Annotated in this window: 54 protein-coding genes and 1 tRNA gene; 33 read left to right on the top strand and 22 right to left on the bottom strand. The window is 69.8% G+C overall.

All coding sequences use genetic code 11. The features are described 5' to 3' along the window. The first annotated feature begins 105 nt into the window (after positions 1-105). From AB2U09_RS06585 to AB2U09_RS06575, 3 genes are all read left to right on the top strand, one after another. The gene (locus AB2U09_RS06585; RefSeq protein WP_459191906.1) at positions 106-882 is read left to right on the top strand and encodes a class I SAM-dependent methyltransferase; all 777 of its coding nucleotides are present in this window, start codon (positions 106-108) and stop codon (positions 880-882) included. A gap of 88 nt (positions 883-970) precedes the next feature. Next, positions 971-2011, top strand: coding sequence for a lysylphosphatidylglycerol synthase transmembrane domain-containing protein (locus AB2U09_RS06580; protein ID WP_459191905.1), 1041 nt, complete (start codon positions 971-973; stop codon positions 2009-2011). Positions 2012-2086: 75 nt separating this feature from the next. Next, the gene (locus AB2U09_RS06575) at positions 2087-3289 is read left to right on the top strand and encodes a pyridoxal phosphate-dependent aminotransferase (RefSeq protein ID WP_459191904.1); all 1203 of its coding nucleotides are present in this window, start codon (positions 2087-2089) and stop codon (positions 3287-3289) included. Between the two features lie 27 nt (positions 3290-3316). Here the strand turns inward: AB2U09_RS06575 and AB2U09_RS06570 are convergent, their stop codons facing one another. Then, complete coding sequence (locus AB2U09_RS06570; protein ID WP_459191903.1) at positions 3317-4324, bottom strand: SGNH/GDSL hydrolase family protein; 1008 nt, start codon at positions 4322-4324, stop codon at positions 3317-3319. 107 nt (positions 4325-4431) lie between these two features. Here AB2U09_RS06570 and AB2U09_RS06565 point away from each other — a divergent pair, with 107 nt between their 5' ends. Continuing rightward, positions 4432-4806 carry a DUF7993 family protein gene (locus tag AB2U09_RS06565; RefSeq protein ID WP_459191902.1) on the top strand — a complete coding sequence of 125 codons (375 nt, stop codon included), beginning with the start codon at positions 4432-4434 and terminating at the stop codon, positions 4804-4806. Positions 4807-4830: 24 nt separating this feature from the next. Here AB2U09_RS06565 and AB2U09_RS06560 read toward each other — a convergent pair whose 3' ends face one another. Continuing rightward, positions 4831-5091 (bottom strand): DUF8075 family protein, encoded by a 261-nt coding sequence (locus AB2U09_RS06560; protein WP_459191901.1) that lies wholly within the window; start codon positions 5089-5091, stop codon positions 4831-4833. 150 nt (positions 5092-5241) lie between these two features. On the opposite strand from AB2U09_RS06560, the gene AB2U09_RS06555 reads away from it, so the two are divergent. Next, a complete protein-coding gene (locus AB2U09_RS06555; RefSeq protein ID WP_459191900.1) occupies positions 5242-5844 on the top strand; it encodes a sulfite oxidase-like oxidoreductase in 603 nt (200 codons plus the stop codon). A 94-nt stretch (positions 5845-5938) separates the two neighbouring features. Here the strand turns inward: AB2U09_RS06555 and AB2U09_RS06550 are convergent, their stop codons facing one another. Next, positions 5939-6958, bottom strand: coding sequence for a DHH family phosphoesterase (locus tag AB2U09_RS06550; RefSeq protein ID WP_459191899.1), 1020 nt, complete (start codon positions 6956-6958; stop codon positions 5939-5941). A 200-nt stretch (positions 6959-7158) separates the two neighbouring features. Here AB2U09_RS06550 and AB2U09_RS06545 point away from each other — a divergent pair, with 200 nt between their 5' ends. Both AB2U09_RS06545 and nadE read left to right on the top strand, forming a co-directional pair. Then, entirely contained in the window at positions 7159-7434 is a 276-nt protein-coding gene (locus tag AB2U09_RS06545; protein WP_459191898.1) for a HalOD1 output domain-containing protein, read from the top strand. Positions 7435-7591: 157 nt separating this feature from the next. Beyond that, the gene (gene nadE / locus AB2U09_RS06540; protein ID WP_459191897.1) at positions 7592-8440 is read left to right on the top strand and encodes an NAD(+) synthase; all 849 of its coding nucleotides are present in this window, start codon (positions 7592-7594) and stop codon (positions 8438-8440) included. Positions 8441-8496: 56 nt separating this feature from the next. On the opposite strand, the gene AB2U09_RS06535 is transcribed toward nadE, so the two are convergent. From AB2U09_RS06535 to AB2U09_RS06525, 3 genes are read right to left on the bottom strand one after another with little or no spacing between them, the layout of a single operon-like run. Continuing rightward, a complete protein-coding gene (locus AB2U09_RS06535; RefSeq protein WP_459191896.1) occupies positions 8497-9138 on the bottom strand; it encodes a hypothetical protein in 642 nt (213 codons plus the stop codon). Continuing rightward, positions 9135-10403, bottom strand: a complete 1269-nt coding sequence (locus tag AB2U09_RS06530; protein WP_459191895.1) for a cell wall-binding repeat-containing protein — start codon at positions 10401-10403, stop codon at positions 9135-9137. Before AB2U09_RS06530 ends, AB2U09_RS06535 begins: the two co-directional genes overlap by 4 nt. Beyond that, positions 10400-12208, bottom strand: coding sequence for a DUF4396 domain-containing protein (locus AB2U09_RS06525; RefSeq protein ID WP_459191894.1), 1809 nt, complete (start codon positions 12206-12208; stop codon positions 10400-10402). The genes AB2U09_RS06530 and AB2U09_RS06525 overlap by 4 nt, the downstream gene beginning before the upstream one ends. A 348-nt stretch (positions 12209-12556) precedes the next feature. Between AB2U09_RS06525 and AB2U09_RS06520 the strand changes: the two genes are divergently transcribed. The 8 genes from AB2U09_RS06520 (at position 12557) to AB2U09_RS06485 (ending at position 21064) form a co-directional block, all read left to right on the top strand. Further along, positions 12557-13156, top strand: coding sequence for an AsnC family transcriptional regulator (locus AB2U09_RS06520; RefSeq protein ID WP_459191893.1), 600 nt, complete (start codon positions 12557-12559; stop codon positions 13154-13156). Further along, on the top strand, positions 13153-14184 hold the full coding sequence (locus AB2U09_RS06515) for an ion channel (protein WP_459191892.1): 1032 nt from the start codon (positions 13153-13155) through the stop codon (positions 14182-14184). The genes AB2U09_RS06520 and AB2U09_RS06515 overlap by 4 nt, the downstream gene beginning before the upstream one ends. 267 nt (positions 14185-14451) lie before the next feature. Continuing rightward, a complete protein-coding gene (locus AB2U09_RS06510; RefSeq protein ID WP_459191891.1) occupies positions 14452-16737 on the top strand; it encodes a copper-translocating P-type ATPase in 2286 nt (761 codons plus the stop codon). Positions 16738-16820: 83 nt separating this feature from the next. Further along, the gene (locus AB2U09_RS06505; RefSeq protein ID WP_459191890.1) at positions 16821-17840 is read left to right on the top strand and encodes a DUF4129 domain-containing protein; all 1020 of its coding nucleotides are present in this window, start codon (positions 16821-16823) and stop codon (positions 17838-17840) included. Next, a complete protein-coding gene (locus AB2U09_RS06500) occupies positions 17837-18397 on the top strand; it encodes a DUF7269 family protein (protein WP_459191889.1) in 561 nt (186 codons plus the stop codon). Before AB2U09_RS06505 ends, AB2U09_RS06500 begins: the two co-directional genes overlap by 4 nt. After that, positions 18390-19910, top strand: coding sequence for a DUF58 domain-containing protein (locus AB2U09_RS06495; protein ID WP_459191888.1), 1521 nt, complete (start codon positions 18390-18392; stop codon positions 19908-19910). Before AB2U09_RS06500 ends, AB2U09_RS06495 begins: the two co-directional genes overlap by 8 nt. 40 nt (positions 19911-19950) lie before the next feature. Continuing rightward, positions 19951-20454, top strand: coding sequence for a DUF7519 family protein (locus AB2U09_RS06490; protein WP_459191887.1), 504 nt, complete (start codon positions 19951-19953; stop codon positions 20452-20454). 109 nt (positions 20455-20563) lie between these two features. After that, positions 20564-21064: a cupin domain-containing protein gene (locus tag AB2U09_RS06485; protein ID WP_459191886.1), complete on the top strand. Its 501-nt coding sequence runs from the start codon at positions 20564-20566 to the stop codon at positions 21062-21064. Positions 21065-21156: 92 nt separating this feature from the next. On the opposite strand, the gene AB2U09_RS06480 is transcribed toward AB2U09_RS06485, so the two are convergent. The 7 genes from AB2U09_RS06480 to AB2U09_RS06450 form a co-directional block, all read right to left on the bottom strand. Beyond that, a complete protein-coding gene (locus AB2U09_RS06480) occupies positions 21157-22332 on the bottom strand; it encodes an inorganic phosphate transporter (RefSeq protein WP_459191885.1) in 1176 nt (391 codons plus the stop codon). Next, a complete protein-coding gene (locus tag AB2U09_RS06475) occupies positions 22332-23030 on the bottom strand; it encodes a hypothetical protein (RefSeq protein WP_459191884.1) in 699 nt (232 codons plus the stop codon). The genes AB2U09_RS06480 and AB2U09_RS06475 overlap by 1 nt, the downstream gene beginning before the upstream one ends. Before the next feature lie 231 nt (positions 23031-23261). Then, positions 23262-24284, bottom strand: a complete 1023-nt coding sequence (locus AB2U09_RS06470) for an AI-2E family transporter (protein WP_459191883.1) — start codon at positions 24282-24284, stop codon at positions 23262-23264. A 33-nt stretch (positions 24285-24317) separates the two neighbouring features. Continuing rightward, complete coding sequence (locus AB2U09_RS06465; RefSeq protein WP_459191882.1) at positions 24318-24623, bottom strand: hypothetical protein; 306 nt, start codon at positions 24621-24623, stop codon at positions 24318-24320. A gap of 24 nt (positions 24624-24647) precedes the next feature. Continuing rightward, positions 24648-26012, bottom strand: coding sequence for a TIGR00341 family protein (locus AB2U09_RS06460; RefSeq protein WP_459191881.1), 1365 nt, complete (start codon positions 26010-26012; stop codon positions 24648-24650). A gap of 133 nt (positions 26013-26145) precedes the next feature. Then, positions 26146-26643: a DUF1269 domain-containing protein gene (locus AB2U09_RS06455; protein ID WP_459191880.1), complete on the bottom strand. Its 498-nt coding sequence runs from the start codon at positions 26641-26643 to the stop codon at positions 26146-26148. Between the two features lie 227 nt (positions 26644-26870). Continuing rightward, positions 26871-27467 (bottom strand): HdeD family acid-resistance protein, encoded by a 597-nt coding sequence (locus tag AB2U09_RS06450; RefSeq protein ID WP_459191879.1) that lies wholly within the window; start codon positions 27465-27467, stop codon positions 26871-26873. A gap of 472 nt (positions 27468-27939) precedes the next feature. Between AB2U09_RS06450 and AB2U09_RS06445 the strand changes: the two genes are divergently transcribed. From AB2U09_RS06445 to AB2U09_RS06420, 6 genes are all read left to right on the top strand, one after another. After that, positions 27940-29268, top strand: a complete 1329-nt coding sequence (locus AB2U09_RS06445) for a metallophosphoesterase (RefSeq protein ID WP_459191878.1) — start codon at positions 27940-27942, stop codon at positions 29266-29268. 173 nt (positions 29269-29441) lie between these two features. After that, entirely contained in the window at positions 29442-31454 is a 2013-nt protein-coding gene (locus AB2U09_RS06440) for a hydantoinase/oxoprolinase family protein (protein ID WP_459191877.1), read from the top strand. A 409-nt stretch (positions 31455-31863) separates the two neighbouring features. Further along, positions 31864-33480 carry a hydantoinase B/oxoprolinase family protein gene (locus tag AB2U09_RS06435; RefSeq protein WP_459191876.1) on the top strand — a complete coding sequence of 539 codons (1617 nt, stop codon included), beginning with the start codon at positions 31864-31866 and terminating at the stop codon, positions 33478-33480. A 26-nt stretch (positions 33481-33506) separates the two neighbouring features. After that, positions 33507-34523 (top strand): DUF4129 domain-containing protein, encoded by a 1017-nt coding sequence (locus AB2U09_RS06430; RefSeq protein WP_459191875.1) that lies wholly within the window; start codon positions 33507-33509, stop codon positions 34521-34523. After that, positions 34520-36628: a DUF58 domain-containing protein gene (locus tag AB2U09_RS06425; protein WP_459191874.1), complete on the top strand. Its 2109-nt coding sequence runs from the start codon at positions 34520-34522 to the stop codon at positions 36626-36628. Before AB2U09_RS06430 ends, AB2U09_RS06425 begins: the two co-directional genes overlap by 4 nt. Beyond that, complete coding sequence (locus tag AB2U09_RS06420; protein WP_459191873.1) at positions 36625-37116, top strand: DUF7519 family protein; 492 nt, start codon at positions 36625-36627, stop codon at positions 37114-37116. Before AB2U09_RS06425 ends, AB2U09_RS06420 begins: the two co-directional genes overlap by 4 nt. Positions 37117-37156: 40 nt before the next feature. Here AB2U09_RS06420 and AB2U09_RS06415 read toward each other — a convergent pair whose 3' ends face one another. Next, entirely contained in the window at positions 37157-38473 is a 1317-nt protein-coding gene (locus AB2U09_RS06415; RefSeq protein ID WP_459191872.1) for a BNR-4 repeat-containing protein, read from the bottom strand. A 117-nt stretch (positions 38474-38590) separates the two neighbouring features. On the opposite strand from AB2U09_RS06415, the gene AB2U09_RS06410 reads away from it, so the two are divergent. Continuing rightward, entirely contained in the window at positions 38591-38890 is a 300-nt protein-coding gene (locus AB2U09_RS06410; RefSeq protein WP_459191871.1) for a hypothetical protein, read from the top strand. A gap of 161 nt (positions 38891-39051) precedes the next feature. Beyond that, entirely contained in the window at positions 39052-39378 is a 327-nt protein-coding gene (locus AB2U09_RS06405; RefSeq protein WP_459191870.1) for a DUF5789 family protein, read from the top strand. A gap of 7 nt (positions 39379-39385) precedes the next feature. On the opposite strand, the gene AB2U09_RS06400 is transcribed toward AB2U09_RS06405, so the two are convergent. Further along, positions 39386-40333 carry an AAA family ATPase gene (locus AB2U09_RS06400; RefSeq protein ID WP_459191869.1) on the bottom strand — a complete coding sequence of 316 codons (948 nt, stop codon included), beginning with the start codon at positions 40331-40333 and terminating at the stop codon, positions 39386-39388. A 206-nt stretch (positions 40334-40539) separates the two neighbouring features. On the opposite strand from AB2U09_RS06400, the gene AB2U09_RS06395 reads away from it, so the two are divergent. Together AB2U09_RS06395 and AB2U09_RS06390 are read left to right on the top strand one after the other, a co-directional pair. After that, positions 40540-40624 (top strand) — tRNA-Ser (locus AB2U09_RS06395). An 88-nt stretch (positions 40625-40712) separates the two neighbouring features. Then, positions 40713-42260, top strand: coding sequence for a M48 family metallopeptidase (locus AB2U09_RS06390; RefSeq protein ID WP_459191868.1), 1548 nt, complete (start codon positions 40713-40715; stop codon positions 42258-42260). Positions 42261-42821: 561 nt separating this feature from the next. On the opposite strand, the gene AB2U09_RS06385 is transcribed toward AB2U09_RS06390, so the two are convergent. From AB2U09_RS06385 to AB2U09_RS06375, 3 genes are all read right to left on the bottom strand, one after another. Continuing rightward, positions 42822-43343 (bottom strand): hypothetical protein, encoded by a 522-nt coding sequence (locus AB2U09_RS06385; protein ID WP_459191867.1) that lies wholly within the window; start codon positions 43341-43343, stop codon positions 42822-42824. Between the two features lie 84 nt (positions 43344-43427). Continuing rightward, positions 43428-45299: a DUF2070 family protein gene (locus tag AB2U09_RS06380; RefSeq protein WP_459191866.1), complete on the bottom strand. Its 1872-nt coding sequence runs from the start codon at positions 45297-45299 to the stop codon at positions 43428-43430. A gap of 135 nt (positions 45300-45434) precedes the next feature. Beyond that, complete coding sequence (locus AB2U09_RS06375) at positions 45435-45983, bottom strand: GMP synthase subunit A (RefSeq protein WP_459191865.1); 549 nt, start codon at positions 45981-45983, stop codon at positions 45435-45437. 124 nt (positions 45984-46107) lie between these two features. On the opposite strand from AB2U09_RS06375, the gene AB2U09_RS06370 reads away from it, so the two are divergent. Together AB2U09_RS06370 and AB2U09_RS06365 are read left to right on the top strand one after the other, a co-directional pair. Then, the gene (locus tag AB2U09_RS06370) at positions 46108-47178 is read left to right on the top strand and encodes a lysylphosphatidylglycerol synthase transmembrane domain-containing protein (protein ID WP_459191864.1); all 1071 of its coding nucleotides are present in this window, start codon (positions 46108-46110) and stop codon (positions 47176-47178) included. Positions 47179-47275: 97 nt separating this feature from the next. Continuing rightward, the gene (locus AB2U09_RS06365) at positions 47276-48337 is read left to right on the top strand and encodes a lysylphosphatidylglycerol synthase transmembrane domain-containing protein (protein ID WP_459191863.1); all 1062 of its coding nucleotides are present in this window, start codon (positions 47276-47278) and stop codon (positions 48335-48337) included. Positions 48338-48374: 37 nt separating this feature from the next. Here AB2U09_RS06365 and AB2U09_RS06360 read toward each other — a convergent pair whose 3' ends face one another. Together AB2U09_RS06360 and AB2U09_RS06355 are read right to left on the bottom strand one after the other, a co-directional pair. Then, positions 48375-48845, bottom strand: coding sequence for a VOC family protein (locus AB2U09_RS06360; protein ID WP_459191862.1), 471 nt, complete (start codon positions 48843-48845; stop codon positions 48375-48377). 32 nt (positions 48846-48877) lie between these two features. Beyond that, positions 48878-49516, bottom strand: coding sequence for a DUF7097 family protein (locus AB2U09_RS06355; protein ID WP_459191861.1), 639 nt, complete (start codon positions 49514-49516; stop codon positions 48878-48880). 80 nt (positions 49517-49596) lie between these two features. On the opposite strand from AB2U09_RS06355, the gene AB2U09_RS06350 reads away from it, so the two are divergent. The 4 genes from AB2U09_RS06350 (at position 49597) to AB2U09_RS06335 (ending at position 53896) form a co-directional block, all read left to right on the top strand. Next, positions 49597-49950 carry a DUF192 domain-containing protein gene (locus tag AB2U09_RS06350; RefSeq protein WP_459191860.1) on the top strand — a complete coding sequence of 118 codons (354 nt, stop codon included), beginning with the start codon at positions 49597-49599 and terminating at the stop codon, positions 49948-49950. A gap of 138 nt (positions 49951-50088) precedes the next feature. Next, positions 50089-51654 carry a (R)-citramalate synthase gene (locus tag AB2U09_RS06345; protein WP_459191859.1) on the top strand — a complete coding sequence of 522 codons (1566 nt, stop codon included), beginning with the start codon at positions 50089-50091 and terminating at the stop codon, positions 51652-51654. Between the two features lie 75 nt (positions 51655-51729). Then, positions 51730-52368 (top strand): DUF7979 domain-containing protein, encoded by a 639-nt coding sequence (locus AB2U09_RS06340; protein ID WP_459191858.1) that lies wholly within the window; start codon positions 51730-51732, stop codon positions 52366-52368. Positions 52369-52534: 166 nt separating this feature from the next. Next, positions 52535-53896: a glycosyltransferase family 2 protein gene (locus AB2U09_RS06335; protein ID WP_459191857.1), complete on the top strand. Its 1362-nt coding sequence runs from the start codon at positions 52535-52537 to the stop codon at positions 53894-53896. Between the two features lie 24 nt (positions 53897-53920). On the opposite strand, the gene AB2U09_RS06330 is transcribed toward AB2U09_RS06335, so the two are convergent. Both AB2U09_RS06330 and AB2U09_RS06325 read right to left on the bottom strand, forming a co-directional pair. Next, positions 53921-54469, bottom strand: a complete 549-nt coding sequence (locus AB2U09_RS06330) for a bifunctional nuclease family protein (RefSeq protein ID WP_459191856.1) — start codon at positions 54467-54469, stop codon at positions 53921-53923. A 203-nt stretch (positions 54470-54672) separates the two neighbouring features. After that, positions 54673-55335 carry a hypothetical protein gene (locus tag AB2U09_RS06325; RefSeq protein ID WP_459191855.1) on the bottom strand — a complete coding sequence of 221 codons (663 nt, stop codon included), beginning with the start codon at positions 55333-55335 and terminating at the stop codon, positions 54673-54675. Positions 55336-55409: 74 nt separating this feature from the next. Between AB2U09_RS06325 and AB2U09_RS06320 the strand changes: the two genes are divergently transcribed. Both AB2U09_RS06320 and AB2U09_RS06315 read left to right on the top strand, forming a co-directional pair. Next, on the top strand, positions 55410-55820 hold the full coding sequence (locus AB2U09_RS06320; protein WP_459191854.1) for a hypothetical protein: 411 nt from the start codon (positions 55410-55412) through the stop codon (positions 55818-55820). 257 nt (positions 55821-56077) lie between these two features. Continuing rightward, positions 56078-56515, top strand: coding sequence for a hypothetical protein (locus tag AB2U09_RS06315; protein ID WP_459191853.1), 438 nt, complete (start codon positions 56078-56080; stop codon positions 56513-56515). The last annotated feature ends 106 nt before the right edge of the window (positions 56516-56621 follow it).

The following is a 56621-nucleotide window of genomic DNA, read 5'->3' as shown; positions in this document are numbered from 1 at the left end:
AGCGGGGAGATGCGACCGCGAGCGACCGGTCACGACGGGGCAACGGACGGACGACCGACTGCGGCCGGCCGACCGTTTTTCCGGTCGGCACTCCACTGTCGTGACATGGGGGGCAGTAACCTGTTTCACCGCTCGTTACGGCGGAGTGGCGCGCTCGAGTTGATCCACGCAGGCATCGACCGCTTCAACGAGGCCGTCGGGTCGGAGCGCTACGAGCCCCCGACGGACCTGCCGGAGTTCCGGGACGTCCAGCGGCGCGCACGCCGCTACACCGACACCAGCGACCACCTCGAACGGCTGTTCGTCGAGGCGCTGCAGGCCGACCCGGAGACCGTCGTCGAACTCGGCGTCAGAGGGGGCGAGTCGACGTTCGTCTTCGAGCGGGTGGCCCGCCTGACCGACGCCGATCTCGTCAGCGTCGACGTCGATCCGACGACCTACGACGGCGACTACGACGGCTGGCAGTTCGTCCAGTCCGACGACGTGGAGTTCGCGGAGCGGTTCGAGGAGTGGGCCGCCGACCACGGCGTCGGCCCGGCGATCGACGTGCTGTTCATCGACACGAGCCACCGATACGAACACACCGTCGCCGAGATCGACGCCTGGTTCCCGCACCTCGCCGACGACGCCGTCGTCCTCTTCCACGACACGAACATGCAGCGGGTCTACCGCCGGGAGGACGGGACCGTCGGCCTCTCGCGGCGCGCCGACCGCGGGGTCATCCAGGCGCTCGAGGCGCACTTCTCCTGCGCGTTCGACGAGACGGAGCCGTTCGTCACTATCAGGGACGGGTTCGTCCTCGAACAGCGCCCGTTCTGCAGCGGCCTCGCCGTCCTCCGGAAGCTCCCGGTCGACACCGACGGGATCCGCTCCGAACCGTGAGACGCACGCCGACTCGCACCGTTGCGGACTGTCCGCTTGACGCCGAGATCGGTAGGAGGACCCACACGCCGACCGACGGGAGGCGCGCGTGAGCGGTGGAGACCTGCGGGCACGGGCGGTTCGCCTGCTCCAATACCTCGTCGGTGCCCTCGCGCTCGTCTGGGTCGTCCGGCAGGTCGAGTGGGACCGGGCGTTGTCGCTGCTCGCGGACGTCTCCGCGGGGACGGCGGCGGCGCTGGTGGCCGTGAGCGCCGTCGGCCTCGCCGGGTCGCTGTACATGTGGCACGTCCTGCTCGACAGCGCCTGGCCGACGCGCTTTCGGGACGCGAGCCAGACCGGCCTCGTGGTGCTGTTCGTCAACCAGCTGCTCCCCTCGCGGCTGTCCGGTCGGGCCGTCGCGCCCCTCGTCGCCCACGACCGCACCGGGATACCCTATTCGGACGCCATCGCGGTTTCGGGCGTCCACACCGGCGTCTACGCGCTCCTCTACGGCGTCACCGCGCTCGTCGGCGTCGGGATCAGCGTGGGTCGGCTCCCGTCGGGACTCCTCGTCGTGCTCCTGCTGTCGACGGGGCTATACCTCGCCGCCGGGACCGTCGTGCTGCTCGCCGGCGCGCACATGCGGGTCGTCAACCGCGTGGTCGGCGCGATCGAAGCCGTCGCCCGTCGGATCCCGATAATCGGCAATCGGTTGGGTGCGCTGACGGGGAAGATCCCCGAGTTCACCGACGCGTCGACGGCCGCGTTCCGGCGGCTGCTCACCGACCCGGCGGCGATCGGGCAGTACGTCGCGGGGTACGCGCTGACGGTGCTCGTCGTCCCGGGGCTGCGCGTGTGGCTGCTGTTCGAGAGCCTCGGCGTCGGGTTCGAGCCGCTGGTCGCGCTGCCGCTGTACCTCGTCGCGGCCTACAGCGTGACGCTGCTGCCGCTGACGCCGGGGAGCGTGGGCGTCTCCGAGGCGAGCGCGACTGCCGTGTTCGTGGCGCTCGGGGTGCCCGCCGCGGCGGTCGTCCCGGTCGTGTTCGTCGACCGCCTGCTCGGGTCGTACCTCCCGGCGCTGGCCGGCTGGTACCCCTCGCTGCGGATCGACTTCGCGGATCTGGCCGCCGACGCCCCGACCGGCGACTGAGATTCGACGGAATTACCGCGTACCGTGACTACCCCATCCAAACGTTCTTGGCGCTCAACGCGGTCGGTACGACCGATGACCGAGCCGTCCGACTCCGCGGTGAGTCGCGTCACGGAACGGGTCCGGGCCATCGAGCCGCAGGGGATCCGAGAGATGTTCGAACTCGCCGCCGAGCGCGGCGGCGACCTCGTCCACCTCGAGTTCGGCGAACCGGACTTCGACACGCCCGACCACGTCGTCGCGGCCGCCCACGAGGCCGCGACCGGCGGCAAGACGAACTACACCTCCAACGCCGGCATCGTCGAACTCCGGGAAGCGGTCGCCGAGTTCCTCGCCCGCGACGGCGGCCCGGCGCCGGACCCCGCTTCCGAGGTAGCGATCACGACCGGAGGCGTCGAGGCGCTCCACCTCGCCATCCACACCGTCGCCGACCCCGGCGACGAGGTCGTCGTTCCCACGCCCGCGTGGCCGAACCCCATCTCGCAGGCGAAACTGGCCGACGCCGTCCCGGTGGAGGTGGCGATGCCCGCCGAGGAGGGGTTCGCGCCCGACGCCGACCGGATCGTCGACGCCATCGGGCCGGACACCGCGGCGGTCCTGCTGACCTCGCCGTCGAACCCGACGGGACGCGTATTTTCGACCGAGGCGGTCGAGCGGGTCGTCGCGGCCGCGGCCGACCACGGGGCGTACGTGCTCGCCGACGAGGTGTACCGGGAGCTGACCTACGGCGAACGACCGCCGCGGACCGCCGCGGTAGCCGACCGACTCGGCCGCGAGGAGTGGGTCCTCTCGGTCGGGTCGGTGTCGAAAGCCTACGCGATGACGGGCTGGCGCGTCGGCTGGCTCGCCGGACCCGAAGATGTCGTCTCGCAGGTGGTGAAGATACGCGAGAGCACGACCTCGTGCGTGAACACGCCGGCCCAGTACGCGGCGATCGCGGCGCTGACCGGCCCGCAGGAACCCGTCGCCGAAATGAAGGCGGCCTTCCGCGAGCGCCGTGACTACGTGATCGACCGGATAGATTCCATCCCGCAGGTCTCGGTCGCGCGTCCGGAAGGCGCGTTCTACGCGTTCGTCGACGTGAGCGCCCTGCCCGGCTCCAGCGAGGCGGTCGCGAAGCGCCTGCTCGCCGACCACGGCGTGGTGACCGCGCCGGGCTCGGCGTTCGGCGCGGGCGGCGAGGGCCACCTCCGCCTGAGCTTCGCCAACGGGCTGGACCGCCTCGAAGTCGGCCTCGATCGTCTCGAAGCGATGGTCGAAGCCGACGTGGACGGATAGGATTCGCCGACTGCTTCTCGCCGCCGCTTACAGCTCGCCGAGTCGGTCCGCGAGCCGATGGGCGATCTCGGTCATGCCGTGGTCCATCGGGTGGAGGAGATCCGTCGAGAGCCCGCCGGGGTCCTGCAGCAGGTCGGGGCCCTCGATCAGGTGGAGGTTGTCGCGGTCGGCGGCGGCGACGGCGTCGCGCAGTTCCTCGCGGTACCCGCGCGGCGTCGCGGGCCACTCCTCGCCGTCCGTAACTTCGGGACAGAGCTCGGCGAACAGCGGGAACAGCGTCACCGCGGCGACCGGCTTGTCGGGGTGGGCGCCCGCGACGGTGTCGACGAGGTAGCGGACGCGGTCGCCGAACTCGTCGGCGTCGAAGCCGGCGGCGATCATGTTGACCGAGACGGAGAGCACCGCGCGGTCCCAGTCGTCGCGGCCCGCGACGTAGTCCGCGAGGGCGTTCTCGCAGAACGCCGACCCGCCGGAGCCGAGGTTCAGGTGGTCGTCGCCGAGCAGCCGCGCGGTCTGGTGGCCGTAGCTCATCGGGTAGCGGCTCGCGAAGGCGCCCTGCGTGATCGACGTGCCGTAGGTGAGTAGCGTCTCGTCGGGGCGTTCGGCAGACTCCGGCGGGCGGACGTCGCCGGACACGTCGTGGAGGACGACGGGGTTGCCGAAGAGGACGAGGCGGCCGACCGTCGGGTCGAAGTACTGATCGTCGAGGCGGTCGCGATCGACCTCCGCGACCCGCTCGGGGAGCGACAGTTCGATCGTCGTCGGTTCCGCGTCGAGGGTGACGTGCTCGCCGGGCTGGTGCTGGAACGGCCCCCAGAACGGCGTCGCCTCGCAGGACCCCTCGGGGCAGGACAGCGTCAGTTCGACGGACTCGCCGACAAACCGGATCTCGACGCCGTCGGGCCGCTGGTACTCTTCCTGCGAGCGGTCGTTGAACGCCTCCGTGATCTCGGGCGGGAGCCGCTCAAGGCGGACCCCGTCGTCGGCGGCGACTGGCTCGGCGACGTTGTGCAGCGCGACGGTCTCACGTGACATACCACGGCCATCGGACACGACCGGTATAGGCGTGTCCCCGCGGCTGTGCGTCCTGACTGCCGCCGATGTCGGGTCCATTTTCCCGCTGCCGATCGGAGGGGCCAGTGATGGGAGATGACGCGATCGACGGGACGGCACTCGCCGATCGACTCGCGGCCGCGATCGAAGGCGACGAGGACGAGCGCGTCTCGCTCTCGGTCGTCGACAGGCGATCCGGGATCGAACCGACCGCGGACGGCGCCTTCGCGTACGCGATCGACTGCACCGGGGGCCAATTGGCTGAGGTGTTCGTCCATCCCGACCGAATTCACGTCGAGTTCACCAGTGGCGTGGAGCGCGCTGCCAACGGCGGGGAACGCGCTGGCCTGCGCGTCCGTCCGAAGGCCGTGCGGCCCCCGCGAACGCTCGTGTTCGTCGAGTCTCCCGGGGAGATCGAGGCGGCGCTGGACGTGCTCGACGCGGTCGCCGAGTCGGTGGAGTGAGCGGGGATCGAGACGGCCGCTCGCTCACTCGGTCTCGGCGGCCGCCTCCGTCCGTTCCTCGGCGTGGTCGAGACAGAGGATATCGCCGCTCTCAGTGTCGAAGGCGAAGGGATCGTCCGGCCGGATCTTCCGGCCGTCGACGCCGCACCCGTCGGCGTGCCGGAGGAAGTATCGGCCCTCCTTCCGGCCGGTCTCCAGACGGCCGGCCTGGACGGCGAACCGGACCAGCCCCTCGCCGATCTGGGTCCGCTCGGGGGAGTCGGCTTCGAGTCTGATGACCGGCATGGTGGCCTCTGTCGTCGGCTACTACCGCCGCGGGGAAAAATCGCCGGCCGGCCGACGCAGGCGGGTCGTCGGCGCGCTCCGGCGTCTACCTCCGTCCCCGGCGGCTCGCCCCATCCGTCCATTTAGGGCTGTCCCGCCCGAATGGCGGCCATGGGCGTTCGAGACGCGACCGACATCCACGAGGAGTTCGACGGCGAGCGGCTGCCGCCCGGCCAGCGGAAGACCGAGCGGTTCCCCGTCCTCTCGCTGAAGGACACGCCGGAGTTCGACCGCGAGGAGTGGGAGTTCACCGTCCACGGCGCGGTCGAGGATGAACTGCGCTTCTCGTGGGAGGAGTTCCAGGAGTTGCCGACCGAGACCCAGCGCCAGGACTTCCACTGCGTCACCGGGTGGAGCCGCTTCGACAACGAGTTCCGGGGGGTCACCTTCCCGGAACTCGCCGAGCGCGCTGGCGTCGAGGACGACGCCGTCCACGTCATGTTCGGTGCGATGGACGGGTACACGACCAACCTGCCGCTGGAGGAGTGCATGCGCCGGGAGGTGCTGTTCGTCCTCGACTTCGACGGCGACCCGCTGCCCTCGGACCACGGCGGGCCGCTCCGGGTCGTCACGCCCCACAAGTACGCCTACAAGGGTGCGAAGTGGGTCGACAGCGTCACCTTCCTCACCGAGCCCGAGCGGGGCTACTGGGAGAAGCGGGGGTACTCCAACACCGCGAATCCGTGGAACGAGGAGCGCTACACGACGCTGTGAGCGGCGGGGCCGAACTACTTTGCCGCGGGGGACGGTATCATCGGGCATGACCGACGACGGGCCGGACGACCAGCCGGCGACGAGCCGCCAGCGCTCATCCCGACGAATTGTCAGAGAGCCGGAGTTCGGTGACGAGACGGGCGGTGATGACCGCTTCGACGATGGCGAGTAGCTGGTCGTCGTCGGCCGTGGGGTCGGCGAAGATGCCAAGCGGGACCTCGCCGCCGGCCATATCGTGGTGGCCGCCGGCCGTCCCCACGTCGCCGAACGCGTCGTCGAGCGTGTCGCCGAGGTCGACGCGCGGGTCGACCGACCGGCCGCTGAGGTGGATCGCCCCGTCGACGATGCCGAAGACGATCGCCGTCTCGACCCCCTCCAGCGTCCGGAGGTAGTCGGCGGCCTGCGGGAGGGCGTCGCGCTCGGTCGTTCGGCCGACGTCGGAGATGAGCACCGCTCCGCGCGTCGTCCGGTTCTCGATCGCCGTGGCGATGGCGTCGAGCGTCGCGCCGGTCACCGACGGGGTCGCGAGCTGGCGGAGCAGGTCGCCGTCGGCGTGCTCGTGGAGGAACCCGGCGGCGTCGTACTCGGCGCGGGTCACGCCGCGGAGGAACTCCAGCGTCTCCCGGCGGATGGCGAACAGGAGCGCCGTCGCGAGCACGGCGTCGAGGTCCACGTCGAGGTCGCGGACGTACTCCGTGAGGATGGTGGCCGTCGCGCCGATGTCCTCCCGGTGGTCGACGAAGCCAGCGTCGATCGCCTCGGCCGGGTGATGATCGACGACGACGTCGACCGGCGTCCCCTCGGGGACGCGGTTGTTGCGGCCGGGGACGGAGTGGTCGACGAACGCGAGTAGCGCCCCCTCGGGCCGGTCGCGGGCCATCGCGGGATCGAACGCTTCGAGTTCGATGTCGAGGAGTGTGACGAACGCTCGGTTCTGCTGGTGAGAGATGTCGCCGCTGTAGAGGATGCGCTGCTCGTCGATGCCGGCGTCGGCGGCGATCTGCTCCAGCGCGAGCGCGCTCGCGAGGCAGTCCGGATCGGGGTTGTTGTGGCAGACGATGGATATCTCGTCGCCCTCGACGAGGAAATCGTGAAGCTGGCGGGCCTTGCTCATGGTCTTCCGGGCCGACTGTCGCCGGCCGCGGGGATCTGCGGACGAATAGCCGCGCTGGCGGCAAAACACTGTGGCCGGCACACTCAGCCGACGCGGCGACTGACGCGCCGACGGCTGGCCCGTTCGCGGGCGAGTCGGCCTTCACGTTCATGCACAACAGGGTTGCTGGGCGTGACCGAAGGGACGGTGGTGAAGACCGAATGGCCACGGACCCGGAGCGTCGGCGGTACTACCCCGAGGCGGAGAACGTCCCCCTCAGCGAGGCCGTCCGCGAGGCGATCGCGGCCCACGACGACGCCTCGCTGTCGACGGCAGACGTGCAACTGTACGACCACATCGACCCGGACGCGCTCGACGGGCTCTTCAAGACTGACTCCGACGTGGACGTGTCGGTCCAGATCCGCCTCGAGGACGTGACCGTCAGCGTCTGGAGCGACGGCGGCGTCGACATCCGCGTCACCGACAAGATCGAGTAGCTGCGTCCGCGATCGGGTGTCGCATATTAGGAGTATCAGGCCTGCCGAACTCCCCTAATAGGTATGTAGACAACCTCTTTCAGGGATCGGCGGCGCGGTACACGTGTGAACGCACGACGCAACGCGAACGACGCGGACCGACGGGGGGAGGTACCCCGTGAGTGACGCCGCCCGACACCCGCGGATACTCGACCTCCCGCGGGACGACCGCGGGCTCGCGACGACGCAGGTCGCGCTGCGGCGACTGGGGGAACTCCTCCCGGAGTTCCTCGTCGACCTCGTGACCGACGCCGACGCGGAGGGACTGGTGGTCCCGCTGGACGGCGGCGTCGACTCTGCGGCGGCGGCTGCGCTGGCCGTCGACGCGGTCGGTGAGGAGGACGTCGTCGGCCTGATCACGCCCGCGGGGCTGACCGACGAGGCGACGGCGAGCACTGCCGAGGCGGTCGCGGAGATGCTCGGGATCGACCACCGGCGGCTCCAGCTCCAGCCGGTGCTCGCGGCCTTTCAGGAGGTCGTCGGCGAGGCCGGCGGTCCCGCCGACGACCTCGTCGCGACGGACAACGCGGTCGAGCGCTTCCGGACGGCGACCGCCTACTACGTCGCCAACCGGCGGCACGCGCTCGTCGTCGGTCCGGTCAACCGGACCGACCGCTTGCTCGGCGAGGCGACGAAGTACGGCGAGACGGGCGTCGATTGCTTCCTGTTCGGGGACCTGTACCGGACGGAGGTCCGCGCGCTCGCCGAGGCGATGGACCTGCCGATCGAGATGCTCGATGGGGAACCGCGGAACGGAACGCACGACCCGACGCCCGCCGCACAGATCGACGTCGACGCCGAGACGGTCGACCGGGCGCTCAGGCTGTCGGTCGACGAGGGTCGGGGCGCGACGGCGGTCGCCGACCGGCTCGGGATCGACCGCTCGGTGGTCGTCCGGCTGGCCGACTGGTGCGCGGCGACTCGACACAAGCGCCACCAGCCGCCCAAGCCGTCGACGAACCACTGAGCCCGAGCGGCGGGCGGATCCGGCCGTCGCTCTGCCCGCGCCGCCGCCGGATCCTGTCACTCCGAGTTCGGTCGCCGCTCCGACTCGGGCGGGACCTCCGCGTTCGACGGGTCGTCGGCGTCGGGCTGGGCCTCGGGCTCCGTCGTCGGGTTCGAGTCCGCGCTCGCGACGGTTCCAGCGGACGGCCCCGACCGCCGATCTGGCGACATCGCCGGTAGCTGCTCCCGGTGGCGGTGCTCGTGGACGAGGACGGTCTGGTCGACGGTGGTCGCGCCGTGGCCGCGGAGCATCGTCGTCGTCTCGTCGACGCGGTGGTCGGGGACGGCGACGGCGACGCGGGGGCCGTGGGGCTCCGGAACGTCCCGGTAGGTGCCGGCGAGGCCGCCGACGAAGCCGCCGGTCGCGGCGCCGGCGCCGAAGCCGAACACCGCGAGCTCGAGCCGCCCGGCGGCCAGGAGAGGGCTCAGTCGCGGGATCCAGACCACGTCCATGGCCATCGCCAGCAGGAGCGCAGCCCCGAGGAGGCCGCCGACGAGACCGCCCCACGCGAGGCCGCGAGCTTCGGGTAGGCGCGCCGACGGGTCGAAGAAGGCGTCGTCTATCTCCGGGCGCCGCGGCTCGCGGTCCCGCTTCCGGAGCGACCGCTCGGCGTCACTCGCCGTCTCCTCGTCCTCGAAGCGTGCGACGACGCGTCTCACGAACCGTCACCTCCGCTCGCCGATCCGCCGCTCGACTCGCCGGGTCCGGGGTCCGTCTCTTCGAGGAGCCCGTGGATGTCGGCCTGCACGCCGCGGCCGACCGAGTCCTGCGGGCCGACGATCCAGGCGTGGTTGTACTTGCGGTCGTAGGGGGCGGCCTCGGTCGGCTGGAAGAACTTCGCGAGGTAGTTCTCGACGGGCGTCGGCACCTCCTCTGGTCGGACGGCGAGCATCGGGCCGTGCTTGCCGCGGTGGCTCTCGACGCTGGCCGGGAGGGCGGTCTGCCAGCGGTCGGGGTTGGCGACGATGACGTTGTGGCCGGGCTCGGCGAGCCCCCAGCCGACGTTGCGCGACCACTCGCCGAACCACCAGCCCTGGTTGCGGCCGATGTCCTTGAACCCCGCCCACGAGGCGCTGAGGCTGTAGGGGTCCGTCGCGTCGGGCACGCGCGTCACGTGGCCGAACTGTCCCAGGTCCCGTGCGACCGCGGGGCTGATCGCGTCCTCGTCGCCGAGCAGGTACATGTAAGCGTACTCGTAGCGGGCGTCGAGCTGCTCGGCCGTCGCCTCGGGGATCCCGTCCGAGTCGACCCAGAGGAAGCCGTCGCCCGCGTGGGCGTTCCACGACTGGACGGGGACGGCCCGCCGCGGGGCGTCGCGGCTGGCTATCAGCACCTCGTCCTCGTGGTTGCCGTGCATCGAACTGACGTACTGGTCGACGTTCGCGGCGACGCTGACGGGGTCCGAGCCGGGGATGCGCCGGACGGTCATCCCCATCGATTCGACCTCCTCGCGGACGCTCGCACCGACGTATCGCTCGCCGCCGATCAGGTACACCTGGACGTTGTCGTCCATGCCGACGCCCTCGGGGCGGGCGCGCTCGATCTCGTCGCGGGTGGCCCGTGGGAGTTCACCCGAGCGCGTGAGGAGGACGGCGCCGTCGATTGGATGGTGGATCATGCCGACGCCGGGGAGCGACGCTTCGATCACCTCGTCGTTGACGAGGATGAGCGCGCCGGGACGGGTGTGCTCGTTGATCGCCGTGTAGACGTTCTGGGCGAACGCGGCGGCCGTCTCGTAGATCGACTCGCCGGCGAGGCGGGTTGTCATCGTCGTCGCCGTCCACTCGTCGTAGTCGGCGGTCTCGGGGCCCGTCTGTTCGCTGCCGTCCTCCTGGGCGAGGGCGGCGCCGGCGCCGACGACGCCCGCGCCGACCGGGAGCGCGAGCGCGTCCCGGAGGAACGACCGGCGACTGCGGTCGGTCACAGCGCACCCCCCGGTTTGATGCGACGGCGGACGAGCAGTCCGTTCACCGGCCAGGCCACGAGGAAGCCGACCAGGACCGAGAACGCCATCACGCCGTACCAGAGGATGCTGTCGTCGCCGGGCATCATCGGCAGGTTCAGCATCATCAGCACGTACATCATCGTCATCATCCCGACGGAGACGCTGGTCATGCTAACGGCGACGGTCAGCAGGCCGTGTCTGGCCGCGTCCTGGCGACCCATCCCCATTGAGTCCTGAATCATGGGGACGTGGAACACTACCCAGGAGACGAGGAAGGCGACGACGTAGACGACGGCCATCGTCAGCACCATCGAACTCCCGAGCGCGAACAGCCGGCCCTCGAACACCGCGAGCGGCATCCCGAAGTAGGTGAGCACGAATGCCGTCGCGACCATCGTGGTCCCGGCGAAGCCGACGCCCATCGCGGTCGCAGTGGCCGCCCGGAGCCAGTAGGGCCTGACGACGCGGGGGCCGTTCTCGGTCTGTATCACCTCCCGGCCCCGGTAGGCGGACCAGTAGAGCGCGAGGCCGACGGGCCCGAGCACGAGCGTCAGCAGCGGCCACACCATCCGCGTCCAGCGGTTCGTCCGCGAGAGGCGCCGGCGCGCGTGAACGAAGACGAACGACGCTCCGAGCAGGCCGAACGCCGCCCACACCGCCGAGAGCGCGTCGAGCGGGCTCATCCCGGCGCCCTGCAGGCGGTAGGGAGTGATCTCGACGGCGTAGTCGCCGCGGGCCTGACTGACCCACGACACCTCCTCGAGCGGACCGGTGACGAAGAGGTGGTTGTACGGCCCCTCGGCGGGCGTGGAGAACCACGCCGCCTGGCTGCGCCAGAGGAAGTTCTCGGTCACCGCGGGGAGGCCGCCGTCCGCGTGCGTCAGCAACAGCGGCCCCGCCTTCCCCCACTGGAGGTTGCTCGTCGCGACCGCGTGACCCGGCCGCTCGGGGTTGACGAGCATCACGTTCGTGTAGCCGACCTTGTCGCGCTCGTCCATGCCCCAGCCGAACTCGCGGGACTCGTCGCGGAACTTCGCGACCTGCACGGCGTGGTCCTGGGGCGTCCGCCCGGCGACGCGGGTCCAGGACACGTCCAGATCGGCGAGCGCGTCGTCCGGGACCTGGCTCGGGGGCGCGAGCACGTAGGCGTGGGTGGCGTTCACATCGGCGATGGCCTCCCGCGTCGCGTCGGGGACGCCGCTCTCCGACGCGTAGAGCAGCGGGTCGCCGCTGTAGGCGCTCCAGGCGGCCGCGGGCGCGGCCCACGCGGGCGCCTCAGAGCTGACGATGACGACGTTGTCCGGACTCACGTCGTCGTCGCCGGACCCCCGGGTCGCGATCTCGGCGGCAGTCTCGGCGGCCGATCCGCCCGAGAAGGTTACCGTCTCGGCGGTTCCGTCGGCAGCGCCAGCCTCACCACCGCCGACGCTGCCGTTGGCGCCCGGCGGGGGAGCGTCGCCGGCGAGGACGACGGCGTCCGACGCGGCGCGCAGGCGCGCGGCGGCGAAGCCGGTCTGCCAGTCGCTCTCGGGGACGCGGACGACTACGTCGTAGGAGTGATTCGCTCCGGGGGGTCTAGCGGCCCGTGCGGTGTCCGCGCTCAACGCGGCCGAGTCGTTCGCGGGGAAGCGACTCACGTCCTTCGTCTGCATCGTCGCGTACTGTCCGTCGGGCGTCTGCCCGTAGTCGAACAGCGTGAGCGCGACGACGTACAGCGGCTGTGCGGCGATGAGTATCGCGACCAGTGCGGCGACGACGACGGCGAGCGATTTCCATGTGTCCATTGGTAGGGGTCGAAAGAACCGGTGTTCTGCGGTCGATCCGCCTCGTCGCTCGACGCCGAGGCGCCTCAGCCGCCCGGTGCCGCGCGTCGACCGGTCGCAGTGCGCCTCGCGTTCCACTCGGATTCGGCCCGTCTGTACTCGTCGTTCGGGGAATCGACCCGACCGGACGTCGCTGACAAGCCCATGCACGACTAGAGGAGTGGGAAATTTTTGTCCGTTTTCGCTATCGGACCGTGGCTGTCGGGCGCTCGCGTCTCGCCAGTCCACGGGGTCGCTTAAAAGGCGACTTTGGGACCCCTGCCTGTGCCGGTCGAAGATTCGAGGAGCTGAAAACGGTAGTAGAGGGCGATGGTCGAACTCGACGACACAGACGTCCGTATCCTGGGTCACCTCCTCGACGACGCGCGGCGCTCGTACACGGACATCGGCGAGGCGGTCGGACTCTCGGGGCCGACCGTCTCCAATCGCGTGAGTCGGCTCGAAGACCTCGGCGTCATCCGCGGGTTCACCGTCGACGTCGACCGCTCGATGCTCCGGACGGGCGACGAGGTACTCATCGAGATCGAGACCCGCCCCGGCGAGGCCGACGCCGTCGTCGACGCCCTCTCCGGCGTCGAGGCGGTCGAGTGTATCCTCCAGTCGTTCGAACCTCGCGTCACGGTCCACGCGTTCATGAACGACCGGGAACTCGAGCGGCTCTTCTCGGAGACGCTCGACGACGACCGCCTCGCCAGCTACGAGATCCGGAAGATCGCTCATTCGACGCACAACCCCCGGATCGACCAGGCCGACCTCGCGATCGAGTGCGTCCAGTGCGGGAAGTCGATCACGGGCGATGGGATCGCCGTGACGGTCGAAGAGCGCGAGTACTACCTCTGTTGTACGTCCTGCGAGTCGATGTTCAGGGAGGAGTACGAGTCGCTACGGACCGCGGCCGACGTGGAATGAACCTCGGGCCCCTCGTTCTCGGCGCGCTCGCGCTCGCCGTGGTCGTCGTCGACCTCCTGTGGACGACGCTGTGGGTGGAGGGCGGCGCCGGCCCGCTCACGACGCGATCGATGGGGTGGACGTGGCGCGCGCTCCGACGGGTCGCCAGCGGCCGCCCGCGGGCGCTCTCGCTGGCGGGCCCGCTGATTCTCGCCGGCAGTCTCACGCTGTGGATCGCGCTGCTCTGGGGCGGGTGGACGCTCCTCTTTGCCGGCGCCGAGGACGTCCTCGTCGACACCCGCGGCGCGGGCCCGATATCCTGGACCGAACGCTTCTACTTCGTCGGGTATTCGGTGTTCACGATGGGGAACGGCGATTTCACTCCGCGTGACGGCGTCCCGCAGATCGCGACGGCTCTCATGACCGCCAGTGGCATGCTGTTCGTCACGCTCAGCGTCACGTACGTCCTCTCCGTTCTCGGGGCAGTCACGCAGAAGCGGTCGTTCGCGAGCGGGGTGAGCGGGCTCGGCGAGCGGGGCAGCGCCGTCCTCCGGACGAGCTGGGACCGTGACGACGAGGAGTTCCTGGGGTTGGAGGTCCCCCTGGATACGCTCGCGACGCAGCTGAACACGCTCGCGTCTAACCACAAGGCGTATCCGATCCTCCACTACTTCTACGCAACCCAGCCCGGACAGGCGGCGACCAGGAGCGTCGTGATCCTCGACGAGACGCTCACTCTCCTCGGGCGGGGCGTTTCGCCCGCGGCCCGACCCGGTGGGATCTCCGTCACCGCCGCCCGATCGAGCGTCGAGGGCTATCTCGACACGGTCGGCGACGCGTTCGTCGATCCGGCGGACGACGTTCCGCCCCCGCCCGGCATCGAGTCGCTTCGCGAGGCCGGGATCCCGACCGTCTCCGACGAGACGTTCGCCCGCGAGCTATCGCGGTTCGACGACCGGCGGCGGACCCTGCTCGGCCTCGTCGAGTCCGACGCCCGGCAGTGGCCTGCGGACGACGCCGAGTCGACGTCTGCATCGACTCCTGAGTGACGACCTTTCGGTTCGATAGCAGTGGCGTCGAGTGGGATTCGCATCGAATCTCTCGGGCGCCGGTCGGGTTCGAATCTGAACGGGAAACGCAATCAATCTGGCGCGTGTATGTCACGGTAGCACGGTGAACAGCCCGACCCCGGGACCGATCGGAGTGAGGAGTGTACCGCCGTCGGACAATCGCGACGAGGTTGTGCGCGTCCGGTCCGCAGACTGGAGCGGCGAGCGCACGCCGGGAGGGACGGCCCTGCACACCTGACAGTAGCTATGGACGACCACGAGAGACCACAGCCGAACGGAGATTCGCCCGACGAACACGGCGAGTACGGCGACCGGGGAGGCGGCGGAAACAGCGGCGACGAGACTCCCATCGACCGGGAGGGCCGGCGCACCGAACAGTCGATGCTCGCGGACGAGGCCGACGCCGACGAGGCCGAAGCGGCCGTCCGCAACCAGTCTGAGCACGGCACGCATCACGGAGAGGGAGGACACGGCGGCCACGGCGCTCCCGGTGGCCACGGTGGCGACCACGGCGGGATGCACGCCGGCCACGAGACGATGTTCCGGCGGCGCTTTTTCGTCTCGACGCTGCTGTCGATCCCGGTGTTGCTGTACAGCGATGCGCTCCAGTCGTGGCTCGGGTTCCCGGCGCCGCCGTCGTTCCCCGGCAGCGAGTGGATCAACCCGGTCTTCGCGGTCGTGGTCTTCGCCTACGGGGGCCTCCCGTTCCTGCGGATGGCCGCGCCCGAGCTGCGCGAGCGGTCGCCGGGGATGATGACGCTCATCTCGATGGCCATCACGGTCGCGTTCGTCTACAGCGTCGCGGGCGTCGTCTTCCCGACGACCTCCGCCTTCTTCTGGGAACTCGTGACGCTGATCGACATCATGCTGCTTGGCCACTGGATCGAGATGCGGTCGGTCCGGCGCGCCTCCAGCGCGCTCGACGAACTGGCGAAGCTGATGCCCGACACGGCCGAGCGGATCACCGAGAGCGGCGAGACGGAGGAGGTGCCCGTCGACGACCTCTCGGAGGGCGACCTCGTGCTCGTTCGACCGGGCGCGAGCGTGCCCGCCGACGGCGTCGTCGCCGAGGGGGACTCCGACGTGAACGAGTCGATGATCACTGGCGAGTCGAAACCGGTCTCGAAGGAGCCCGGCGACGAGGTCATCGGCGGGACGGTCAACGGCGACGGGAGCCTGCGCGTCCGGATCGACGCGACTGGCGAGGAGACGACGCTGGCCGGGATCATGCGCCTCGTCGAGGAGGCCCAGTCGAGCCAGTCGCGGACGCAGGTGCTGGCCGATCGGGCGGCCGGCTGGCTGTTCTACGTCGCTCTCGGTGCTGCCCTCGTCACCGCGGTCGCGTGGACGGTCGCCACCTCGTTCGGCGCCGGGGTGATCGAACGGGTCGTCACCGTTCTCGTGATCGCCTGTCCGCACGCGCTCGGGCTGGCCATCCCGCTCGTCGTCGCGATCAACACGTCGCTGGCGGCGCGCAACGGAATGTTAGTTCGCGACCGCATCGCGATGGAGGACGCGCGGAACCTCGACGCGATCGTCTTCGACAAGACCGGGACGCTCACCGAAGGGGAACACGGCGTCGTCGGCGCGGCGACGGTCGACGGCGTCGGCGAGGACGAAGCGTTCGCCCTCGCCGCGGCGGTCGAGGGCGACTCCGAGCACATGATCGCTCGCGCCATCCGGGAGGCGGCCACCGAGCGCGGCGTCGAGGCACCGGATGCGACGAACTTCGAGGCGCTGAAAGGCCGCGGCGTCCGGGCGACGGTGAGCGGCGACGAGGTGTACGTCGGCGGCCCGAACCTGCTGGACCGACTCGACAGCGAGGTACCCGCACGGCTCTCGTCGTTCGCCGAGGAGGCCGGCGAGGACGCACAGACCGTCGTGTATCTGGTGCGCGAGGGCGACCTGATCGCCGCCTTCGCGATGGCGGACGTGATCCGCGAGGAGAGCTACCGGGTCGTCGACGCGCTCCACGAACGGGGCATCGAGGTGGCGATGCTGACGGGTGACTCCGCTGACGTCGCCGACGCCGTGGCCGCGGAACTGGGGATCGACACCGTCTTCGCCGAGGTGCTGCCCGAGGACAAGGACACGAAAGTGCAGGAACTCCAGGACCAGGGCAAGCTCGTGGCGATGGTCGGCGACGGCGTCAACGACGCGCCGGCGCTCGCCCGGGCGGACGTCGGCATCGCCATCGGGAGCGGCACGGACGTGGCCGTCCAGTCGGCGGACGTCATCCTCGTCCAGAACAATCCGATGGACGTGGTCAGACTCGTCGAGCTGAGCCGGGCGAGCTACCGGAAGATGCAGGAGAACATCGTCTGGGCGGCGGGGTACAACGTCTTCGCCATCCCGCTCGCGGCGGGCGTACTCGCCCCCGTCGGGATCCTCCTCTCGCCAGCGGTGGGCGCGCTTCTCATGTCGCTGAGCACCGTGATCGTCGCGATCAACGCACAGCTTCTGCGCCGGGTCGACCTCTCGATCCCCGCCCTCTCGGGGCCGTCGCCGGCGTCGCCGCGGACGGCGGACTGACGGGACACGGGCCGGAACGCCGATTCTACGGGCGGTACCCATAAGGCTCGCACTCCCGTACCACAGGTGTGGATTCGTCACGTGTGAGTCCGCGGACGGTCGCGCTCGCCCTCCTCTGCGTCGCGGTGATCGCCTTCGCGGCGGCGACGCTGGACTCGACGACGAACCCGAACCCGGAGGTCGGGATGGGGTACACCGGGGTGGACGAGGACCTGGGCGGCGAGCGGACGCCGACCGACGAGCCGTCCGGCGACAGCGAGGACGGACGGAACTCGCCGCTGGATCTCGACACCGACCCGGGGACGCCCTTCCAGCTCTGTCAGGCGTGGCTCCAGCAGCCGCTGGTCCAGCTGCTGCTCGTGCTCGGGCTCGTCGGCGTCTTCGCCGTCGGCCGCTGGCTCGACGACGCGGCGACGGGACTGGCCGCCGTGTTCGTCCTCGGCTATCCCGGTTTCTTTGTCTATCTGCTGTTCACCTCGTGTGGGGCCCAGAATCGCGGCTTCCTCGGGCTCTCCGATCAGGGGCGGCCGGCCTCGGAGGGCGGCGGGCTGATGGGCGGGGCGAGCACTGTCGCGCCGCCGAGCCTGTCGACGAAGCTCCTCTTTCTGCTGGTCGTCGGGACGCTCGTCGCCGTCGCGGCGCTCGTGCTGACCGGCAATCACGACCAGACCGAGCGTGAGACGGTCGAGGCGGACGAGGAGGACCCTGAACCCGAACCCGCGACGGACGTCGGCGCCATCGGCGCGGCGGCGGGCCGGGCGGCCGACCGGATCGAGGCGACCGACGAGTTCGAGAACGAGGTCTACCGGGCGTGGGCGGCGATGACCGACCACCTCGCGGTCGACCACCCCGAGTCGAGCACGCCGGCGGAGTTCGCGACCGCGGCGACGGTCGCGGGGATGGACCCCGACGACGTGGCGCGGCTGACGGAACTGTTCGAGGAGGTCCGCTACGGCGGCGAGGCGCCGACGGCCGAGCGCGAGGAGACCGCCGTCGAGACGCTCCGGCGGATCGAGGAGACGTATGCTGCCGAGAGTGCGGGCGCTGGCGGGGACGACGCCGACGAGCGAACCGACACCGATGCGGGTGGGATCGGATCGTGAGCGGACGTATCACCGCGGCGCTGGGCGCGCTCCTCGCTGTCGTCGGATTAGTGGCCATCGCCGTGCCGAGCGTCACGACGCCGCTGCCGGCCTCCGAGGGGATCGTCGTGGCGGTCGGCGCGGTGCTCGTGCTGGGCGCGCTCGGCCAGATCCAGCGGCGGCGGACCACCGAACCCGAGTACGCGGAGACGCCGGACGCGGAGCTCGCGGTCGACCTGCCCACGCCGGGCGACGGGCTCGACCGGCGGCTGGACCGGCTGGCGCTGACGCGGTTCAACGAGGGCCAGCGCCACCGGTTGCGCGAGGAAGTCGGCGAGGTTGCGGTGGCGACTATCCAGCGCCGCGAGCGCTGTTCCGCCGAGGAGGCCGAGCAGGCGCTCCGCGAAGGGACGTGGACAGACGACCCGTTCGCCGCGGCGTTTTTCACCGGTCGCCCGCCCGAGACGAGCACGACCAACCGACTTCGCGAACTGCTCGACCGGGAGTCGCCGTTCAAGCGCCGCGCGATCCGCGCTATCGGTGAAATCGAACGGCTGCTGGAGGCCGAGGATGACTGACGGGGGGTCGGAGCGACCCGACGGCGGGGCGGCCGTCGAGTCGTCGCCCGCCGCGGAGGACGCGACCGGTGGCGACGGCGTCGAGTCGGGACGCGCCGGAGCGGCGACGACCGAAGCGACGCGGTCGGCGGCAGTCGACCCTGTCGAGGGCCGGTCGACTCCGACCAACGAAAGAACGACTCCGGCAGACGACCGATCGGAGACGGCCACCAACGGACCCACGGGGACGACGGTCCGGTCGTCGACGCTGCGCTCGACGAATCACTGGGTCGGGTTCGCGACGCTGTCGTTTCTCTCGGCGGGGCTCGGCGTAGCGTTCAGTTCGCGGCCGCTCCTGCTCGCGGCGGTCGTGGGCGTCGGCTATCTCGCGTACGCGAACGCGACCGACGCGCCGGAGCCGCAGCTGGCCGTCGAACGGCGACTGTCGACCGAGCGGCCGGAACCGGGCGACAGCGTTGACGTGACGGTCGTGGTCGAGAACGTCGGCGATGCCGTCCTGCCGGACCTGCGGGTCGTCGAGCAGGTTCCGGAGGCGCTCGCGGTCACCGACGGGCCGGCGCGGGCGGCGACCACGCTTCGGCCGGGCGCGCGGATGACCTTCTCGTACACGGTGCTCGCGCGGCGGGGCGCCTACCGCTTCGACGGCCTGACCGCCATCGCGCGCAACGCGAGCGGCAGTCGCGAGCGCGAACTCGACCTCGGGACCGAGCCGGCGTCGATCACCTGCTTGGCGCCCGACGACGCGACGGCGACGGTTCCGCTCCGGGGACTCACGTCGCCGTACACCGGGCGCGTCTCGACGGACGCCTCCGGCGAGGGCGTCGAGTTCGCCTCGCTGCGGGAGTACCAGCACGGCGACTCGCTGAGCCGCATCGACTGGAACACCTACGCCCGCGACGGGCGGCTGGCGACGATGGAGTTCCGCGAGGAGCGCATGGCGACGGTCGTGGTCGTCCTCGACCTGCGGCGGCCGGCGTACCTGCAGGCCGGCGACGACGGCCTGCACGCCGTCGACCGCGGCATCGACGCGACGCGTCGGATCTTCAACTCGCTGCTGGACACGGGCGACCGCGTCGGGCTGGCGGCGTTCGCGACCGACACCGTCTGGCTGGCGCCGGGCGCGGGGTCGACCCACCAGGCCCGCGCCCGCGAGCTGCTTTCGACGCATCCGGCGCTGTCGCCGACGCCGCCCGAGGGGCGAGTGTACGTCCGGTGGCAACTCCGGCGCCTCCAGCAGCGCCTCGACGACGACGCACAGGTGGTGTTCGTCTCGCCGATGCCTGACAATACGAGCGCTCGCATCGCCCGCTCGCTGCAGGTGCGCGGTCATCCGGTGACGGTCGTCTCTCCGGACCCGACGCTGCGGGACACGCCGGGGCGGACCCTCGCGGCCGTCGAGCGGTCGAATCGGCTGAACGACCTGCGCGGGAGCGGCGTCCGCGTCGTCGACTGGGACGCCGACGAGCGACTGGCGGAAGCGCTCGAACGGGCACGCAGGCGGTGGTCGGTGTGACTCGCGGCCGGTGGCACCCGCATATCGAGCGGTGGTCGCCGTGAGCGGCACCGAGATCACGCGCCGACCGGGTCGGCACTCGCTCGTCGTCTCCGGCGCGGCGGGCTCGACGGCGACGGCGGCGGGGCTTCCGGGCAGCGTGACCGGTGCGGTGGTCACCGCGCTCGGCACGCTCGTCTTGCTCGCGGGCGTGCAGCAGGCGAGCCACCGCGCAGTCGACGCGGGCGGGTTGATCGCGTTCCTCGGCGTCGTCCTCGGCGCGCTGAGCGGTGGAGCGGCGCCGGCCGTCCTCGTTGCGACGGCGGCGACCGTCGTCGCCTGGGACGCGGGCGGCAACGCCGTCTCGCTCGGCCGGCAACTCGGCGCCGAGGCCGACACCTCCCGCGCGGAGACGTTCCACGCGCTCGTCGGCGCGCTCGTCGGGCTGACCGCGGCGGGGATCGGCCTCGTCCTCTTCGAGGTGGGACCGACCCGCCAGCCGGTCACGACGCTGTTCGTCCTCCTGCTCGCCGCGACGCTGCTCGTCGTCGCGCTGAACCGGTGAGGCGAGTGTCGGGACCGTTCGGTCGAACCGTTTCCCGTGACACTGTGGCACGGTACGCCCGACGTTTATCACCCCGAAGTTCGAACGACTGACAGGTGAGTTCGCCGAGATGACGGGTCCGTCCGATCGCGAGAAGTACGACGTACAGGTCGGTGTGGGGGGAAACCTCGGTGCGAAACTCCGGGTCGCGCCCGACGAGGGCGAGAACGAGGTGGCGGTCGTCGAGCACACGCACCCGCCGGGACGACTCGCTGCGCCGCTCCATCGCCACAGCGGTGAGGACGAGATATCGTACATCCTCGAAGGGGAGATGGGCGTCCAGGAGGGAGAGACGGTCTCGACCGTCGAGGCCGGGTCGTTCGCGACCAAGGGCCGCGGCGTCTGGCACACCTTCTGGAACCCCGGACCGGAGCCGCTTCGCTTCCTGGAGATAATCACGCCGGGCGAGTTCGCGTGGTACTTCGGCGAGGCGGCCGAGATACTGCCCGATGACGGCGAGCCCGACGAAGAAGCCGCGCGAGAACTGGCGGCGCTTCACGACCGGTACGACTTCGAGATAGCCCCCGAGAGCGTCCCGCGACTGCTCGAACGGCACGGACTCGAGGGCTGACCGCGGCGGATCTGGTTCGTCCCCTTCGAAACGGGGCCGACCCGCCAGCCGGTCTACCCTGTACTCGAAGCCCCTCCCGGAAGGAACACCGCTCAGACGCCGGGAATCGGGACGAACCGGAAGGTGAGGTAGGCGCCGACTGTCGCGATGGCCGGGACGACGTTCTGCATCAGGACGACGCGAGCGGTCGTCGTGGGGTTGAACAGGTCGCCCGCGCTGGGAATGTCTTCAGGGTCTTCCTCCCCGATGGGAGGTAACTCCTCGCCCGCTTCGTCCGTCGCCAGCGCACCGACACTGACCGGCGGGGCGTCCTCGGAGACCGCCTCGGGGACGGTCACCGGTCTGGTCGCTCGGCCCCAGCCGAGCCCGACGATGCTCACCGTCGCGATGATGACGAAACTCGCGGGGATGCCCAGCGCCGAGAGGAAGACGACGAGCGTGGAACTGACCGCGGCGACGACGATAGCGGCCGTCAGCGGCAGTTCCGTGATGTCGCTGCCCATCGTCTCCAGCGTCCGCCGGGCGATCGTGAACGCGCCGATGGTGACGGCGATGCCGCCCAGAACGATCGCCGGATCCATCTTCAGTTCGCCGCTGCCGACCAGCGGCGCGACGGCGTTGGCGATGTTCGACGTGCCGGAGCTGAAGGCCATCAGGCAGCCGATCGCGACGACCGTGACCGTCCCGGCCAGTTCACGGCGGTTGGTCGTCCGATGGACGCTCGGGATCGGGATCGCGCCCGAGCGGTCCACGTCCAATAGCGGGCCATCGCTGCGCTCCATCGCGACCACGCGGTTGAGACGCGCGTAGAAGTACCGGCCGATGATAAGCGACACCCAGAAGCCGATGATCGGCGAGACGACCCACCAGGTGACGATCTCGCCCATGACGGCCAGGTCCAGTACCCCGCCGGCGAGAGCCAGTCCGGCGATGGCGCCGACGGCCGTCATCGAGGTCGAGGCCGGCACGCCGAAGACGTTGCCCAGCAGCAGCGCGACGCCGATGAAAAAGAGGACGACGATGGACGATTCGAGCGTGAACACGCCGCTGTCGACCACCAGTTCCGACCCGAGCTTCGTCACGACGTTACGCCCGATGGTCCACGCCCCGAGGAAGAAGAACACGCCCATCAGGGCCGCCGCGGCGGTCTTCGAGATGGCGTCGGCGCCGACGGCCGGGCCGAACGCCGGTCCGGTCGTCGATCCGCCGATGTTGTAGGCGACGAACATCGCGACGAGGACGCCGACGACGAGCAGGAACTCGACCATCAGTCGTCTCCGTCCGTCTCGGCGTCCTCGGGGTTGTCCTTCGCGGTCGCTAACTGTTCTTCTAAGGTTTCCTCGACAGTCTCTTCGACTGTCTCTTCGACGGTTTCGCCGACGGTCTCCTCGACAGTCTCTTCGACCGTGTCGGTGACTTTCTCCTCGACGGTTTCGCCGACGGTCTCTTCGACGGTCTCCTCGACCGTCTCCCCGACTTTCTCCTCGACGGTTTCCTCGACCGCTTCACCGACGGACTCCTCGACGGTCTCTTGGACGGTCTCCTCGACCGTCTCGCCGACTTTCTGTTCGACGGTCTCGTCGACGGTTTCGCCCACCGTCTCTTGGACCGTTTCCCCGACGGTCTCGCCGACCTTCTGTTCGACAGTCTCGTCGACGGTTTCGCCGACGGTCTCCTCGACGGTTTCGCCGACGGTCTCCTCGACTGTCTCTTCGACCGTCTCGCCGACCTTCTGTTCGACGGTTTCGTCGACGGTCTCCTCGACCGTCTCCTTGACCGCGGTGGTCATCCAGTCGGGGTCGAACCGGGCCATCTTCCAGACGACGTGGATCAGGTAGGATATCAGGACGCCGAAGCCGAAGGCCAGCCCGACGGCGTTGTTGACCACCATGATCAGCCCCACCGAGAGCGCGATCAGCAGCCCGTACACCAGGTCGACGATGGAGTCGACGCGACTCGGGTTCACGGTTCACCCGGCCCGTCTCCGAGCGGTGCATTCGCGAGAGCCCGCCGCTGTCCACCCAATTGGAGAGAAAACACGTGTATCTCTACAGAGCGACCATCGGCTCAAGTATTTTGGCACTGACGACCGGCAGCTATCGAACGGTGGCACCGTTCGAGACCGCCGGCGGTCCCCGGGATTCACCGCTGGTGAGAACGAGTGGCGCACCGGCGGGCCGCTCGCGAGCCGCGGCTGTCAGGTGCCGGCCGCGTCGGTCCGATCCGCGGCCAGCAGTTCGACGACCGTCTTCGTCAGCCCCAGGACGACGGGGCCGACGAACAGGCCGAGAAAGCCGAACACTGCGATCCCGCCGAAGATGCCGAGGACGAGCAGCGCCGGGTTGAGTCGCGCTCCCCGCCGCATCGCCAGCGGCCTGACCACGTTGTCCGACCCGCTCACCACGACGGCGCCGTAGACTGCCAGCCCCGCGGCCGCGACCGTCTGCCCCGTGATAGCGAGGTACACTGCCGCAGGGATCCAGACGAACGACGCGCCGATGAGCGGCAGCAGCGACAGCACGAACGTGAGCACTCCCCAGAAGACGATGTTGTCGAAGCCGACGACCACCAGAGCGAGGACCGTCAGGACCGCCTGCAGGGCGGCGACGACGACGTTGCCGACGACGGCCGCCCACAGCAGGTCGTCCGTGCGCCGGACGAGCGCCTCGGTGTCGGCCTCGCTGAGCGGACTCGTCGCCCGGAGCCACGAAAGCAGCGCGTCGCCGTCGCGCAGGAGGTAGAAGAACGTGAACAGGAAGACCACCATGCCGATGGCGGCCGTCGGGAGCAGCCCGAGGAACGCGGCGATCTGCCCGGTGAGGCCGCCGACCACGACCCTGACGACGTCGCCGAACGAACCGTCCGTCATCGAGGGAAGGGTGCCCGTCACGGACCACTGCCGGAGGACGACGGCGAGGCGCTCGGCGTCCGGCAACTCGACGTTGCGGGCCACCGTGATCGCCTGCTCGACGGCGACAGCGATCAACAGCGCCAGCGGCACCACGACGACCGCTGTGGTCGCGACCGTCGTGACGAGCGCGGCGACGGTCGCGTTCAGTCGGCGCGCGATCCGCGCGTTGACGGGGGCGACGAGGTAGGCCAGCAGGCCGCCCAGCACGACCGCCTGAAAGAACGGGGCCACCATCAGGACCGACAGCGCGCCAACGACGAGGGCGAGCGCCAGGAGGAAAGGTCGCGAACCGGTGTCCTCGTCGGTCATCTCGCGGTCACCGTCCGGTCGGTCATTTCGTCGTCACTGCCCGGTTGCTTCGGACGCGGCCGGCTTTGTTATCCCGTGCCATACGAGGTCGCTCTCGGTCCGCTCGGCCTCGCCGGATGTCGGCGCGAGACCGTCCGCGGAACAAGGGAAGCATATCAGTCGGTAACTCCGACAGCGGTCCGGAACCCGGCCGCAGAACAGAGTCGCTACCCCGTAACGATCGCCGACCGTGGCGTCCTCGGTCCCGGCGAAGCCGACGCGTTCGTCCTCGCCGTCGTCGCCGCAGTCGACGACCGAGCGTAGCTGTGTCGTGGCGGAGGCGGAGCCGATACCATGCATATCACCTCGGCGTCCGGTCGACGATCACCCGGCGTCCGGCGCTCGATGCGCGGACCCGAACACCGACCCGTCTCCGGTCGACGGTCCGCGCTCGGGCGACGAGCCCTCGGATAGCTGCTCCTCGACGAAGCCGACGCGGACCACCAGCTCGCGGTCGAACTCCGCGGTCAGCTGGTCGTCCAACCGCTGGGCGAGGTCGGGCGGTACCGTCGCGTCGCGCGGGAGTCCCACCAGCACGTTCACCTGCGGTTGCGTCCCGAGGAGCAGGTCGACGGGCTCGTAGTCGACGCCGACCGAGAGGAGTTCGACGCCCTCGACGTCGGCCTCGTCGAACCGGTGTTCGAGGTCGGTCGTCACCCGCTGTTCGAACGACTGGGTCTGGTAGGTCGTCCAGGTGACGGCGCCGAGGCCCAGCGAGAGGACTGCGATGGCGACGGCGATGACCGCGATGCGGGAGAACACGGACGCGCGGACCCCTTCGAACTGCTCGGCGTCGAGCGGTTTGAACCCCGCGAGGTAGAACAGCACCAGCGCCGAGACGTTGATCGCGAGCAGGTTCACGACGACGAGGACGGTCGCCGCGACCGCGACGGCGGGGAGCCCGAACGCGAGGCCGAGCCCGGCGGTCGCCGCGGGCGGGACGAGCGCGACGGCGATCGCGACGCCCACGAGCGTCGAGCCCGATCCGCGCATGATGCTGAGCGACCCGGCGATCCCCGAACCGAGGGCGAGGAACAGCGACAGGAAGTTCGGGCTCGTCCGCTCGGCGACCTGCGGGATGGTCGTGATGTCGAGTCCGGGTGGGATGAGGATCGTCCGCTGGAGGAGCCACCCCATGAGTGCCGCCGTCAGGACGGCCGCGACGAGTCCGACGGCCTGGAGCGCGACGCCCCGGCGGGCCATCTCGGGCTCGTCGAGGATCGTCCCCACGGACGCCGAGATGGCGGGTCCCATCAGCGGGGCGACGACCATCGCGCCGATGATGGTCGCCGCCGAGTCGAGCAACAGCCCCGTCGTCGCGATGACGGTGCTCAACAGGAGGAAGGCGAAGAAGGTGGAGTTCGCGGGCGCGAGGTCCTGTGCCCGGGCGGACAGCTCCTCGCGGGAGATCCGGAGACCGGGGAACCGCTCGACGAGCGCCGAGAGGCGCTGTGAGACGACCGTCTCGGTCGGCACGACGATCGTATAGGAGTCCTCGCGGATCCCGGCCGCCACGAGTTCCTCCAGCACCGGCTCGACGCCGCTGGGCGGCACCGGAAACTGCACCATCGCCTCGAAGTCGCCGCGGCCGACCTCGTCGAAGACGGCGTAGTCGATACCCTGCTCGTCGAGCGCGTCGAGGACGGGCGTTCGATTCCCCTCCGGGATCAGGACCTGAACGAGTCGCATCGGTGGTGTGGGTTCGTCGGGCCGAACCGGTGCCGTCGGGCGGCCGAACCGAGCGACGGGTGCCGGCAGTTCCGGTGTGATACGCACCGAAGAATCGGCGACGCAGCCGGCCGCGCCGCGGGTGTGGACGGCGTTACCCCGCGACCTCTTCGGCGGCGAACGTCTCGCGGAGCTGCGTCTCGTCGTCGGGCGAGAGGTTCGTCTCGATGATCTCGAATTTCATGTCTTCGGACTCCTCGGCGATGCGCTCCATGTTGGCGTCACGAGCGAGGAGGAACAGCGCCGAGTGGCCCGGCTCGACCGTCTCGCTGACCTCTTTGATGAACGAGTCGTCGATGCCGGTATCCCCGAGCTTCCCGGAGATGGCGCCGCTCGCTGCCCCGATGGCCATCCCGAGCCACGGGGCGAGAAAGAGGAGCCCGATCAGCATGCCCCAGAAGGCGCCACCGAGGGCGCCCGCGCCCACGAGGCTGTGGGCCTGTTTGACCTTCGCGTGGCCATTGTCCTTGCGAACGACCACCGCGGCGTCATCGAGCGTGATAAGCTCCCGACGCTGGAAGTCGTACATCTTCTCGCGCATCCGTTCCGCGCCGTCTTTGGTGTCGAATGCGAGTACTACGAGCGAGCTCATGCGATCGACCGTGTGAGTCGTTCCCGCATAGTAATAAACAGGCCAACGCCGAGAAACATCAACGGAACCGTAATGGTCGGTCGAGTAACACCGAGTTAGTCGGCCTCTCGTCGATGGTCACTGCCGCGGCCATCCGGTGGACGCGACCGACCAAGCACGCGTTCCTGTCGGTACGCTCGCGCTATCGAGACGTGACGGACCGAAAAAACCGCTCGATGGGGGCCCGCTCACCCGCTTCTGGGCTCGCCCATCGCCTCGCCACCGCTCGCGACCCCGCCGTGCCGGCCGACGTAGCCGACGTACACCAGCAGGAGGCCGGTCGACAGCAGGTGGAGTCCGGTCAGGAGCCCGACGGCCCACGCCGCGGTGCTCGGGAAGCCCGCCCAGAGTAGCCCGGCCAGCACCAGCGAGACGGCGCCGCTCGCGACGTACCAGACCCAGTGTGGCTCGGCCCGCCGCTGGACGCCCACTGCGATCTCGATGAGTCCCTCAGCCGCGAAGTACGCGATGAGCAGGAGCGTCACCGTCGTGAGGCCGATCACTGGGTTGGCCAGCAGCGAGATGCCCGCGACCGCGTAGAGGATCGCGAGCGCGACCTGCCAGACCGTCCCGGCCAGCCCGCCGGCCGTGAACGCGTTGACGACGTGCCCGAGCGCGCCGAAGACGAGCAACGCGCCGAGCAGGATCGAGACGGTGACGCCAGTGACGAACGGTGCCGCGACCGCGAACACGCCGAGAACGGTGATCAGGACGCCGACGCCCATCAGGTACCGCCAGTTCCGCTGTGAGTCCGCCGTAACCATCGAGGATGTGTCTGTGCTCATTGTTCCTCGCTAGCACGTAGGATACCCCCCGCGATAACCGTATTCGTGATGCTGTGGTGATATTGTTGCCCGTTCGAACAGTGTTGCCGAGGGTTGAATACGGCTACCTGGGAAGGGACAGCTTTCTCGGCCGCCGGAGTTCGGTGACGGGACGAGGTCGCGGTGCGCTTCGTGGGAGGGGGGCGGCTGGCTGGGCCGGTCGGCGGACTGTGCCGGTCGGTAGGGTGTCGGCGGCTGCACCGGTCGGTGGGGTGTCGGCGGCCGGTGTTCACGCGGTCGGCCACAGATCGGGTTCCAACTGGGAACAACAGGTTTGTCGCGCCCGGCCCTCTCCCGGAACCGAGATGGGACGAGATCCGTCGCCGCCGAGCCCCGCGGGGGTCCGGAGGCGGCCGAGTGCCTCGGTACGACACCGGTCCACCGCCTTCCTCGCGGCCGGCGTCGACTCGGTGGCCGAGCGGGGGAGGGAGGAGTGACGGACGCGTATTACCTCGTCAGCGACCTCCACATCGGCGGCGACGAGCAGTTGCGACACGTCGACTTCCGCGAGGAACTGATCGAGTTCCTCCGGGGGCTCGAGCACAGCGACGAGGACGCGGAGCTGCTGATCAACGGCGACGCGTTCGGGCTGTGGGAGTTCACGGAAGTGGAGGGGCCGGAGAAGTTCGACGCGCTGGTCGCCGATTATCCGGAGCTGTTCGCGCAGTTTCGGGCGACGGGCGAGCGGGTCCCGATCACGCTCATCCCGGGGAACCACGACTACGAGCTCGCCGCCCACGACGAGTACGTCGAGCGCCTGGCCGAGTACAACGTGACGCTCGAGCAGTCGGTGTCGCTCACGCGCGAGGTCAGCGATCACGTCGTTCACGTCGAACACGGGATGCAGGAGGACCCGAACAACCGGATCCCCGACTTCGGGAACCCCTACGCGAACCCGCCCGGGTACTTCGTGAACCGTCAGATCACGAGCAGAGCGGGGCGGCTCTCCGACCGCGGCAAGTACAACTGGCTCAGGGACATCCAGGCGGTGACGCCGATGACGCAAATCCCCGACTGGCTCCTTTCGAACTACTTCTACCGGGAGATGAGCACGTGGCTCCGGTTCGCGGTCGTCCCCTTCCTCCTCCTGTTCAACGCCGGCGTGCTCTCTGTCGGCATCTACGCGCTCGATTTCACGGGCATCTGGACGCTCCCGATGCGAGTCGTCGAGGACGTGCTGGGGCTGTTCGGGCCGGTCGGTCGCCTCGCCGACTTCCTCCTCGCGGCCAACCTCGTGATCGTCAGTCTGCTGCTCGTGATCTCGATCCCGCTGTACGTCTTCTTCAGGGACGTCCGGAAGACCCTCCGGCGGTTCGGACTCGTCCGGGAGGGGTCCGGCGAAGATCCGGTCGAGAAGTACCTCGACCGGGCCAGAGACGTGTTCCGGGAGGACCCCGCAGTGGCCGTGTACGTCTACGGCCACACGCATCGAGCCTCGACGACCGAGGTGGACGACAGGCTCGTCGTCAACACCGGAACGTGGTTGAAACGGCTCCATCGCGTCGACCCCAGCGTCGGCGTCCTCCCTCCAGTGTACTACTCGTCGTTCCGGCTCAACTACTTCCGACTCACGGAGGCCGACGGCGGCGGCGTCCGCGTCGAGTACGAGGTGATCGACAAACCGGACCCGAACGACGAGACGCTGCTCGAACGCCTCGTCACCCGGACGCCGGATCGCCGGACGGCGGTCCCTGACGAGACCGTCGTCGATCCACCGAGTGAACCGGCCGCCACGGGATCACGACCTGAGACGGACGAGTGAGCGGCCGTCGGCCCTCCGTCGGTGACGACGGCGGGCGCCGTCTCAGTGGTACGAGTCGACGACCGCCGGGTGGCCTTCTCGTTCACCGCGTGCGCCTGCCCGCGGTGTGGACGCACGTCCACGCCGGGACGGCGACGGGCCACGTTTATCGGCGCGCCCGCCCACGGTCAGGTATGGACGCGACCGACGCGACAGACCAGGGGATTCGGCTCGGCGTCGACGTCGGCGGGACGTTCACCGACGTGGCGCTGCTGGCCGACGGCGACCTCACGACGGCGAAGGTCCCGACCACCGCGGACCAGAGCCAGGGGGTACTCCGCGGGATCGAGGCCGCCTGCGACGCGGCGGGCGTCGATCCCGCGGCGATCGGTGGGTTCCGCCACGCGACGACCGCCGCGGTCAACGCCGTCCTCGAGGGCGAGGGCGCGCGGACGGCGCTGGTGACGACCGAAGGGTTCCGTGACGCGCTCGAAATCGGGCGGCAGGACCGCCCCGACCTCTACGACCTGTCGGCCGACCGGCCCGACCCGCTCGTCCCGCGCGAGCGACGCTTCGAACTCGACGAACGGGCGACGACCGAGGGGGTCGAGACCCCGGTCGATCCCGAGTCGGTCCGCGAACTCGCCGACGCGCTGGCGGACGAGTGCGAGAGCGTCGCCGTCTCGCTGCTACATGCCTACGCCCACCCCGAGAACGAGCGGCGGGTCGCCGAGATACTCCGGGAGGAACTCGACGTACCGGTCTCGGTCAGCCACGAGGTACTGGCGGAGTTCCGGGAGTACGAGCGGACGGCGACGACAGTCGCCGACGCCTACGTGCGGCCGGTGGTCGACGACTATCTCGCGAGATTGACCGAGCGAGCGGCGGAGATGGACGTCCCCGCGCCGCGGGTGATGCAGTCCAACGGCGGCATCGCCGATACCGAGACCGTCCGCGAGCGCGCGGTCACGACGCTCCTGTCGGGGCCGGCGGCGGGCGTCGTCGGCGCGGCGCGCTTCGAGCGGGCCGACCACGACGGCCTCGTGACCTTCGACATGGGCGGAACCTCCTCGGACGTGAGTCTCGTCCGCGAGGGGAACGTCGAGCGGACGACCGACGCCGAGGTCGGCGGCCACCCCGTCGGCGTCCCGATGGTCGACGTGCACACGGTCGGCGCTGGCGGCGGGTCTATCGCCCGGGTCGACGAAGGTGGTGCGCTCCGTGTGGGACCGCAGTCGGCGGGCGCCGATCCCGGTCCCGTGTGCTACGGCAAGGGCGGCGAGGAGCCGACCGTCACCGACGCGGCGGCCGTGCTGGGGTATCTCGGCGCGGACGCGACGCTCGGCGAGGACCTGCAACTCGGTGTCGACCGCGCGGAGGAAGTGATGGAGGACCTCGCCGACGAGGCGGGGCTTGACACCGTCATCGACGCCGCACAGGGGGTCTACCGCGTGGCGAACGCGACGATGGCGCGGGCCATCCGCGGCGTGACCGTCGAGCGGGGCCACGACCCCCGTTCGTTCGCGCTCGCGGCCTTCGGCGGCGCCGGGCCGATGCACGCCGCGGCGCTGGCGGACGAACTCGGCATCGAGACGGTGCTGGTCCCGCCAGGCAACGGCGTCCTCTCGGCGCTCGGGCTGCTCGCCGCCGACGAGCGCCACGACGCGACCCGGACGTACCGCGGCCCGCTCGACGACTTCGACCCCGAGGCCGTCGAGTCGGTGTTCGACGACCTGACCGCGGAGGCGCTCGCGGCCGCGAGCGACCCGGACGCTGCGACGGTCGAACGCGAAGTCGAGTGCCGCTACGAGGGACAGAGCTTCGAACTCGCGGTGGACGCCCCCGACCCGTTCGACGCGGCGACCGTCCGCGAGCGGTTCCACGACGAACACGAGCGCGCCCGGGGCTACCGCATGGACGAACCGGTCGACCTGATCACCTGCCGCGCGACCGCGACCGTCTCAGGAGACTCACCGGAGATCGACTACGACCCCGAAGGCGATCCGTTGCTGGAGAAGCGCGACGTGTTCTTCCCGTCGGGGTTCTACCGCGCGCCGGTGTACGACCGCGCCAGAGTCCCCGTCGACGTGAACGTGGACGGCCCGGCTATCTTCGCCGGCGGCGAGAGCACCGTGGTCGTCCCTCCGTCGTGGTCGGCCCACGCCGACGCCGACGGGACGCTCGTGCTGGAGGCGGGCGAGGAATGAGTCGGACAGGGGGACCAAGTCAGATGGCGCGCGCTGTCGAGCGTGTCCGCGCACTGCGCGGGCCGCTCGAAATAGCCGCGCGAGGGATGAGCATCGCAGGCCGACGGCCGAGAAGCGCAATCGGCTGGGGAGGCGTGTGGTGCGGTGCTGTGCTGTCCCGGTCCGTCGTGGGCGGGACTGAAAGGGGCCGCCCGCTCCGGGAACCCGGGCGACGGGTCGCCGAGCACTGCGAGGCGACCGACGGGAGCGCGTCGCGCTCCCGGACCAAGCACCGCAGCCGAGCGAAGCGAGGCGCGGCGCGCAGCGAGCCCCGGGACCGGAGCGGGCGGGGGCTTTCGACGCTCGCAGTCAGCAGTGGATTCCGCCGGACCCGCATTCCCGCTGTACCCACCGAAGGAGGGACCACTCAATGAACCACGCAGACCTCGACCCGGTCGAACTGGAGATACTCAGAAACCAGCTCGAGAGCGTCGCCGAGGAGATGGGGCAGGTACTCGTCCGAAGCGCCTATTCGCCGAACATCACCGAACGGCGCGACTGCTCGACGGCGCTGTTCGACGCCGACGGGCGGATGGTCGCACAGGCGGAACACATCCCGGTCCACCTCGGCGCGATGCCCGAGGCGGTCGACGCGGTACTCGACCGCGACCCGCGACCGGGCGACGTGTTCGTCCTCAACGACCCGTTCGCCGGCGGGACGCACCTGCCCGATATCACGCTCGTCTCGCCCATCGCGCCGGAGGCGGCCGAAACCGGCGACGAGGACGGTTCTATCCTCGGCTACGCGGTCTCCCGAGCCCACCACGCCGACGTGGGTGGGATGGCGCCGGGGAGTATGCCCGCAGGCGCTCGCGACGTTCAGCAGGAAGGCCTGCGGATTCCGCCGACGAAACTCGTCGACGGCGGTGAAATCGACGAGGAGGTCGAGTCGCTGCTGCTGGCGAACGTCCGGAATCCAGACGAGCGGCGGGCGGACCTGCGCGCTCAGATCGGTGCGAACGAGCGCGCCGAAGATCGAATCGCAGCCCTGATCGACGACCACGGCGACCGCCTGCTCGCCGCGTTCGATGCGGTGATCGACTACTCCCGCGAGCGCGTCACGGCGGAACTGGAAGCCCTTCCGGACGGCACCTACAACGCGGCCGACGCGATGGAGGGCGACGGCGTCACCGACGAGGACATCCCGATCGAAGTCACCGTCACGGTGGACGGTGCGACGGTCGACGTCGACTTCGCGGGCACGGCCGAACAGGTCGCCGGCAACGTCAACGCGCCGCTCACCGTCGCGAAAAGTGCTGTATACTTCGTGATCAGGTGTATAACCGATCCCGAGATACCGCCGAATCACGGCTGTTACGAGCCGGTAACGGTCAGTGCGCCCGAAGGATCGCTGCTCGACCCCGAGCCGCCGGCGGCGGTGGTCGGGGGGAACGTCGAGACGAGCCAGCGGGTGACCGACGTGGTGTTCGCGGCGCTGGCCGACGCGGCGCCCGAGCGCGTCCCCGCGGGCGGACAGGGGACGATGAACAACGTCGTCGTCGGCGACGCCGGGTTCGCCTACTACGAGACGGTCGGCGGCGGCGCGGGCGCCAACCCCGACGGCGACGGGCTCTCGGGCGTGCAGGTCGGGATGACGAACACGCTCAACACGCCCGTCGAGGCGCTCGAAGCGGCGTATCCGCTCCGTGTCGAGCGTTACGCGATTCGTGAGGGGAGCGGCGGGGACGGCCGACACCGCGGCGGTGACGGCCTCGTCCGGTCGCTGCGCGTGGAAACGGACGCGACGGTGTCGCTGCTGACCGAGCGCCGGCGGCGCGCGCCCCGCGGAATCGACGGCGGCGAGGAGGGCCAGCCGGGGATCAACCGCATCGACGGCGAGCGAGTCCCGTCGAAGGTGACCCGGGAGGTCGACGCCGGGACGACCGTCACGGTCGAGACGCCGGGCGGGGGCGGTCACGGCGACCCGACCGGCCGTGACCACCCCGCCACAGGGGGAGACGAGGAACCGAACGACGGCAACGATTAAGTTATCGCTGACTGACTGTTCAGTTCATGGCAGACAGAGCGCTGGCGGCGGTAGTGGTTGTCCTCTGCGTGGTCGCGCTCGCGCTCGCGGCCTCGACGCTCGCGACGACGGAGGGCCTCGAGCGCGGGCCGGGCGAGGGATCCGGTCCCGGGTCGAGCGACCAGCCGCGGAGCCCGCCCGTCGACTCCAACCAGACGGGCGGTGAGCCGCTCGGACTGAACGGTGACTGGGTGGAACTCCTGATCGCGGGCTTCGTCCTCCTCGCGCTCCCGGGACTGTTCTTCCTCGGACGGACGCGGCTGCTCGGCGCGCTATTGGGTATCGGCTTTTTCGTCGGCCTGTTCGCCATCATCTACTTCGTCTCGGGCGTCGCCGTCCCGGACCCGATCCAGAACGCCCCGCAGAACCTCTCCGAGGGGCTGCAGGGCGGCGGCGAGATGGGCAGCGCCGACGAGTCGGTCGAACAGCAGAGCCGGGACATGCCGTCGCTGCTCACGTTCGGGGTCATCGGCCTCGCGCTCGCGATGGCTGTCGGACTGGTCTACTACGCCAGCGACAGCGTCGACGCGTCGATCGATCCCGAGCCCAGTGCCGACCCGGAACCGGAGGAGACGCCGGACGTGGCCGAGGCGGCGGGCCGGGCGGCCGACCGCATCGACGACCACGAGGGCAACGCCTCGAACGCCGTCTACGCGGCGTGGGCGGAGATGACGACTGCCCTTCAGGTGCCTGACCCGGCGACGAGCACGCCGGGCGAGTTCGCCGACGCCGCGGTCACTGCCGGGATGGACGAGGGTCGCGTCGACGATCTGACGGACCTCTTCGAGCGCGTCCGGTACGGGCACGAACCCGTCACCGACGACCACGAGCGCCGCGCGGCCGAGACGCTCCGCGCCATCGAAGCCGAGTACGACGGCGTCGATGCGGCGGGCGCGAGCGAGTCCGTCGATGCGACGATCGACACGGACGTCCTCGACGACGGCGAGGCTACCGACGGGCTGGATTCCAGCGACGAGCCCACCGACGGGAGTGATGCGTCGTGAGCCCCGACGACGTGGACCCGGACCCGGGGACCGCAACGGACCAGCGCCTCCAGCGCGGCGACGCGACGGGCGCGGCGATGGACGTGGTCGACGCGGCGGTCTCCGGCGACGTCGACCTGCAGGCGCCGTCGATCCGCGATCATCCGATCAGAGCGGCGGTGGGCCTGCTGGCCGTGATACTCGGGCTCGCGGCGGTCGTCGGGTTCGACGCCGTCCCCGAACTCCCGTTCGACACGACGCTGGTGACGTTCGTCGCCGGGTCGACGCTCGTGCTCGGGGCCGTCATCCTCGTGCGTCGAGTGTTCGCCGACGTGCAGACGGCCGAGACCGCCGACGTGGAGTACCGCCAGTCGGTGGCCGTCCCCGGCACCGAATTCGACTCGTTGCTCCACGACGCCGTCCACGGGATGGGCGGCCAGCGCCTCTCCGCGCGCCAGCGCCTCGTCGAGCGCCTGCGCGACGCGGCGGTGTCGATCTACGCGCAGGCCGAGCGGATCACCGAGGCCGAGGCCCGCGAGCGCATCGCCGACGGGACCTGGACCGACGACCCCGTCGCCGCGGAGTTTCTCACCGGCGAGTCGCGCGTCTCGTCGACCAGCGACCAGGTCCGCACGCTCGTCGGCCGCGGGTCGAAACTCGCCGCCCACGCCGACCGCGTGCTCGTCGAACTCACCGCCCTCGCGCCCGGTCTCTCCGCTGGCGATCTGACCGCAGAGGCTGCCAGCAGCCCGGAGATGGACGGAGATCCGAGCGACGACGGCGAGGACGCCGAAGACGACCGACCGTCGGTCCGCCGGACGGACGCGCCGACGCGCCGGCAGGTCGACCGGCGGACCAACCGCTGGACCGGACTGACGGGCCTGGGGCTGCTCACCGTCGGCGTCGGCATCTGGGCGAGCCAGGCCGACGTGCCGCCCGGACTCGTCGTCGCGACCGCCGTCATCGTGGGCGCCGCCGGCTACGTCTACCTCTCCTCGCCGCCGTCGGTCTCGCTGACGATCGACCGCGAGTTCGAGCCCGCCGACCCCGCGCCCGGCGAGGAGGTGACCGTCAGGGTCAGCGTCACCAACGACGGCGACTCGCTCGTGCCGGACCTGCGCGTGGTCGACGGCGTTCCACCGGCGATCCGGGTGATGGACGGCTCCCCGCGGTTCGCGACCGCGCTCCGCTCCGGGGAGACCGTCTCGTTCTCGTACACGGTCGAGGCGGTCCGCGGCGAGCACGCCTTCGACCCGGTCCACGTCGTCGCTCGCGACTTCAGCGGCGCGCTCGAACGCGAGCGCCACGTCGCGGCGGAGTCCGGTGCAGTCCTCGCGGCGGATCTGGACCTCGCCGCCGACGAGTCGATCCCGGTCCACCCCCACACCGCCCAGCGCGTCGGCCGCGTGGTGACCGACACCGGCGGCAGCGGCGTCGAACTCCACTCGGTCCGCGAGTACCAGCGCGGCGACCCGATGAGCCGCATCGACTGGAACCGCGTCGCCGCCACCGGCGAGTTCGCGACCCTCCTCTTCCGCGAGGAGCACGCCGCGACGGTCGTCGTCATGATCGACGCCCGCAAGCAGGCCTACGCCGCCCCGCGCGTCGACGCGCCCTCCGCCGTCGAACACTCGGTCGCCGCCGCCGACGTGGTCATCTCCTCGCTGATCGGCGCCGGCGACTCGGTGGGACTGGCCGCGCTTTCCCCGGAGTGGTGCTGGCTGGAACCCCGCGGCGGGGCCGGGCAGGGCGCCCGTGCCCGTCGACTGCTGGAGACCCACTCGGCGTTCGACGGCCGCCCGCCCGACGGCGGCTTCTACGGCGAGATCGAGGAACGGCGGCTTCGCCGGGAGCTCCCCAGCGACGCGCAACTGCTGCTGTGCGCGCCGCTGTGCGACGACGAGGCCGTCGTCATCGCCCGCCAGCTCCACGCTCGCGGGTTCCCCGTCACCGTGATCAGCCCGGACGTGACCGCCCGGGAGACCACCGGCCAGCGCCTCGCGGCCGTCGAGCGCGCGATGCGCATCTCCCGCCTGCGCCGCTCGGGCGTGCGCGTCGTCGACTGGAACACCGACCGGCCGCTGGAGACCGCACTCGACGCGGCCCACCGGAGGTGGTCGGCGTGAGCGTCGTCCGCCGGCCCGCGCGCGAGTCCGTCTGGCTCGCCCTCGCGCCCGGCATCGTCGCGGTGCTCGGTCTGACGGTCAACTTCGTCGCCGCGGCCGGGGCGCTCGCGGGCCTCGCGCTCGTCGGGGTCGCGACGGACCGGGCCTCGCGGCTGGGCGTCACGCTCGGCAGCGGCCTCATGTTCGGCGCGCTCCTCTTTGCGGGTGCGCAGGGCGCGCCGCCGGCCATCCTGTTGCTCGTCACCGCCGCCACTGTCGTGACGTGGACGACCGCCCAGCAGGTCGTCGGGCTCGCCGACCACCTCGGCCGCGACGCGCCCGTCCGCAGAGCCGTGCTCGTCCACCTGGGCGGCGCGACGGTCACGACGCTCGCAGCGGGGACGCTCGCGCTCGTCGTCTACCTGTTCGTCTCGACCTCGCTGCCCACGAGCGTCCTCGTCTTCCTGCTCGTCGGGGGCGCGCTGCTGCTCTACGCGCTGGAACCGTAGCGGCGACCGCCCGCCGCGAAAATCTCCTTCTAGATCCGAGCTATCCCTCGTAGCTCGCCCACTCGTCCATCGGCACCGTCTCCCTGCCGTCGGGCGTCTCGATCTCGGCGCACAGCCGCAGCGTCTCCTCGTCGTCGTGGTAGTTGTACGGCGCCCGTGACTGCCCGAACATCCAGACGGCGCGGATCGGCGAGTCGTGTTCCTCGGTCCCGGCGGTCCGCGGTGCGACCGGCCGGAACTGGTTGCTCTCGGTCCCCTCCGCGAGGACGCGCTCGCGCTCGAAGGTCTCGTAGTCGTCGCCGACGCGCCAGCGCTCCACGTCCAGCCCCCGTTGCTTGTTCTCCCGCGACTTCGGCCCCCGCGAGAGGTACAGCACGTCGTCGCCCTGGACGTGGGCGAAGGTGATACCGGGCGCGTACTCCTGCTCGTTCACCGTGTCGTCGCTGTACGTCGCGTAGACGTGGTCGGTCTCGACCACTTCGGTGACCTGCCACGACGAGTCGGCGAACTTCGCGTAGTAGTAGCGCTGGTCGGACTCGTCGCCGTCGGTGAACGACGAGAAGACGATTGCGGGCTCCTCGCCGTCTGTCGCCACGTCCCAGATCCAGCCGCGCTCGCCGCGTTCCTCCGCGTCGAAGAGCTTCGTCATCTCCTCCTCGCGGACGGGGGTCTCGATCGGCGTCCCGTGGCTGTCCCTGAACTGGTCGTCGGCTCCGTCGTAGTAGAAGTGGCGCACGTCGCACTTGCCCAGCGGGGCCGGACGGGGGTGGCGGGAGTAACAGATGTCCAGCCGGTCGTCGCTCTCGGCGACCTTGATGTACCCCGAGTAGTCGTCGCCCTCGATCTCGAACAGGCGCTCGCGCTCGGACCACGTCTCGCCGTCGTCGTCCGACCGGTAGAAGTAGAACGTGCTCGGGCTCCCGTCGTCGGGCCCGTCCCGGTAGAAGTAGAACAGCTCCTCCGGCTCGTTCAGCCGGAACGGCATCGGGTACGTCGACTGGTTGTGGTCGGGGACCTCCCGTTCGTCCCCGAAGCTGTCGATGCTGTCGGGCTCCTCGGAGACGCGGTAGCGGTTCCCGTCGGGGCAGTTGTGCGCAGTGTAGAACAGGGCGATCCGCCCGTCGCGGCGGACGTACACCGCCGGGGAGTTGTGGTCGTCGGGCGCCATCCCGGGGGTCTCGCCGACGCCGCGTTCGACCTCGAAGGTCAGGTCGTCGTGGTCGAATCGGGCGATCCCGACCGACCCGCGGTCGTCGTATTCCGTCCAGCCGACGTACGTAGCGGTCGACGTCGCCACGACGCGCGGTTCCTGAAACCAACACCAGCAGCCGGTGAGTTCCGCTCGACTCGGAGCCATCGATTATTCCGGCTTGCTCACGGCTGTCCATCACTGTTTCGGTCATCGGTCCGAGGTGTCGGCGGGACGCGCCTGAAAGCCGGCAGCCTAAGCGACTGGCTGGCGAACGACCGGGAAATGAGTACACCCGAGGAGAACCTGGAGGTCGCGCTCGACGATTCCCGGGACGCCGAGGCACGGGAAGCGGCGCTCGACGACCTCGAAACCGCGAACGACTGCGACAAGCTCTCGGACGTCGTGCGACGGGACGAAATCGACGACCGGTACCGCGAGCGCGCGCTGAGCAAACTCGCACACCCCCAGTGCAAAGCGACGCTGGAGACGCTCTCGGAGAGCGACGACCTCCCCGAACCCCTCCGGGAACAGGCCGAGGAGTTGCTGGGGGAGACGCCGGGCGATTCCGGCGCCGGCCCCTGACCGCCGACTGGTCACGGACGACCGATGTCCCGCTATCGGCGAGTGATCTGCCAGTCGAAATCCGGCGTGTTCTGGCACCTCGGGCGTGCTCTTCCGATTCTCGTCCCGGCGCCTGTCAATGCAAGGTGAACGTAGTTGCGCGGTCCGCACCCAGCGGAGCCATGAGCGAGAACGACACCGACCACGAGATGGGCGTGAACTTCGAGTCTATCGAGCCGGTCTTCGAGGACCTGTCCTATCCGATCACGGCGGGCGAACTCGCCGATCGGTACGGCGACCGGGAGATCGAGCGCACCAGCGCCGACCCGATCTCGATCGGCGACCTCTTCGCGGGCACGGACGACCAGCAGTTCGAGTCCGCGGAGGAACTCCGGCAGGGGATGCTCAACATGATGCCCGCCGAGTCGGTCGGCCGGCAGCGCTACTCCGACCGCGGCGGCTCCGAACAGCAGAATATCGAGGAAGACAGCGACCGCAGCGAACAGTAGACGCCCGTCAGACCGTCGGGACGGGAACCTCGTCGAGGACGGCGTCGACGACGGTGGATTTCTGGACTTCGTCGACGCGGGCGTCGGGCGTCAGGACGACGCGGTGGGCCAGCACCGGCTGGGCGACCCGTTTCACGTCGTCGGGGGTGACGTACTCGCGGCCGACCATCGCGGCGCGGGCGCGGGTGGCCTCCAGCAGGCGCTGGGTCCCGCGCGGGGAGACCCCGACCGCGACGCGGCGGTCCTGTCGGGTCGCGCGGGCGATCGCCGAGACGTAGGTCACGAGGTCGTCGTCGACCCGGACCGTCTCCGGAGCCTCGCGGAGGGAGGTCACGAGTTCGTCGTCGAGGACGGGCGAGACCGACGGGCTCTGCTCGTCGCGTGCGAGGCGGCGGTGCAGCAGTTCCTCCTCGCCGGCCTCGTCGGGGTAGCCGATGGAGGTCTTCACGAGGAAGCGGTCGACCTGCGCCTCCGGGAGTTCGAAGGTCCCCTCCATCTCGACGGGGTTCTGCGTCGCGAGGACGAAGAAGGGCGAGGGCAGGTCGTAGGTGTCGCCGTCGACGGTGACCTGTTCCTCCTCCATCGCTTCGAGCAGGGCGGACTGGGTCTTCGGCGGCGCGCGGTTGATCTCGTCGGCGAGCACGACGTTGGCAAAGAGTGGCCCCTCGTTGAACTCGAACTCGCGTTCGCGCTCGTTGAAGACGTGCGTGCCCGTGATGTCGGCGGGCAGCAGGTCGGGGGTGAACTGCACGCGGGAGAACTCGAGGCCGAGCGCGGTGGCCATGCTGCGGGCGGTGAGAGTCTTGCCGGTCCCGGGCACGTCCTCCATGAGAACGTGGCCGCGGCCGACGAATCCCAGCAAGACGGTTTCGAGGAACTCGCGGTCGGCGATGATCGCCGAACCGACCTCGTCGAGGACCCGCTCGCACTCCGCGCTCGCTTCGGTGACGTCCATGGCGTCCGGTGAGTCTGCCGACACTTTAGGTGTTTGGTTGTTTCGGGTGGACGCGCCGCGGTCCTGACCCCGCGTTCGGGGGCCTCGACCGCCGTCGTAGCGGTCGACCGCCTCCGCGGCCGCAGCACACCCGGCCACGACACTCGTCCCCACGCCGTCCGGTAAACCGTAACCGATAAAGTCGACTTCCGTGTAGGGGTGAATGAGCCGAGGTAGCCTAGCCTGGCCAAGGCGCCTGCTTCGAGAGCAGGTCTCCGCAAGGACTCAGGAGTTCAAATCTCCTCCTCGGCGTTCTTCGACTCCCTACCCCAACAGCAGCCACGCTCGGCGCGGCGCGATCCCCACGACTGAAGTGAGCGGCTAACGGACTTCCCCGACGATGCCCTCCACGTCGTCGCGCTCTAGCCTCGGCCTCCGCGTTCGCATGGCGCTGGCCGCGGTCGCGCTCACCGCCGTCGCGGCACCCCTCGTCGCCTTCGAGGGGCTGGTGTTCGGCGTCGTCACCTACTGGTTCCTGCTGCTGGCCACTGGCTTCTTCGACCACGCCCTCGGCGATCCGACGGTGGCGCTCGTCGCGGGCGTGTCCGTCTACGCCGTCGCGCTCGCGGTCGTCTTCCTCGCGTATCACGCCGCCGCGACCACCGAGGTCGGCATCGGCGTCGCGCCGAACCTGCTGGGCTGGGCCTTCGCGACGTCGATCGCCGCGTCGCTCGCGGTCACGCTCTTCCTCCTCCGGCGGCTCGGAATGCCCAGCTGGGTGTTCGCGCTGGTGCTCATCACGCTGCTCGCCTCGTTCTACCCGTTCCTGCTGTTCCAGATCGCTCGCGACCGCTCGGAAGACGATGACGACGACGACTCCGACGGGGACCCTGCCTGGGCGACCGAGGGAGACGAAGCCCCGTGGCAGGTCGACAGCGACTCGCCGCCGTGGGTGGCCGACGAGGACGACGGCGACGAGGTCGGCCCCGATCGGTCGCCGCTCGACACCGTCCGGCTGCTCGCCGGACACGCGCGGTCGGTCTGCGGCGCGTTCGTCGCGCGCGTCGGATGGGTCGGCGTCGCCGGCGTCGTCCTTCTCGCCGCCGGCGCTCTGGCAGCGGTGTACGTCGCCGCGACGCGCTGGCCTCCGTACGACCTTGTCCTCCCGCTCACGGTGGTTATCAGCGCCCTCCTGGTCGTCGGTCACCTCGCGGCGCTCGTCCGATCAGAGCTGACGGACAGCGCGGTCCTGCGGGAGTTCGGCGCGGAGTTCGACGCGGCACGCGACCCCGAGCGCCGCGAGGCGCTGCAGGCGCGCGTCGACCGCCTCGCGGCGCAGGCGTCGGTTCCATCGCCGCGAGTCCGCCTCACGGGGTCGCGGGCGCCGACGGCCGCGGCCGTGGGGTACCGGCCGAGCGAGTCGACGCTCGTCGTCTCCGCGGGCCTGGCCGAGGCGCTCGACGACCGGGAACTCGACGCGGTGCTAGCCCACGAACTCGCGCACGTGGCCAACTCCGACGCGGCGGTCCTCACCGCCCTCTCGTTCCCGCGGGTGAACGCCGAGCGGTTGTTCGACCGCTACGGGATCAACCCGGTGGTCGCGCTGCTGGCCGGGACCGTCGCGCTGGCGGGCCGGTTCTGTACCGCGGTGGTCGCCCGCGCCCGGGAGTACGTCGCCGACGACGCCGCGGCCACGATGACGGGCGATCCGGCGGCGCTCGCGAGCGCGCTGGAGACGCTCGACGCCGAACTCGGGGGCCGGCCGAGCGAGGACCTGCGTCGCTCGGCGACCGACGCGTTCGCCATCGTCCCGTCGCCGTGGGAGGAACACCGCTTTTTCGACCGGACTCGGCGGGTCATCTATCGGCAGTTGCTCGGGACGCATCCGCCGACCGAGCGCCGGATCGAGCGCCTGCGAGCGGCGACCGACGAAACAGAACGGGGTTGATCCGGGATACCAGAGAGCCGGTCGATTTCGGGGCTACCGCGGGCGGATCTCTCGCTCAGTGTGTTCATAGTTAGCGTACATTCTAAACCAGCAAATACATTTAATAGATGTCACGATGTTCGTTTATGAGGCTCAGTAATGGACGACCGTTGGGGGTTGTGGTTATTGCAGTCTGGACTGGATTACTTGGGCTTGCAAGTCTTGTACTGTCAATTCCCGGGTCACTAACGCATCTCCCCGTCGGGCTCCTCTACTTAGCTGGTTCCTATGGGATGTGGCGACAGACTAAGCGAGGCGCGAGTATCCTCATCGTAGCATGGGCTGTAGGGGCAGTTCAATCCACGATTGTCCGGGGGAATCCGCTCGCATTCGTAGGAGTCATACTCGTCTCCGGATACCTGTACTACCGGAGAGAGGAGTTTCAGGCCCGAAGAGCGTAGTGAACTCCCCCATCCGTCGATATAGTAGTATCCTACACTGAGCAAATTGTCGAAGCGAACAACGGGTCCGTGGACTGTTCGCAGACACCCGCCATATCGGCTGTCCAGATCCTTCCCCGCGTCACCCCTCGAGAGTGCCGCTGTTCTGGACGGCCGCGGCGACGACGGCGGCCGTCTGGCCGAGGCCGACGACGGCGATGCCCACGGCCGCCTCGACGGCAGACCCGGCGAGAGCGTGGGTGCCGGCGCCGGCGAGCGAGCAGATGGTCGCGGCGAGGTAGACGGTACTGAAGGGTTTCTCGACGGACTGGGCGGTCGCGACGAACGCCAGCGCGGGCAGGACCATCCATCCGTAGAATGCGATCGCCAGGGTCGGGTCGATCTCGGGGGTGACGGCGAGGTCCACAGCGGCGACGAGCGTGATCACGAACCCGAGGACGAGCACCCAGCGCCAGAGGCCGAGCACCGGCCCCGTCATCGCGTCGCGGGTGGCGACGGCGAAAGCGCCGAGCAGGACCGTCATGACGGCGAGCGCGACGAGGAGGGGTCGGCGACCGACGACGTCGACGCGGGCCGCGAGCGCGAGCGTCCACGCGGCGGGGACCATCAACGCCGGGGCCACGTCGGTCAGCGAGCGGCTCACGGCGACCGACTACGGCGGACTCCCTGTTCGGCATTTCGGTGTCGGGGCGAGCGCGGGCGGTCCGGTCGGTGGGCAGTCCGCCGCTCAGATACTCGCGAGGAGGAAGATGATCGCGGAGACGGCGAGGGCGGCGGTGATGATGGCGCCGGCCAGCGGCGCGCCCATGGAGACGGCGGCGTTGGCGGTCGAGGCGAGCATCTCGGTGCGGTCGTTGCCGAAGACGGTCACCTCGGCGCTCTCGGTCTCCATCCCCGCCTCGACGGGTTCGAGGTCTTCCTTCGCGCGGTCGACGAGGTCGGCGATCAGCGCCACGAGGTCGGCCTCGGGGATGGCGTCGCCGACCTGGTTCTCCGCCTCCATCGTGTTGACGACGTGCGTGTCGGTCGTGAGGACTTCGAGCCGGTCGACGGCGTCGATCCGGGAGACGATCCGCTCGCGGAGCCCCGGGACCATGTTGTTGCCGTCGACGAAGACGTAGCCGGTCTGCTGGCCCTCGACTTCGAACACGGCGACGCGGATGCCCAGCGGGCCGATCCCATCCTCGGGTTCCCAGGGCGTCTCGTCCCAGGCGACGCCGAGTTCGAACGGTCGGCGCGTGGCTGCGGCGAGCCGTTCGCCGACCTCGCCGGCGCCGTAGATCATGTCGAACGAGCGCTTGCTCCCCGGGACGACGTGGCCCAGGTCCTCGCCGTCGAGGCCGTTGTTGCAGTTGTGGGCGTCGGCGAGCATCACGTCGTTCAGGCCGTCGGTGCGGGCCTCCGAGACGGCCGACAGTCCGACCGCGTACTCGACGTCGTCGGCGAACTGCGGCGCGAACGTCGAAGCGAGGAAGGCGCTGTCGCCGAAGGCCTGTCCGGTCAGCGTCGCCTCGCCCTCCTCGACGCGCACGGATTTCGTGGCGCCTTCGTCGTACTCGATGCGCTGGTAGGCGGTCTCGGCGGTGTCGATGACCGTGTCGACCTCCCGCTCGGTGACGAGGTTGAAGTCGTGGCCGGCGGTAGCGTGGGGCGGGAACGCCAGCCCGTCGGCCTGCTCGGCGATGCGCCGCGGGAGGTTGCCGCCGCCGATCTCGCCCATCGGGCCGGGGTGGAGCATCGGGAGGACGAACCGCGCCTTCTCGCCGCCCTCGGGGCGGCGAGCGGAGAGGACCGAGACCGGGACGATGGCGTCCTCGCCGATGTCCTCGAAGAACGTCTCCAGTTCGTTGCTCCCCTCGGCGATGTGGCCGATGAACCCGCGGACGAAGTCGAGGACGCTCACGCCGAGGCTGCGCTGCCACGGCTGGTCGATGATCGTCAGGAACAGCCAGACGGCCGCGGCGTAGATGAGACACAGTACCGCGAGGATGACGAACTTCGCGGGGTCGACGTAGTGCATCTCGGCGATGCGCTGGGGCGCCTCGTCGGCCCGAAAGAGGAACGCGCGAGCGACGGGGCCGCCCCACTCGAGGTAGCGCATCGTCCCGCTGTAGACGAACAGCAAGAGCGCGGCGGCGGCTGTCTGGATGCTCGCGGCCGCCGAGGCGACGACGAGTCGCTGCCGCGAGACGGCCAGGATGACGAACAGGCGCAGGGCAAAGATGGACGCGAGCGTGACCAGCAGGGCGTCGACGACGAACGTCTGACTCAACGGGGTGAGCGCGGCGACGATCGCCGTCACCGTCAGCACCGCGATGGTGAACAGCTCGCAGGCGAGCGCAAGCAGCGAGGCCTGATTGCGCGTGAGCTGGCCGCCGAGCTTGCGGTCGACGTACGGCGTGAACACGCTCGCCGCGACGGTCGGGAGGCCGATGTAGAACAGCCCTTCCCAGGCGTCTTCGAAGACGAACCGGGAGTCGAACGCGGCGACCCCGATGATCGCCGCGATGAGCAGGGCGAACCCGATGCTGGAGTACCAGCTGGGCGCCCGGAACACGAACCGCGAGAGGCCCGCGAGATTCCCCTGGTTGGTCGTCATGACTATCGTTGTACGCCAATGATTCCACGACCACTTTAATCGTTGGAGTCGCGTCAGACGCCCGTCAGCGGGGATTTCAGCCGCTCAGAGGCGATTTATCGATCGAGAATCTGGTCGGGAGATCCCCTCGCGGACTCACTCGCAGATAGCCAGGAAGTTCTCGAAGACTTCCTCGCCGCGCTCGGTGTGGGCCACTTCGGGGTGCCACTGGACGCCGTACAGATCGCGGTCGGTGTCGCTCATCGCCTCGACGCCGCAGATGTCGCTCTCGGCGGTGCGCTCGAAGCCCTCGGGGACGCGCTTGACCTCGTCGGCGTGGCTCGCCCAGACGCGCGTCTCGGGGGCGAGCGAACCGATCAGCGGGTCCGCGTCGTCGAGCACGTCGACGGTCACGTCGGCGTAGCCGCCGTAGTCGCCCTCGCCGACCTCACCGCCGAGTTCGCGGGCGATGATCTGGTGGCCGAGACAGATGCCGAGGACGGGGACGTCCAGATCGAGGTAGTCGGGGCAGTTGCCGATGCGGTCCATCGAGGGGCCGCCCGAGAGGACGAGGCCGTCGGCGTCGATCTCCTCGGGGGGCGTGTCGTTGTCGACGAGTTCCACGTCCACGCCCATGTCCCGGAGCGCGCGCTGCTCCAGGTGGGTGAACTGGCCGTGGTTGTCGACGACGTCGATGCGGGTCATTACCGCCCCGTAACTCGCCGGGGGGTAAAAGGAGTCCGGAACGTGGAGAATGGACTTCCCAGCCTCCACGCGTGCCGCCGGAATGCCAGCGCGTTTATCCCGCAGGCACGTGTCCGGCCGGTAGATGCGACGAATCGTCCGGGTCGTCCTCGGGTTCGCGCTGGCGCTCGTGGCGGTCGGCGGGTTCGTCTGGTTCGTCGGGCCGGCGAGCGTCATCGCCGAACTCTCACAGGCCGACCCGGCCGTCCTCGCCGTCGGCTTCCTCGCGGTGATCGCCGCGTTCTACTGCTGGAGCGAGGCGCTCCGGCGACTGCTGGTGAGTACCGGGGCGGACGTGCACGGGCCGCGCTACCGGGCGGCGTTCATGAGCGGCGAGTTCCTCAAGCAGATCGTCCCGATGGGTCACTCCGGCGGCCCGGTGTTCGTCTCCTACGCGGTCGGCCGCGAGACCGACGCCCCCTACGAGGAGGCGCTCGCCGCCGCGACCGTCGTCGAGTTCGTCAACATCGGCGCCTCGGTCGCCCTCGCCACCGTCGGGCTGGGCGTGCTCGTGGCGACCGGCACGGCTTCCAGCGGACCGGTCTTCACCGCGCTGGTCGTCGGACTGGCCCTCGCCGTCACCGTCCTCCTGTCGCTCGGGCTCCTCGTCCACTACCGCCGCGCGCTCGTCGAGCGGCTCGTTCTCCGGCTGGCGGGCGCGGGCCGAGCGACGGTCGGTCGCCTCTCGGAGCGTGCGCGAACAGCGATGGCCTCCGACCGCGTTCGCGCGACCTTCGAGACGTACTACGCGGCGTTCGACCGCGCGCTCGCCGACCGTGAGCAAGTGTGGCGGGCGGCCGCCTTCTCGCTGGCGGGCTGGGCGCTGTTCCTCCTGCCGATGTACACGAGCTTCCACGCCATCGGCGAGCCGGTGCCCTACGCGCTGGTCGCGCTGGTGGTCCCCGTGTTGAGTCTCGTCAACGTCGTCCCGCTACCGGGTGGACTGGGCGGGTTCGAGGTGGCGCTGGCGGCCGTCGTCGTCGCGCTCGCCGGACTCGACCTCCCGGTGGCGACGGCGGGCGTCTTCCTCTACCGGCTGTCGAACTACTGGTTCGTCGTCCTGCTGGGCGCGCTCGCCTCGTCGACGGTCGCGGTGCGGCTGGCCGATCCGCCCAGCCCGCTCGACCCCACGGAAGACCCGGTCGACGGGCGGTAGCCCGCGGACGAGCGGGAGCCTTCCCCGTCGCCGTGGACCCCGGAATCGAGTCCCGCGCCGGACGATTTTTACCGTCCGGCCGTCTCTGTTCACGAGTATGTCACGTCGCTTCCGGCTGGTCGCCGGGTTCGCGCTGGCGCTGCTGGCGGTCGGCGGGTTCCTGCTCGCGGTCGGCCCCGAGGCCGTGTTCGCGGAACTGGCGACGGCGGACCTGCTGGTCCTCTCGGTCGGATTCGGGTCGGTGCTCGTCGCACTGGGCTGCTGGAGCGAGGCGGTGCGACAGCTGATCGGGAGCTCCGGCCACGCCGTCGGCGGCCTGCGCTACCGCGCTGCGTACCTCAGCGGCGAGTTCCTGAAGCAGGTGATCCCGATGGGCCAGAGCGGCGGCCCGGTCCTGCTCTCCTACACGGTCAGCCGCGAGACCGACGCCTCTCAGGACTCCGCGCTGGCCGCGTCGACGGTCTTCGCGTTCCTGAACGTCCTCGCCTCGCTCATCCTCGCCGTGGTCGGCCTCGCGATCCTGATCCTCACGCGCCGGGGGCCGACCGGCGCGCTCCTCCAGTCCGTACTGGTGACCATGACCGCCATCTCGATCGGCATCGTGGGGCTTGTCCTCCTGACCATCTACCGCCGCAACGTGCTCGAACGTGCGGTATTGTCGGTTGCCGCCGGCCTGCGCCGGACCGTCGGTCGCGTCTCAGGCCGGGCGGCCGCGGCGCTGGCGCCCGAGCGCGTCCGGGAGGCGCTCGGGCGGTTCTCGGGCGTGGTCGGGCAGCTGGCCGGCGACCGGCGCGGCATCGCGGCGGCCGTCGCGCTGTCGGTGACCGGTTGGCTGTTCTTCCTGCTCCCGCTGTACACGAGCTTCCTCGCCATCGAATCGCACGTCCCGTTCATGCTCGTCGTCTTCGCGGTCCCGGTCGTGACGCTGCTGAACGTCGTGCCGCTGCCGGGCGGGCTGGGCGGGTTCGAGGTGGCGCTGGCGGCCGTCGTCGCGGCGATGGCGCTGGTCGACCTCCCGACGGCGACGGCCGCCGTCTTCCTCTTCCGGCTGTCGAACTACTGGTTCATCGTCCTCGTCGGCGGCATCGCGGCGGCGTCGCTCTCGATGGGCGTCCGCGACGCGCCGCTGCTCCCGGGCGAAGAAGACGAGACGGTCTGAGCGAGACGAGCGCGGCGGGCCACCCGGTGCCGTCTTCTCAGACGAGTTCCGTCGGATCGAAGCGGTCGTTGCGGCCGCGCCAGTCGGTCTCTTCGTGGGATCCGCGCGTGTCGAGGTACACCTCGACGCCGTTGCCGTCGGGATCGGCGAAGTACAGCGCCTTGCTGATGCCGTGGTCGACGGGGCTGACCTGCACTCCGCGGTCGCGCAGGCGTCGATAGACGCTCGCGAGCGCCTCGGGCGTCGCCACCTCGAAGGCGACGTGATAGAGGCCGACGCCGCGGCTCGGTCCCTCCGCACCGTCGCCGACCTCCTGCAGTGCGACGTCGTGATGGCGCTCGCCCCACGAGAGGAAGACGTAGCGGCCCTCGCGCTCGGTGACGTCGAGGCCGAGCACCTCCCGATAGAACGCCAGCGCCCGCTCCAGGTCCCGTACTTTCAGGTGAACGTGCCCGACCGTGTGTGGGTGATCGGAACTCGCCGTTTCCGCGGCGTCATCGTCGGTCATATCCCGCTAGTTAGGCCGTCGCTCGCAAAAGTCTACGCGTCGAAGCCCCGGCCGTCGTCGCCGAAGCGGTCGTTCCTTTCGTTCTCGCTGTCCCCATCCCCGTCCCCGTCGCCGTCAGCGCCCGTGTCGAACCGCTCGGCCGCCGACTGGAACCCCAGTTCTGCCTGCTCGCGCGAGCGTCGTCCCTCCCGCTCGGCGATGGCCTCGGGGTCGGGGTTCACGTCGTCCGCGACGCTCGCCCACGAGTTGTGGACCTTCGCGTGACACCACCGGCAGAGGAAGACGGTGATCTCGTGGCTCGGGTCGCCGTCGCCCTCCCGCGACCCCGACTGGTAGGAGAGGTGATGCTCTTCGAGGAGGGGTCGCTCGTCGTCGTGAGCCATCCGATGCTCTTCGAGACCGCAGCGCTCGCACTCGCGGTCGCGGTTGCGAGCGCGGAAGTGCGGGCAGTCGGCCCACTCCCACGGGCCGGTCAGCCCCTCCTCGTCGAGGTCGCCCACCACCGGACAGCGGAAGTCCTCGCGGCTCCGCGCGTTCGCGAACTCGGGGTCGCGGTCGCCCTGCTCGACGGCGAACCGGCAGCGGCCGTCGTCGGTGCAGTGGTCGCACCGGTCGACGTGGGCGTAGGGGTCCTCGACCCCCACCGATGTCCCCGAGGGCGTCTTCTCCATGCCCAGTCCGTCGCACTCGACGGGTTTGAATTGCCCGCTCGCGTCGCAACCGTTTTGCCGCGGCGCGCGGACGCTGACCTATGCGTCTCGTCCACGATCCGGCAGACGGCGACTCGCGGGTGCTTGCGACCGACGTGGAGACCGCCGACTCGCTGCTCGCGAAGGTCAAGGGACTGATGGGCAAGTCGTCGCTGCCCGACGGCTACGCGCTCGTGTTCGACTTCGACCGGACGAGCTACCGCGACGTCCACATGCTGTTCGTGCGGACGCCGCTGGACGTGATCTGGCTGCTCGACGACGAGGTGGTGCAGGTGAAGACGCTGGCGCCGTGGCGGGGGACGGGCGTCGCCAAGGCCGACTGCTTCGTCGAGCTACCGGGGGGCGCCGCCGACGGCGTCGAACCGGGCGACCGGGTCCGTCTGGACGGCGAATGAGGCCAGTTTTGCACGCGGGATCGAACCCGACGGTTTAATTAGGACCGCTCGCTTCACGGTAGCATACGATGTCGGACCATACCGACACGGAGGATAGAGGAAGTCGCCTCACGGCGGCTGGCCGCGAAATTCTCCGTCATGTGTGACGGTTCCGGTGAGCGCGAAGGGACCACGCTCTTTGGCGACCATCCCGAGACGACTCACCTCTCTGACGCAGGAGACGTACAGTTTCTCGATACGACGCTGCGCGACGGCGAGCAAGCGCCGGGTGTCTCGCTCACGCCCGACGAGAAGGCGCGGATCGCTCGCGCGCTCGACCGCGCGAACGTCGGCTTCATCGAGGCCGGCAGCGCCTGTACCGGCCCCGGGGAGCGGGAGACCATCTCCCGCGTCGCCGAGCTGGACCTGGATGCGACGGTCACGAGCTTCTGCCGCGGCATCCAGCGCGACATCGACCTCGCGCTGGAGTGCGGCGTCGACGGGATCAACCTCGTCGTACCGGCGAGCGACCGCCACATCACCGAGAAGGTCGGGACGACCCACGAGGAGAACGTCGAGAACACGGTCGAACTCGTCGAGTACGCCAAGAGCCACGACCTGTGGGTCGAGGTCATCGGCGAGGACGGCTCCCGGGCGGACCTGGACTACCTCGAAGAACTCCTCGGTGCGTCGCTGGACGCCGGCGCCGACCGCATCTGCTGGGCGGACACCGTCGGCCACGCGACGCCGGACGGCGCGCTCGAAGCGGTCTCCCGGCTCTCCGAGCTGGGGCCGGTGAGCGCCCACACCCACGACGACCTCGGGCTCGCGGTGATGAACGCCCTGACCTCGATCGCCGCGGGCGCCGACGTCGTCCACGGGACGGTCAACGGCATCGGCGAGCGCGCCGGCAACGTCGCCATCGAGGAAGTCGCGATCGCCCTCTCGCACGGCTGGGGCGTCGAGACGCTCGAACTCACGGAGGTGTACGACCTCGCCGAACTCGTCGCCAGCGCGACGGGCATCCCGCTGCCGCCGAACAAGGCAGTCGTCGGCCAGAACACCTTCACCCACGAGTCGGGCATCCACACCGACGGCACCCTGAAGGACGACGCGATGTACGAACCGTACCCGCCCGAGAAGGTGGGGCGGGAGCGGCGTCTGGCACTCGGCAAGCACGCCGGCCGCGCCGGCGTGAAGGCCGCCCTCGACGAGAAGGACTTCGAGGTGACCGACGACGAACTCGCGGACATCGTCGCTCGCGTCAAGGAGATCGGCGACCGCGGCAAGCGCGTCACCGACGCCGATCTGCTTACCATCGCCGAGGACGTCACCGGTTCCGAACACGACCGCCGCGTCGAGATCACGGAACTCACTACCGTCGCCGGCGGCACGACGCCGACGGCGACCGTCTCCCTGCTGGTCGACGGCGAGGAGCGCACCGAGGCGGAGATCGGTTCCGGACCCGTCGACGCCGCGATCAACGCCGTCCAGTCGGCGCTGGGTCACTCGTTCGACACGCATCTGGAATCCTACCACGTCGACGCGATCACCGGCGGTACCGACGCCATCGTCACCGTCGAGGTGGAGATGTCCCGCGGCGACGACCACGTGACCGTCACCGCCAGCGACTCGGACATCACCCGCGCCTCCGTCGAGGCGATGGTCGACGCCATCGACCGCCTCGTCGCCACCAGCGACGACCGCGTCATCGCCGACGACTGAGACCCGGATCGCTCTCGAGGTTTTCCTGACACGACAACCAGAAAACACTTATCGGTCCCGTTCACGGGTCCGGACGTGTCCGCGCTGTCGGTGACTCGCTATCACGGCCCGGCGATCGCAGTGTTCCTCCTCGGCGTCGCCGTGCTCGGGTACGTCGGCGTCACGGCGGCGGACCTGACGCGGACGGAGTACGTCTACGACGTCGAGTCGATTTCGGACGCCGACCTGCCGGACGACGCACAGGTTCGCCGGTACGAGAACCTGTCCGCGACGGCCCAAGACGCGTTCCGTGGCGCGCTGTCCGCCCCCGACGGTGAGTACGTCGCCGACGAAGCGGCGCCGGACATCACTTACGCCGACGACGTCTACCCCGAAGGGACGCATTACGTCCGCTACGAGAGTGACCTGTACCGGTTTCACGCAGACGGTCCGGGCGGAGCGAGTACCGGCATCGCCATTTGGATACTGTTCGTGCTGATCGCGCCCGTCGGGCTCGTGATCGCCGCTATCGGCGCCGTCAGCTTCGGCCTCGACCTGTTGCGGTTACCCGTCGCGGTCCTCGCCGGATTGGTCGTCGGGTTTGCAGTCGTCGCCGCGACCGACCGCGGGTTCGACGGCGCGGCGCTGGCGGCCACGACGGTCGCGGCGCTGGGCTGGCTTGGGATGGCTGCGACGGGCGTCGACGCGAAGGTTCCGACCGCTGACGGGTCCTGACCCGGGCTGCCGACGGGTCGCGGGGCGGACTGTCGGCGGCCCGGTCGTTCCGTCGCCGTGACGAAGCACTGAAGTACTATTCGAGTGACAACACGGACGAAATGGTCCCTGTTCGAAGCCCCTCCCTCCGACAGCGGCAGCCGTCTCGTCCGGCGGGGTGCAAGCCGTGATCGACCCGACACGCTGGTTCGAACCGCCCGTCGGCCCGCGACTGACCGGGGCGTTCGACGGTCGGGTCGGCGAGTACCTCCGCCGGGCGACCGACGGGGCGACCTTCGCCGTGGTCGTCGCTGCGGTCGTCGTCTTCGGTTACCTCCGTGGCTCGGTTAGCGTGGCGGTCGATCCGCCGCTGCTGACCGCCGGCGCCGTGGTCGTCGTCGAAGCGGTCGTCTCGATGCTGAGCTTCTCCGGGTTCGTCACGCTCTCGGGTCTGGTGATGGTCGCGGAACTCGTCGGCCTGGGCAAGCGCGACGTCGAGGTGGCCGACGGCCCCGGCGTCGCGGCGATCGTCCCCGTCTACCGGGACGCCGCCGCGCTCGACCGGAGCGTCGAGAGCCTGCTCGATTCGCGGTACGGCGACCTCCGGGTCACCGTCGTCACCGAGCCCGACGACGACGCGAGCCGCGCCCGCGCGGCCGAGCTTGCCGAGCGGCGCGACCGCGTCGACCACCTCGTCAACACGCGCTATCCGGGGTCGAAGGCCGGCGCGGTCAACTACGGCGTCGAAGTGACCGAGGTCCCGGTCGTCGCGGTGTTCGACGCCGACGAGCGGGTCGACCCCGGATTCGTCGGCGGTGCGGTCGCGCGCCTGACAGACGGCGCCGACGCCGTCCAGGGCCGGACGATCCCGGAGCCCGACGGGCTCGTCGAGACGCTGGCCTACTACGAGTCGGTCCTGCTGAACCAGCTCAGCCACCGGCTGATCGGGCTGCTCACGGGCTTTCGGATGGTCTCCAGCCGCGCCGTCGTCATGCGCCGGTCGGCCTTCGAGGAGGTCGGCGGCTACGACACGGCGATGCTCACCGAGGACTTCGACTTCGCCTTCCGGTGTTACGAGACCGGCCTCGCCGTCGAGGAACTGTTCTCCCGGCCGTCGACCATCGAGGCCGCCCACTGCGTGCGCGACTGGTGGGGCCAGCGCAAGCGCTGGATGACCGGGTACGCGCAGGTCCTCCACCGCCGAATAACGACTCTTCGGCCGCTGAACTGGCGCGGTGCGGTCGCGCTGGCGACCTGTGCCGGCGCGGTCTTCGGCAACCTCCTGGTGCTCTCGCTGGTCTCGAAAGTCGCGGTGCTGGCCGCCAGCGGACGGGTGGCCTTGCTTACGGTCCCGCTTGGTGCCGTGGTCGGCGTGAGCCTGCTCGTCCGCGGGGTCGACGCGCTCGGCGGGCACGTCGACGGCGTGGGCGTCGGGTGGCTGCTCGCGCCCGTCGTCTTCCCGCTGTACGGACTCGCCGGCGTCAAGGGCGCAGTCGAGTACGTGATCACGTGGGACGGCGAGTGGTTCCACGCGAGCAAGAGAGGGTGAAGCCGCTGGAGCGACAGGTTGCGGTCAGAAGGGGTCGTCGCCGCCGAACGGCGAGTCGTCGTCATCGTCCTCGCCGAAGTCGAATCCGCTTTCCTCTTCACCGGCGTCGCGCTGGCGGCGACGGGCTTCCTCCTCGTCGACGAAGCCGAGTTCGTCGGGGTCGCGGCCGGCCTGGTCGACCACCTCGTCGGAGACGATGATGGGGCAGTCGACCCGGAGCGCGAGCGCGATGCCGTCGCTGGGGCGGGCGTCGAAGACCATCTCCGTGCGCTCGTCGTCGGCGTACTGCTCGGTGTCGATCTTCGCGTAGAAGGTGCCGTCGGCGAGGTCGTCGATGCGGACGCGGTCGATGGCCGCGCCGAACTCCGCGACCATGTCCACGAAGAGATCGTGTGTCAGCGGGCGCTCGAAGGGCGTCCCGTCGAGGGCGTGTTGCATCGACTGGGCCTGGTCGGCGCTGACGAAGATGGGGATCAGTTCCTCGCGCACCCGGAGGAGGACGACCGGGTGTCCCGGCCCGTCGTCGCCGACGCCGACTCCCACCCCCTCGACTGTGGCCTCGTGCGTTGCCATACCACGGGCTAAGAGCGCGACCGTGAAAAAGGGCGTGCGGGACCATCTTTTTCGCTCGGGGGTCGTGCGTAGCGCGACCCCCGAGCCAAAAACAGGGGTGAAAAAGGCCGAATTCGCACTCCGCGCGAGTTCGGTGAACCGCGCGCCTTCGGCGCGCGGATGCTTATTCCAGAACAGGGGTAACGGTTCGGCGTACCATCCCACTAACCCTTGTAGACCGTGCTGTTCGTCACGTCAACCGCCGGTTCGCAGGAGTACGAACGGTTCGCGAAGGTTATCTCGACCGACGCCCCCTCGGGGGCGATCGCGTCGAGGCGTTCGAGCGGGATCGAGGGTTCGGCTTCCACGGTCCCGTCCCGCCCTATAGTCGTCGTTCGCATGACGGTGATCTGGATCTGGTCGTCGCTGGTGTCTGAACCGGTGTGGACCCCGTCGAGCGAGTCCGTCGTCCGCTCTTTCAGCACCGTCCAAACTCCGTCCGCGGCTGTGGACGAACACTGTATCCGCCCCCACGTTTCGAACGACATGATACCGTACACGGGCTCTCGCTCCGGACTCGAACCGTTCTCGACCTCCTCGTGGTTCGAGTGGCGCCACGCCTTCACGTATCGGACCGAATCACTGCTCTGGAGATACTCCGCGTGCTCGTCCGAGAGGGTCCGGTTCACCACGAGCGTGCCATCGCTGACGGCGACGTGATCGGTTACGCCGGGTTCGGGAGTGTTCGTGCCGAAGTCTGCCGATGTCGAGACGGTCGGCCAGTCCGTCCCCTCGTTGACTGTAGGCGTCTTCTGGCTCGGCGAGCCGATGCAGCCGCCCAGAACGAGGAGTCCGGCGACGACGGCGACCAGGAGGGGCTTCCGCATACTTCCAGTCATGAGACACGAAAGTAAATAGCGTCCACATTCGAAGCCCGAAGTACGGAGACCGAACGGGACTCATGGATTCGATCCGCACGTGGTCGTACTCCCGGCTGGATAGCCGAGACGTGTGGGACTGGGAGTCCGGTAATCACGGAGAGAACAAGTGGCCAGCGCCGGGTAGCAACTGGGCTACCGCACAGTACGAAGACAACGGATACCGTGTTCTTGTGCGCGGAATCTTTTTTGGCGGCACACCCGACGAACAGGTCGTTCCGCGGCGAGTAGCGATCGTCGAAGACAGTCTCCGCATCGAACTTGAGAGAACCCCTGGCGACGCCGAAATCGTCTTCGATGTGCTGGCATTCGTCCCATACGAAGCCAGCGTTGAATTCAACGAGCGAGTCGACAAGTCCGACCTTCCCCGACAGACAGTCGTCGAACACTTCCGTGACGGGTCGTCTATTTTCCAGACCTCGATCGAGCGGTGATACTCGATTCGCAGATGGCACCGACGACGACACCGATACCGAGGCGATAGTCCGTCAAGAGCGCGCACCACCCCGCGAACCGGGCCGATAGTCCGCCCGCACTCCGTTGCCACAATATCGGCCGTCTAATCGCCGTTAACCCGGATTAACGGTCGAGTTAATCCGACTAAATCGGCTGAAATCGGGGCAACTGGGGGCGAGCGCTTACCCCCTTCAAGGACTCGGCCGGCCATCGGTCGAGTGGAGGCACACACCACATGAAACTCAAACTCGTCGCCGTGTTCGCGAGCGTCCTCCTGCTCGCGACCGGCGCCGCGATGGCGATGCCGGGCAACGCGCCCGAACAGGCACAGGCCGACGACAACGCACAGGCTGACGACCACGCACAGAACGGGACCGCTGCCGCTGACGGTGGCGACGGTGCGGACGAGAACGACACGGACGCGCGCCACGGACAGCCGTCGGACGTTCCGGGCGCTGACGCCGCCAACGGCAGCCAGGGCCCGCCCGTCGACATGCCCGCACAGGTCCCCGACTTCGTGAGCGACGTCCACGGGATCATCGGTTCGCACGTCGGCGGCGCCGTCGACGGCGCCCAGTCGCTCGGCGAGCAGATCAGCGACGTGACGCCGGACGGCGACGACGCCGCGAACGAGACGACCCCCGAAAACGCGACCGCCACGGCCACTCCCTGACGGCCGAACCGGCCGCAGTCACACGATCCACTCCCCACCCTATCCACCTGACGCAACCGGGCCTCGAACCGCCTGATGCGTCACGTTCCCCACCCTTTCTGGATCC

Source organism: Halosimplex yunnanense, from assembly GCF_054504345.1.
The sequence above is the reverse complement of the archived record's forward strand: the minus strand, read 5'-3'. Positions and strand labels throughout refer to the sequence as shown.

Excerpts from the sequence above, each read along its gene's own strand:
- AB2U09_RS06360 (WP_459191862.1), bottom strand. The coding sequence starts at position 48,845 with ATGACCGACGATGACGCCGCGGAAACGGCGAGTTCCGATCACCCACAC.
- AB2U09_RS06400 (WP_459191869.1), bottom strand. The coding sequence starts at position 40,333 with ATGGACGTCACCGAAGCGAGCGCGGAGTGCGAGCGGGTCCTCGACGAG.
- AB2U09_RS06460 (WP_459191881.1), bottom strand. The coding sequence starts at position 26,012 with ATGCGACTCGTTCAGGTCCTGATCCCGGAGGGGAATCGAACGCCCGTC.
- AB2U09_RS06370 (WP_459191864.1), top strand. The coding sequence starts at position 46,108 with ATGCGACGAATCGTCCGGGTCGTCCTCGGGTTCGCGCTGGCGCTCGTG.
- AB2U09_RS06315 (WP_459191853.1), top strand. The coding sequence starts at position 56,078 with ATGAAACTCAAACTCGTCGCCGTGTTCGCGAGCGTCCTCCTGCTCGCG.
- AB2U09_RS06555 (WP_459191900.1), top strand. The coding sequence starts at position 5,242 with ATGGGCGTTCGAGACGCGACCGACATCCACGAGGAGTTCGACGGCGAG.
- AB2U09_RS06525 (WP_459191894.1), bottom strand. The coding sequence starts at position 12,208 with ATGGACACATGGAAATCGCTCGCCGTCGTCGTCGCCGCACTGGTCGCG.
- AB2U09_RS06495 (WP_459191888.1), top strand. The coding sequence starts at position 18,390 with ATGACTGACGGGGGGTCGGAGCGACCCGACGGCGGGGCGGCCGTCGAG.
- AB2U09_RS06365 (WP_459191863.1), top strand. The coding sequence starts at position 47,276 with ATGTCACGTCGCTTCCGGCTGGTCGCCGGGTTCGCGCTGGCGCTGCTG.
- AB2U09_RS06480 (WP_459191885.1), bottom strand. The coding sequence starts at position 22,332 with ATGGTCGAGTTCCTGCTCGTCGTCGGCGTCCTCGTCGCGATGTTCGTC.
- AB2U09_RS06470 (WP_459191883.1), bottom strand. The coding sequence starts at position 24,284 with ATGACCGACGAGGACACCGGTTCGCGACCTTTCCTCCTGGCGCTCGCC.
- AB2U09_RS06485 (WP_459191886.1), top strand. The coding sequence starts at position 20,564 with ATGACGGGTCCGTCCGATCGCGAGAAGTACGACGTACAGGTCGGTGTG.
- AB2U09_RS06575 (WP_459191904.1), top strand. The coding sequence starts at position 2,087 with ATGACCGAGCCGTCCGACTCCGCGGTGAGTCGCGTCACGGAACGGGTC.
- AB2U09_RS06415 (WP_459191872.1), bottom strand. The coding sequence starts at position 38,473 with ATGGCTCCGAGTCGAGCGGAACTCACCGGCTGCTGGTGTTGGTTTCAG.
- AB2U09_RS06355 (WP_459191861.1), bottom strand. The coding sequence starts at position 49,516 with ATGGAGAAGACGCCCTCGGGGACATCGGTGGGGGTCGAGGACCCCTAC.
- AB2U09_RS06325 (WP_459191855.1), bottom strand. The coding sequence starts at position 55,335 with ATGCGGAAGCCCCTCCTGGTCGCCGTCGTCGCCGGACTCCTCGTTCTG.
- AB2U09_RS06410 (WP_459191871.1), top strand. The coding sequence starts at position 38,591 with ATGAGTACACCCGAGGAGAACCTGGAGGTCGCGCTCGACGATTCCCGG.
- AB2U09_RS06440 (WP_459191877.1), top strand. The coding sequence starts at position 29,442 with ATGGACGCGACCGACGCGACAGACCAGGGGATTCGGCTCGGCGTCGAC.
- AB2U09_RS06380 (WP_459191866.1), bottom strand. The coding sequence starts at position 45,299 with ATGACGACCAACCAGGGGAATCTCGCGGGCCTCTCGCGGTTCGTGTTC.
- AB2U09_RS06515 (WP_459191892.1), top strand. The coding sequence starts at position 13,153 with ATGAACCTCGGGCCCCTCGTTCTCGGCGCGCTCGCGCTCGCCGTGGTC.
- AB2U09_RS06350 (WP_459191860.1), top strand. The coding sequence starts at position 49,597 with ATGCGTCTCGTCCACGATCCGGCAGACGGCGACTCGCGGGTGCTTGCG.
- AB2U09_RS06375 (WP_459191865.1), bottom strand. The coding sequence starts at position 45,983 with ATGACCCGCATCGACGTCGTCGACAACCACGGCCAGTTCACCCACCTG.
- AB2U09_RS06545 (WP_459191898.1), top strand. The coding sequence starts at position 7,159 with ATGGCCACGGACCCGGAGCGTCGGCGGTACTACCCCGAGGCGGAGAAC.
- AB2U09_RS06345 (WP_459191859.1), top strand. The coding sequence starts at position 50,089 with ATGTGTGACGGTTCCGGTGAGCGCGAAGGGACCACGCTCTTTGGCGAC.
- AB2U09_RS06520 (WP_459191893.1), top strand. The coding sequence starts at position 12,557 with ATGGTCGAACTCGACGACACAGACGTCCGTATCCTGGGTCACCTCCTC.
- AB2U09_RS06585 (WP_459191906.1), top strand. The coding sequence starts at position 106 with ATGGGGGGCAGTAACCTGTTTCACCGCTCGTTACGGCGGAGTGGCGCG.
- AB2U09_RS06510 (WP_459191891.1), top strand. The coding sequence starts at position 14,452 with ATGGACGACCACGAGAGACCACAGCCGAACGGAGATTCGCCCGACGAA.
- AB2U09_RS06465 (WP_459191882.1), bottom strand. The coding sequence starts at position 24,623 with ATGCATGGTATCGGCTCCGCCTCCGCCACGACACAGCTACGCTCGGTC.
- AB2U09_RS06560 (WP_459191901.1), bottom strand. The coding sequence starts at position 5,091 with ATGCCGGTCATCAGACTCGAAGCCGACTCCCCCGAGCGGACCCAGATC.
- AB2U09_RS06330 (WP_459191856.1), bottom strand. The coding sequence starts at position 54,469 with ATGGCAACGCACGAGGCCACAGTCGAGGGGGTGGGAGTCGGCGTCGGC.
- AB2U09_RS06435 (WP_459191876.1), top strand. The coding sequence starts at position 31,864 with ATGAACCACGCAGACCTCGACCCGGTCGAACTGGAGATACTCAGAAAC.
- AB2U09_RS06550 (WP_459191899.1), bottom strand. The coding sequence starts at position 6,958 with ATGAGCAAGGCCCGCCAGCTTCACGATTTCCTCGTCGAGGGCGACGAG.
- AB2U09_RS06405 (WP_459191870.1), top strand. The coding sequence starts at position 39,052 with ATGAGCGAGAACGACACCGACCACGAGATGGGCGTGAACTTCGAGTCT.
- AB2U09_RS06390 (WP_459191868.1), top strand. The coding sequence starts at position 40,713 with ATGCCCTCCACGTCGTCGCGCTCTAGCCTCGGCCTCCGCGTTCGCATG.
- AB2U09_RS06565 (WP_459191902.1), top strand. The coding sequence starts at position 4,432 with ATGGGAGATGACGCGATCGACGGGACGGCACTCGCCGATCGACTCGCG.
- AB2U09_RS06450 (WP_459191879.1), bottom strand. The coding sequence starts at position 27,467 with ATGAGCACAGACACATCCTCGATGGTTACGGCGGACTCACAGCGGAAC.
- AB2U09_RS06570 (WP_459191903.1), bottom strand. The coding sequence starts at position 4,324 with ATGTCACGTGAGACCGTCGCGCTGCACAACGTCGCCGAGCCAGTCGCC.
- AB2U09_RS06430 (WP_459191875.1), top strand. The coding sequence starts at position 33,507 with ATGGCAGACAGAGCGCTGGCGGCGGTAGTGGTTGTCCTCTGCGTGGTC.
- AB2U09_RS06320 (WP_459191854.1), top strand. The coding sequence starts at position 55,410 with ATGGATTCGATCCGCACGTGGTCGTACTCCCGGCTGGATAGCCGAGAC.
- AB2U09_RS06455 (WP_459191880.1), bottom strand. The coding sequence starts at position 26,643 with ATGAGCTCGCTCGTAGTACTCGCATTCGACACCAAAGACGGCGCGGAA.